Raw genomic sequence first — 55,899 nt, 5'->3', positions numbered from 1 at the left:
CGGTGCTCGTCGGCCAACTGGCGGTCATGGCCTTTGGTGTGACGGACACCATCGTCGCAGGCCGCCATGCACAAGAGTCGCTGGCTGCGCTGGCCATCGGCTCGGCCCTCTACATCAGCGTGTACGTTCCCCTGCTGGGCATGCTGAGCGCGCTGCTGCCCATCTGGGCGGAACTGCGCGGCGCGCGCAAGCCGCAGGCCATTGGCGGCTCGCTGCGCCAGTCGCTGTACCTCTGCGCCCTGGCCTGCGTGCCCGGCATGGCCGTGCTGTTGCACCCGGACCCGGTATTGGCCTGGACCCAGGTGCCCGAGGCCCTTCGCCCCAGTGTGGAGCAGTACCTGGCCGTGCTGGCCCTGGCGCTGCCTCCCGCCCTGCTGTTCCGCGTGTTCAGCACGCTCAACCAGGCCCTGGGGCACCCGCAGTGGGTCACCTGGCTGCAGGTGGTTTCACTGCTGGTCAAGATTCCGCTGTCCATCTGGTGGACGTTTGGCGGTGCGGGCATGCCCGCGATGGGGGTCGTCGGCTGCGGCTGGGCCACCCTGGTGGTGAACTGCGGCATGCTGGCCGTGGCCCTGTGGCTGCTGCGCACGCAAGCGATGTACGCCCCTTTGCAGGTGTGGCAGCGCATGGAACCACCCAACCGTGCGCAACTGGCCGCCTTTGCACGGCTGGGGATTCCTTCGGCGCTGGCCGTCACCGTGGAAGTGACCTCGTTCACGCTGATGGCCTTGTTCATTGCGCGCCAGGGCACGCTGGCCTCGGCCGCACACCAGATTGCCGCCAACATGGCCGCCGTGTTGTACATGGTGCCGCTTTCGCTGGCCATTGCCACCAGTGCCCGCGTGAGCTACTGGCGCGGTGCAGGACAAGCGGCCCATGCACAACAGGCTGTTTATATAGGTTTTAGGCTTCTAGCGCTTATCTGTATTGCGCTAGCAGCTATTGTTTTTATAGCAAATCACTGGATTGCATCGGTCTATTCCAACGATGCCCAAGTGGTGATGGCTGCCGCGGGCCTGCTGGGCTGGGTAGCGCTGTACCACCTGGCAGATGCGGTGCAGACCCTGTGCATCTTTTTGCTGCGCTGCTTTCGCATCACGCTGGCACCTCTGGTGGTGTATGGCGTGATGCTGTGGGGCGTGGGCCTGGGTGGCGGCTACCTGTGGGCTTACCATGGGTTTGGGCCCGTTGCCTCACTGGCGTCCCCCGTCCCCTTCTGGGCCGCCAGCGCCGCCGCTTTGGTGGTCACCGCAGTGGTCTTCGCAGCCATGCTGCGCCGGGCGTTGCTCAGCTCGAGCGCAAGCGTGCCGGAGGAAGGTGCACGCTGAAGGTGGAGCCCTTGCCCAGGGTGCTGCGGATGTCCAGGCTCGCGCCGTGGCGCTGCAGCACATGCTTGACGATGGCCAGGCCCAGGCCGGTGCCTCCCGTTTCACGTGAGCGGCTGCGATCCACGCGGTAGAAGCGCTCGGTCAGTCGGGGAATGTGTTCGGGGGCAATGCCCGGGCCCGTGTCCTGCACAGAGAACACAGCGCCACCATCGGCGGCTCGCTCCCAACGCACCACAATGCGCCCGCCGCCTGGGGTGTAACGCACCGCGTTGCTGATGAGGTTGGACAAAGCGCTTTGCAGTTCGGCTGGACTGCCTGCGATGTCCTGCCACTGGGCGGCACCGGTATCAAACTCCAGCACATGGCCCTGGGCCTGGTTCTGCGTGAGCAGGGCCGACAGCGCCCTGCTCTCCTCCTCGCAGCGCTGCAACAGGCTGGAAACCGGCGTCCACTCCGCCATGCCCGGCAAAGGGCTGCCCTCCAGGCGCGACAGCGTCAGCAAATCCTGCACCACGCTTTGCATGCGCGCCGCCTGCTGCGCCATCATGGCAAGGTAGCGCGCGCGGTCGGGGGCTTCGAGGTCCAGCGTCTGCAAGGTCTCGACAAACCCGGTCAGCACGGTCAGTGGGGTGCGGATTTCGTGCGACACGTTGGCGACGAAGTCGCGCCGCATGGCCTCGGCCTGCTCCAGCGCCGTGACATCGCGCGACAGCAGCAAGGCACGGCCCTCGCCATAGGTGTGCACATGCACGGAGACGCGCACCGGCCGCGAAGGCGTGCTGCTGCGCCCTTCCAGCACCACGTCACGGGCATAGTCATGCTCGGCCAGGTAAGCATTGAACTCCGGATCGCGCACCAGGTTACGGATGGATTGCAGGGCATCGCGCTGCGGATCAAAGCCGAAATGCTCCGCCGCCGTGTCGTTGCACCATTCGATGCGCCCTTCCTCATCCAGCAGCACCACCCCATTGGGTGAAGCCTGCAAGGCGCCCAGTATGTCCTGCAGGCGCTTGTCGCTCTCCCGCACCAGATCCTGCTGCTGGCGCACCAGACGGCGCACACGTTCCACGGCCTCGCCCCACAGTCCGTAGAGCTCGAGACCTCGCTGCACATCCCCCTGGCGCAGCCAGCGCAACATGCGCCCGCCACGCCACATGTCCAGCACAAACCACACCCAGGCGGCCACAGCGGCGCCCAGCGCAGCGCCCCAGGCAGAACCCTGCCACCAGCCGATGGCGCCCCCCAGCAATTGCCAGAAGAGAAAGATCAGAAAACGCAGAACCATGCGCGCAGCACCTTAGAAACTGCGCCAGATGGCGCAGCCGTTCGTTGTCCATTGACGTGGCGTCGTGAGTCCGGGGCATGCCCGCGCCGAGCGCCATCGGCGACTGAGCACAAGCACCGCCGGGCATACGCCTCAAGCGCGCATGGGCACCTGCGGTTGGGCGGTGAGCCGATACCCCGCTCCACGCACCGTCTCGATCATGGTACCCGCAGCGCCCAGCGCCTCGCGCAAGCGCTTGACGTGCACATCGACGGTGCGCTCTTCGATGAACACATGGTCACCCCACACCTTGTCGAGCAGTTGCGCGCGGCTGTGCACGCGCTCGGGATGCTTCATGAGGTAGTGCAAGAGCTTGAACTCGGTCGGCCCCACCTTGAGCAACTGCCCCTGGAAGGACACGCGGTAGGTGGCAGCATCAAGCACCAGCTCGCCAATGCTCACGCTGTCGGTCACCTGCTCGGGGGCCCGGCGGCGCAGCACGGCGCGGATGCGCGCCAGCAGTTCCTGGGTCGAGAAGGGCTTGGTGATGTAGTCATCGGCCCCGGCATCGAGCCCGGCGATCTTGTCGGGTTCATCACCGCGCGCCGTGAGCATGAGGATGGGCACAGGCTTGGTGCGGCTGTCGGCGCGCCATTTGCGTGCCAGCGCCAACCCGCTTTGGCCGGGCAGCATCCAGTCCAGAAGAATCACATCGGGCAACACCGCATCCAGCTCGCGCTGGGCGCTGTCACCGTCCTCGGCCCAGAAAGGCTGGAATCCGTTGTGGCGCAGGTTGACGGCAATCAGCTCGGCAATGGCCGGCTCATCCTCGACGATCAGGACTCGGGGTAGTTTTCTCATGGTGTCGCGCAGACCCGTTTACAGCACGGCCGATTCGATATCGCCCAGGGAAGTGTGACGCACATCCATACCCTTGACGAGGTAAATGATCAGTTCAGCGATGTTCTTGGAGTGATCGCCAATGCGCTCAATGGCCTTGGCCAGGAACAACAGATCCAGGCTGGGCGAAATGGTGCGCGCGTCTTCCATCATGTAGGTGATGAGCTTGCGCACGAATCCGCCGAACTCCTGGTCGATCAGATCATCCTCCTTCAGGATGGCCACGGCCATCTTGACGTCCAGGCGAGCAAAGGCGTCAAGTGCCTTGCGCAATTGCCCCGATGCCAGGTCCGCCGCAAGACGCAGATCGCCCGTGGGCAGCGACCGGGGCGCTCCGCCCTCGATGATGGAGCGCACCATGCGCGCCATCTTGCTCGCCTCGTCGCCCATGCGCTCCAGATTGGCCGTCGCCTTGGAGAACGCCAGCAACAGGCGCAGATCGCGCGCCGTGGGCTGGCGCCTGGCGATGATGGTGGAGAGGTCGTGGTCAATCTCGACCTCCATGGCGTTCACGCGCTCCTCGATGGCCAGCACCTGGTCCACCGATTCCAGACTGAACTGGGACAGTGCATAGATGGCGTGGCGGATCTGGGACTCGACCAGCCCCCCCATTTCCATCACACGGGTGGAAACGCCGTTGAGTTCGCTGTCGAACTGCGAAGAAAGATGCTTTTCGGGCACAGTGTCCTCCTCAGCCGAAACGGCCGGTAATGTAGTCTTCGGTTTCCTTGCGCTTGGGCTTGAAGAAGATTTCTTCGGTCTCGCCAAATTCCATCAGCTCGCCCAGGTACATGTAAGCCGTGTAGTCACTGCAGCGCGCAGCCTGCTGCATGTTGTGCGTGACGATCAGGATGGTCACCTTGTGCTTGATTTCGGCGATCAGCTCCTCGATGGCGCCCGTGGCAATCGGGTCCAGCGCCGAGGTGGGTTCGTCGAACAGGATGATCTCCGGATCCGTGGCCAGCGAGCGCGCAATGCACAAACGCTGCTGCTGCCCCCCCGAGAGGTTGACGGCCACTTCGTCCAGGCGATCTTTCACTTCATTCCAGATCGCAGCGCCTTTGAGCGCAGCCTCCACCTTGTCCTCGATGTAGGTCTTGGACCTTTCGCCGCGCACCCGCAGGCCGTAGGCCACGTTCTCGAAGATCGACTTGGGGAACGGATTGGGCTTCTGGAACACCATGGACAGGCGCATGCGCACTTCGATGGGGTCCACATGGTGGTGCAGCAGGTCGATCTGGTCGGGCAGCAGTTCGATGGAGCCGCCATAGCGATGCCCAGGGTACAGGTCGTGCATGCGGTTGAAGCAGCGCAGAAACGTGGACTTGCCGCAGCCGCTGGGGCCGATCAAGGCCGTGACCTTGTTTTCATAGATCGGCATGCTGATGGACTTGAGGGCCTTGAAGTCACCGTAGAAAAAGTCCAGGTTCTTGGACTGGGCCTTGAGCTTGGGTGCGACGGCCGTGGTGGAAGCAGGGGTTGCCATGATCGTAGAAGGTTCCAGACAGGGTTGCGTTGATTACCACTTGAGGTTTTTGCGCAGGCGATAGCGCAACCAGATGGCGGTGGCGTTCATGCTCAGCGTCAGCACCACCAGCACCAGGCTGGCAGCGGCCGCATTCGCGTGGAAAGCCGGGTCGGGGCGGGAGGTCCAGTTGAAAATCTGGATCGGCATCACAGTGAACGGAGACATCAGCCAGTCGAACATGCCGGCCCCCTCAACGAAGGGTGCGGGTGGCAGGAAAGCAATGAAGGTCAGCGCGCCAATCGTGATGATGGGCGCAGTCTCGCCAATGGCGCGGGACAGGCCGATGATCACCCCCGTCAGAATGCCGGGCATGCCGTACGGAATGAGGTGGTCGCTGCACACCTGCCATTTGGTGGCGCCACAGGCGTAGGCAGCTTCACGCACGGTCTGCGGAATGGCGCGCAAGGCCTCGCGTGTTGCCACAATCACAATCGGCAGGATGAGCAAGGCAAGGGTCAGGCCGGCTGACAGAATGCTTTGGCCAAAACCAAAGGTGTACACAAACAATCCCAAGGCGAGCAAACCGTACACAATGGACGGGACACCTGCCAGGTTGGTGATGTTGATTTCAATCACATCGGTAAACCAGTTCTTGCGCGCGTACTCTTCCAGGTAGATGGCGCTGGCAATACCCACCGGAATGGCGAACAGGGCCGTCACCAACATCACCAGCAAGGAGCCGACCCATGCAGACACGATGCCCGCCTGGCCGGCGCGGCGCGAGGGGAAGTTGGTGAAGAACTCGGCCGTGAGACGCGGGAAGCCGTCGATCACCATCTGCGCGAACAGCGCTACGAGCGTGAGAATGCCGACCGACATGGCCATGAGGCCAACGATGCCGAAAACAATGTCCCAGCGCTTGTGCGAACGAATGATGGAGCGCAGCCGCTCTTTGGAAACGGTTGGAGAGTTCATCAATAGGCCTCACGGAACTTGCGGCGCAGCCAGTAGCCGAGCAGGTTGAAAGACAGGGTCAGCAGCATCAGCGTGAGGCCTGCAGCAAAAATGGTCTGGTAACCGACGCTGCCGTGCGGCAGGTCACCAAGGGCCACCTGCACGATGAACGAGGTGATCGTGGCGGCAGACTCCATGGGGTTGAGTGTCAGGTTGGGCTGCATGCCGGCGGCCACCGCAAGAATCATGGTCTCGCCCACAGCACGCGAAATACCCAGGATGTAGGCCGATGCAATCCCCGACAGCGCCGCAGGCACCACCACCCGCGTGGCAGTCTGAAAGCGCGTGGAACCCAGGGCGTAGGCGCCTTCGCGCAGGCTCATGGGAACGGCCCGCATGGCGTCTTCCGACAGCGAAGACACGTACGGAATGATCATGATGCCCATCACCAATCCGGCGGAGAGGATATTGAACGTGGGCAGCTCTGGCATGAGCTTTTGCAGCAAGGGTGTGACCACCAGCAGCGCAAAGAAGCCGTAGATGATGGTCGGAATGCCCGACAGCAATTCCAGCATGGGTTTGAGCACTTCACGCGTCTTGTGCCCGGCAAACTCCGACAGATAGATCGCGATGATCGTGCCCAACGGCACTGCGATCAGCAGCGCCACGAATGAGCTGGAAAGGGTGCCAGCCAACAGCACCGAGATGCCGAAATGCGCGTCATCGAACAATGGTGTCCACTGCGTGTCCGTGAGGAAATCCCACAGTGGCACCTGCGAGAAGAACACCAACGACTCCTTGATCAGGATATAGACGATGGCCAGGGTGGTGAAGACCGACACACAGGCCGCAAGCAAAAGAATGCTCTCGACGAAGCGGTCCTTGCGCTTGCGCGCGACTTTGGATCGCGCCAACTGCGCCAGCCTGGCATCACCCGTGAGTGGTGGATTCGACATGGTTCGATCCGGGGTTGTGGAGGTCGCGGTCATTGTAGGAATCAGCAGACATACCGGTTTGCGTGAAAAGCCCTGCCCCGCCCAACGGGCAGGTGTGCAGGGCGCCATGGCTCAGGCCATTACATCTTGGCTTCGCGGGCCAGCAGTTCCTTGATGGTGATGCCGACTTCGTTCTTGCCACCAAACACGGTGCCCTTCTTGCCCTTGTTGATGTGGTCCTGGGCCATCTTGTAGGCCTCAGCGGGCAGCGGAACGTACTTCACTTCGGAAGCCATCTTGCCGCCCTCGGTCATGTAGAAGTCCACAAACTTCTTCACCTCGGGCTTGGAAAGCGACTTGGCGTTCACATAAATGAAGATGGGACGCGACAGCGGCTGGTAGGAGCCGTCCAGAACGGTCTTCTCGCTCGGGGCCACGGCAGGCTTGCCTTCCTTCTCGACGATGGGCAGCGCCTTGAGCTTGGCAGTGTTCTCGGCGTAGTAGGCGTAACCGAAGTAGCCGATGGCATTGACATCGCCAGCCACACCCTGCACCAGCACGTTGTCGTCTTCCGACGCGGTGAAGTCACCACGGCTGGACTTGGACTTGCCCACAATGGCTTCGGTGAAGTAGTCGAACGTGCCCGAGTCGGCACCTGCACCAAACAGCTTGATGGGCTGGTTGGGCCAGGCAGGGTTGACCTGGTTCCAGTGCGTGACCTTGCCCTGGGCTTCGGGCTCCCAGAGCTTCTTCAACTCGGCCACGGTGGCTTGCTTGAGCCAGGCGTTCTTGGGGTTGATCACCACGGTCAACGCGTCGAAGGCCACCGGCACTTCAAAATACTCCACGCCCGCAGCGCGGCACGCTTCCATCTCCTTGGCCGCGATCGGGCGCGAAGCGTTGGAGATGTCGGTTTCGCCACGGCAGAACTTCTTGAAGCCGCCACCGGTGCCTGACACACCGACCGTGACCTTCATGCCCTTGTTGGCCTTCTGGAATTCTTCGGCCACGGCTTCGGTCACCGGATAGACGGTGCTCGAACCATCGACCTTGACGACCTGCGCAAACGCCGGGGCACCCAAAAATGCCAGGGTGGACACAGCGATCAGCGACTTGATGGGGTTAGTTTGCATGGGTTACTTTCGTAAAAATGAAAGGATTGCGATGAATTTATGAGCTTTGTGTGACTGATTGATGACAAGTCGCTCAGACAGCACGGCAAGCGCGCGCCACAGGCTTGCCATGGTGGTGCAGTTCCACCTTGCCCTGGGTCTCCAGGCGCCAGCCCTCGCCCTCGTACACACCATTGCCCTTGCGATCCAGTTCGTAGCCCCCTTCGTGGCGGATGCGCACGGTGCTGCCGTCCGCGGCAAGGCGCGCCTGGAGGCGCTTGCCGCCTTCGCACTCGTACGACACAAACTTGCCTGCCTGCATGCCCGCAGGCACGGAGGGGCTGGAAGCGCAGCCCGACATCACGGCCACACCGGCCAGGGCAAGAAGGGAAAGCACAGATTTCATGATCACTCCAGAGGTTTGAAAGGAAACCCTGGCACTATTGCAAGCGTCTGTGACGGTATCGTGAACTGTTCGTGATGGTTTTTTGACTGCTTGATGCCGTTGCTTTGACATCCGTGACGCAACAATCACGAGGTTGTCAAAAACCACCGGCACACTCGAACCCCACAAGCTCGCCATGGCGGCCCCTGGCGCACCACCTTTTCATTCCAACAATGCAAAACGGAACCCTTCTTGCCGCTGTCGACCTGGGGTCGAACAGCTTTCGCCTGGAAATCGGGCTCTACGAGCATGGACGCATCCAGCGCGTGGACTACCTCAAGGAGACCGTGCGCCAGGGCAACGGCCTGGACCGTGAACACAACCTCAGCGTCGAAGCCATGCAGCGTGGCTGGGACTGCCTGGCACGTTTTGCCGAGCGGCTCGCCGATTTCCCCCGCGCGCGGGTGCGTGCGGTGGCCACCCAGACGCTGCGCGAAGCGCGCAACCGCGATGTTTTCCTGCACCGGGGCAGTGAGCTGCTGGGCCACCCCATCGATGTGATATCTGGCCCTGAGGAAGCGCGCCTGATCTACCAAGGCGTGGCCCGCCTGCTGCCCCAGTCCGACGAGAAGCGCTTGGTCGTGGACATTGGCGGCCGCTCCACCGAACTGATACTGGGCCAGCGCTTTCGGCCCGAGGCGGTGGCCTCGTTTCGCGTGGGCAGTGTGGCCTGGTCCAGCCGTTACTTTCCACAGGGGCAGTTCACACAACAGGCCTTTGCCACCGCGGAAATCGCCGCCAAGGCCGTGCTCGATGAAGCCCTGAGCACCTACCGCCCCGACACCTGGGATGTGGCCTATGGCTCCTCGGGCACCATTGGCGCGGTAGGCGACATGCTGACCGCCGCTGGCTTCAGCCCCGGCGAGCTGACGCACGAGGGACTGGACTGGCTGCGCGAACGCCTGCTGCGCGCCCAAAGCGCAGACAAGGTACGGCTGGAAGGACTCAAGGACGACCGCAGGGCCGTCATCGGCGGCGGCCTGTCTATCCTGCGGGCCTTGTTTGACCTGCTCGAGATCCGCAGCATGCAAGTGGCCCAGGGTGCGCTGCGCCAGGGCGCCCTGTACGACATGCTGGACCGCGAGCTGCCCGAGACCGACCTGCGGACCTCGACGGTGCAAGGCCTGGTGCAGAGCTTTGCCGTGGATCGCGACCAGGCACACCGTGTGGCGACCGTGGCCGAGCAACTGTTTGCACAAGCCTTGCCAGACCACGAGGGCACAGGGGCGCGCAAACTCGGCTGGGCAGCGCAGTTGCATGAGATTGGCTGCCGCATCTCGCACAGCGACTACCACCGCCATGGCGCCTACATCCTCGACAACACCGATGTGGCTGGCTTTGCCCAGCACGAACTGCACCGCCTGGGTGCACTGGTATTGGGCCACAGGGGCAAAGTGCGCAAGATCGAGGCCGACCTGGGCGACACCTTGTTTGCCGTGCAACTGCTGTGCCTGCGGCTGGCCGTGATTCTGTGTCACGCACGGCGCGACCCCGATCTGCACGGACTGACCCTGGGCCTGGATGGCAGCCGCTTCTCCCTGCGTGCGCGCACCGGCTGGGCGGCAAGCTACCCCCAATCGGCATACCTGTTGCGCGAAGAAATAGAAGCCTGGCAGCGCACAGGCTGGGAACTGGACGTACAGCTGCCATGAACGGTATAAACGATTTATACTATTTATATCGTTCAAAGGAGTATTTATGAACAACACCCCCAGCACCCCCACCACAGAAGCAAGCACACCCAAGGCGGCCGCAACCCCAGCGCCCAGCGCCAAGGCACCTGCACGCAAGGCGGTTACCAAACCAGCCGTGAGCAAGGTCGCCACACCCAAGGCGCCAGCCGCCAAGAAACCCGCTGCCAAGGCCCCCGCCACCAAGCGCACCGCCTCCAAAGCCATCGTGGCAAAGCCTGCAGCCGCCAAACCCGTGGCCGCAAAGCCCACCAAGGCAGAAGCCAAGCCGAAGAAGCCCAAGCTGGTGCGCGACAGTTTCACCATCCCCAAGGATGAATACGCCGGCATCGACACGCTGAAGGAGCGCAGTGTGGCGCTGGGTCGGCCCGCCAAAAAGAGCGAGTTGCTGCGCGCTGGGCTGATGGCACTGCTGGCCATGTCCCCCAACGCGTTGCATGCGGCCTTGGAGGCCGTTCCCACCATCAAGACCGGCAGGCCCAAATCCGACAAGTGATCCACCCCTTCAGGGGTCGGAAACTCAGAGAAACTCGGGGGACTGCACGCTGAGCAGCACGGTTTCAGTCTGCCCTGCACGCTCACGCTGGCGCAACCACCAGACCGAGCCCTTGCGCACCGCGCACTCCCCCACCGACATGCCCAGCACGCGGGCCACAACCTGACCCAGCGCAGGCTGGTGGCCCACCACCAGAATGGCCCCCTTGCCTTGGGGCCACTGGACCAGATCCAGCAAATCCTGCGCAGTGCCATTGGGCAGCAATTCAGCGCGCAGCTTGTATTTGCGGCCCAGGGCCTGGGCCGTCTGTTCGGTACGACGTGCAGGGCTGCAGAGCACGCGCAGGCCTTCGGGCAATTGACGGTCCAGCCAGGCTGCCATGCGCACGGCCTGTTTTTCACCCCGAGGTGTCAGGGCACGCTGCAGGTCGTCCATGCCCACGCCCCCCTCTTCGGCTTCGGCGTGTCGCCACAGGATCAGATCCATACCACCCTCGTCCATCAAGCGTTGCGCGGCGCGGGTGCTGGCGCGTAGCGACTGGTCAGCGCTGCCTGCGCTCCCATGCCCTTGAGCACATTGCCCGCCATGCGGTAGCTGCCGTCGGGTTGCAACTCCCAGGCATCACGGCTGTCACGCAGGTAGGCCACCAGGCATTCGTCGATGATGCGCTGGCGCAGCTTGGGGTCGGTCACAGGCCAGGCCAATTCCACCCGGCGCATCATGTTGCGGTTCATCCAGTCGGCACTGGAGCAGTACAGCTCTTCTTCCTTGCCACAGCGGAAGTAAAAAACCCGTGAATGCTCCAGAAACCGCCCGATGATGGATCGCACACGGATGTTCTCTGTCACCCCCGCCAGTTGCGGCGGCAGGATACAGGCACCGCGCACAATGAGATCGATGCGCGCACCACGCTGGCCGGCCAGCACCAGGGCACGCACCAGGGCCTCGTCGGTCAGGGCATTCATCTTGGCGACGATGCGCCCGCCCTCTCCGCGTGCTGCCGCCAGCCCCACCTGGTCGATCTTTTCCAGCATGCGACGGTGCAGGTGAAACGGTGCCACCAGCAGGCGCCGCATGCGCGGCAGGCGATTTTGGCTGGCCAGGTGGTTGAACACATTGTCCATGTCGGCCGTGATGTCGCGGTCGGCCGTGAGAAAGCTCAGATCCGTGTACAAGCGTGCCGTGCTGGGGTTGTAGTTGCCGGTGCCCAGGTGGCCGTAGCGCACCATCTGTCGCCCTTCACGGCGGGTGACCAGCAGCATCTTGGCGTGCGTCTTGAGCCCCACCACACCGTACACGACCTGCGCCCCCACAGACTCAAGGGCCTCGGCCCAGTTGATGTTGGCCTCCTCGTCAAACCGGGCTTTCAACTCCACCACGGCCATCACTTCCTTGCCACGGCGCACAGCTTCGCGCAGCAAGTCCAGCATTTGCGGATCCGACCCAGTGCGGTAAATGGTCTGCTTGATAGCGACCACCTGCGGATCGTGCACTGCCTCTCGCAAGAAGGCCAGTACGCCATCAAAACTCTCGAAGGGCTGATGCAACAGCACATCCCCTTGCTTGAGCTGTTCAAGAATCGACGCACTCGGTTGGATTTGATGGGGCCAGGTGGGGCGCCATGGGGCAAACATCCAGGCAGGATTGGCGACCAGATCAATGAGCTGCGAAAACCGCACCAGGTTCACAGGGCCTTGCACGCGATAGAGCGCGGCGCGCGGCAGGTCGAACTGGCGCAGCAGAAAATCGGCCAGGTACTCGGAACTCCCCGCAGAAACCTCCAGTCGCACTGCAGTGCCGAAGTTGCGGTGTTGCAAGCCCTGGCGCAGCACCGTGCGAAGGTTGCGCACATCTTCCTCATCCACCGCCAAGTCGGAATGCCGCGTGACCCGAAACTGCGCGAACTCCACCACCTCGCGGCCGGGGAACAAATCCGTCAGGTGCGCGCGCACCACGCTGGAGACACTGACAAACTGCATGCCCTTGGGGGCTACCTTGGCAGGCATGCGCGTGAAGCGCGGCAACAGGCGTGGGACGCGAACAATGGCGATCTCGTTCTCACGCCCAAACGCGTCGCTGCCCTTGAGGCGCACGATGAAGTTCAGCGATTTGTTCGCCACCTGGGGGAACGGGTGCGCCGGGTCCAGGCTGATGGGTACCAGCAGAGGGCGCACCTCGCGCACAAAATACTCATGCACCCAGCGACGCTGGGCAGCGTTGCGCTCACCGTGCGAGACGACGCGCACCCCTTCACGTGCCAACGCAGGCATCAGCGCATCGTTGTACAAGGCGTACTGGCGTTCCACCAGGTCGTGCGCCTTGGCCGATAGCGCTTCAAAGGTCGCAACGGTGTGCTCGCCTTTGGTTTCACCGGTACGGGCTGCGGTGATGTGCGGCTCGGCACGCACCTCAAAGAACTCGTCCAGGTTCGAGGAAACGATGCACAGATAGCGCAGGCGTTCCAGCAAAGGCACATCCTTGCGGCCCACCCAATGGAACACCCGTTCGTTGAATGCCAGGATGCTGTGGTCTCGGTCCAGCAAACGCAACTGCGCCGCCGATGCGCGGGCTGCTGCAGGGGAAAGCGCCGCTGCCGCAGGAGCGGTCGCAACGTGCCCCACAGCGTCCAACACATGCGGAAAACCCTGGATCTGGGCAGAGGGGATCAAAGCAGCTTCCGTAGCACTATCGGCTTTTTTTGTTGTGGTCATGGACGCAATCACCAGCAAAGGGGAACCACGGAAGTATTCGACAACACGGTGACCGTTTCGTGACAGTCACCAATTTATCTGCATTCTGTCACCGAGACCCTCAGGATGCGCCCCTACTCCGCTCAGGCTCCGAGGAAATGCTTGCGGTACTTCGGAGGCAAATCAGCAATGCGCATGAGCATGGGCAGATCCGCCGAATTGAAGTCCGGATCCCACGCCGGAGCGCCCAGCACCTTGGCGCCGAGGCGCAGATAGCCCTTGATCAACGCCGGCGGCTCGATGTCCAGCGAATCATCCAAGCGATCCACGGGCAAGGGCAAACGCGGGCGTACCTGGTATTCGATGGGCGCCAGATAGGTCTGGCGCACCTGGCGCCAGATGCTGGCCGCCATATCGCCCGACACCACGCCGTTGTGCAACATCGGGATGCTGGCGCACCCCACCATGGTGTCGAGCTGATTGCGCACCATGAAGTCGGCCAGAGCGCCCCACAAGGCGAGAATCACGCCACCATGGCGGTGCTCGGCATGCACACAGCTGCGGCCCAGCTCCACCATGCGCGCGCGCAGGCTGCGCAGGCGTGTCAGGTCAAACTCGGTATCGCTGTAGGTGCTGCCAATGCGGCGTGCCTGTGCAGGTGTCAGCACGCGGTAGGTGCCTATGACCTCCTGGCTTTGTGCATCACGCACCAGCAAGTGCTCGCAGTAGTCGTCAAACACGTCAATGTCATGGCCTGGGAGCGTGGGCTTGAGGCGTGCGCCCATCTCCACGGCAAACACCTCATACCTCAGGCGCTGCGCCGCCCTCACCTCATCGAGGTGGCGCGCCCAAGCCACTTCCACACTGCCGCGCGCGCCCGCAGCGTCCGGGCGATGAAGTGACCCCCTGGGCAAGGACACAGGGGAAAGCGGCAAAGTGGGGCTGGGCAAGTCGTTCATGGTGGACTCCTGGTTGGCACGCCCCGGTGCAGACTCGGCGAGTCAGACCCCGGCAGCAGACACTGGCAGTGTGGGTGCGCCGCATGAAATCCACGTGTCCAAACCATGAACAAACGATGACATCGCATGGTGTCTTCCGCGGGTTATCCAAGGTTAATGCGTCGTGCGAAGCCGACCACCACACTGCGACGCATGACGCACACCGAATCTTCATCACAACCTATGCCGCCGCGGCGCAAGTTCATGCGCCACGCCCTGGCGCTGGCCGGCAGCGCACAGGCAGCCACTCTTGCAACTCCCGCCCACAGTGCCCCCATTGGATCGGCATTGCCTGCCCACCAACGCAACCCTGGAGGTACCGACACGTCCTACGGCCAGCCTGCCACCGCAGAAGCGGCCGTGGTCCGCACCGAATCCAAAGAAGCGGGCTTCAGTGTGTGGCGCACACCACTGCAGCACCAGCGTGGAATCATCACCCCGGGCGGCCTGCACTTTGCGGTGCACCACAACGGAATCCCCGACATCGATCCGGCACGCCACCAGCTCATGCTGCATGGGCTGGTCGATCGCCCCTTGCGCCTGGACTGGGAGCGGCTGCAGCGCTACCCCATGGTCAGCAAGGTGCACTTTCTGGAGTGCGCAGGCAACTCGGCTGCCAACGCCCTGTCACCTTTCGCGATGGATCTCCCCCTGGGACAGTTGGCCGGGGAGGTCTCTTGCTCGGAATGGACGGGAATCCCCCTGTCGTTGCTGATGGACGAGGCACGCCCCCAACCCAGCGCCCAATGGGTGATTGCCGAAGGAGCCGATGCAGGCTCCCACGCGCGCAGCCTGCCATTGCAGGCACTGCGCCAGCACGGAATGCTGGCGCTGTACCAGAACGGCGAGCGCCTGCGCCCTTCACAAGGCTATCCAATGCGGCTGTTCGTTCCCGGCTGGGAAGGAAACGCCAACGTGAAATGGCTGCACCGACTTGAGTTCAGCGACATCCCTGCGCACACCAAGGACGAATCGGGCCTCTACACCCAGGTTTTGTCGGACGGACGCATCCAGCGCTTTGCGCTGACCATGGAGGTCAAATCCGTCATCACCCGCCCCAGCGGACAACAGACACTCCCCAGCCCCCGCGGCCACTACGAGATCGAAGGACTTGCCTGGTCCGGACGCGGACGTATCGCACACGTCGAAGTGTCGGTGGACGGCGGGCGAAGCTGGACTGCAGCCATATTGCACGGGCCGGTGCTGGACCGCTCCTTCACCCGCTTCACCCTGCCCTGGCAGTGGCAAGGCCAGAAAGCCGTGCTGATGAGCCGCGCCACCGACGAGCAAGGTCACACCCAGCCCACCCGCAGCACCTGGAAAGGCCGCTATGCGGCCCACTCCTTCAACCACTACAACGCCATCCAGGCCTGGGCTGTGGACCGTGATGGTCGCGTGGAAAACTGCTATGCATGACCCCATCCATCTTTCCCCTGCCAAATGGCTGGCTGCCATCCTGGTGCACTGGGTGGGGCAAATCGCCTTGATCGTTGCTACCACCCTTGGGCTCACGGCGGCAAACGCCTGGTCACAGACCACCTCGCCGACGCCGCAGCCCGCTTCGGCTGCCACAGTGGGACTGGCCATTGCGCTGAAAAAGGAAGAACTGGCTCCGTATGACATCACCGTCTTCCCCAACGGACGCGGACTGCCGCCGGGCCAAGGCCGCGTGACCCAAGGACGTGTTCTGTACGCAAACCAATGTGCCGCATGCCACGGCCCCAGCGGTACGGAGGGGCCAGCCGCGCGTCTGGTGGGCAGCGATGGATTCATCGGCTGGGACGACCCACTGCGCCCGCTGCGGATTGCCAAGCATCCCTTGCTGGTTCAATCCGTGGGCGCACGCTGGCCCTACGCCACCACCGTCTTCGACTACATCCGCCGTGCCATGCCCTACCACGCCCCCAAGAGCCTGGAAAACGATGACATCTACGCACTGACCGCCTTCCTGCTGTACCGCAACGGCCTTCTGGACGCCTCGGCAGTTATCAATGCCAGCACACTGCCCAAAGTGGTGATGCCCGCGGCGGCAAAAACAGTCATGGAGCACTGAGCGATGGGCCAGGAAGAGCACAACGGTGCTGTCCTGTCAGCCCTTGCCTGACAGCCCCAACCGAGCCCGAATGCGAGAGAGGGACACGTTGGTCACGCCCAGATAGCGGGCCACATGGTGCAAGGGCAAGCGCCCCTCCAAGTGGGCATGGCTTGCGCGAAAGGCCTGGTAGCGCTCTGCAGGGCTGTGGCCCAACAGGCTGGCCTCGCGCCGTGCCTGTGCAGCAAACAGGCTGTTGTGGGCCTCGTGCAGCAGAGGCTCCAATGCCGGGTGGTCCTGCAACAAGCTGCGCAGCACGGCGTAAGGCAACGCCACCACCACACTCGGCTCCAGGGCTTCGACATGGTGTTCGCTGACTGCCGATACCGGCGGCACACCATGCCCCACCCAGTCGCCCTCGCAATGGAAGGCCCGGTTGCTCTCCCTGCCCTGAGCATCCAGGTAGTAGCTGCGCAAGAGACCGCGCTCCACCCACCAGCACTGCTCCACCCTCTGTCCCGCCCGCAACAACACCTGCCCGCCATCCAACGCAAGGCGGGGCAGCGCCATCCACTGGGCGCTGGCCTGTGCATGGGATTGCAGCAACTGTTGCAAGGCGCTGGGCTGGCACAAGGTGCAGCCCACTGCCTGCGTCTGGGCAGAGGGGTTGTGGTTCACGGCGCGTGATTGTCGCGCGAGACCCAAACCCCCGCTACCCACTCCAACCCTGCCGCAGCAATCCCCAGGCCAGCCAGCCCATCATCACGGCCACCGACAAGTCCAGCACGCGCCATGCCTCGGGCCTTGCAAATACGGGCGCCAGCCAGCGTGCACCAAAACCCAGCCCCAGAAACCACAGCGCGCTGGCACTGGTGGCCCCGAGCCAAAAGATGCCTTGTGCCCCCGCAGGCTGCTGCGCCCCCATGGCGCCAATCAGCAGCACCGTATCCAGGTACACATGGGGGTTGAGCAGACTGATGCCCAGTACCTGGGCAAGCACCTGCCGTGGCGCCTGCCGCTGGCCTTGGGCCTGCGCCTGCAGGGCCTGGGGCTGCAACGCGCGACCGAAGGCCTGCCAGGCATACCAGGCCAAGGCTGCGGCACCCAAGTACGCCACTGCGCGCAACAGCACTGGGCTGCGCACCAAGAACGCCGCCAACCCACTGATGCCCAGCGCCATGAGCGCGGCATCGAGCGCAACACACACCACCACCACCAGGGCCACATGCTCACGTCGCAGGCCCTGGCGCAGCACATAGGTGTTCTGCGCCCCGATGGCCGCGATGAGCGAGAGCGTCAGCACCAATCCCGCCACAAACACCGGCACCATGGCAGAGACATCCAAAACCGCAGAGGAAGAGAACATGGTGCGCAGTATGGCGAAGCACCATGCCACCTACCAGCAAATTCTGCTAATCTGAATTCAGTATTGCTAACGTTGAATCAGCCGCATGCTCGACCCCACCCTGCTCACCACCCTGGCCATCGTGGCACGCGAAGGCAGCTTTGAGCGTGCCGCGCGCCTGCTGCACGTCACGCCATCGGCCGTGTCGCAACGCATCCGTCTGCTGGAAGACCGGGCCGGCGCCGTGCTGGTGGTACGCGGCCAACCCTGCATCCCCACCGAACTGGGCGCGCGACTGTGCCGCCATGCACATACGGTGGCGCTGCTGGAAGACGAGCTGCGGCGCGACCTGCCCTGGGTGGGCGATGCACAGCCCCACCTGGCACGCACTACGGTACGCATCGCCATCAACGCCGACAGCCTGGCCACCTGGTTCATTGCCGCGCTGCAGGCTTTCAGCGCCGAAGACGACACCCTGGTGGACGTGGCCGTGGACGACCAGGACCACACCGGTGACTGGCTGCGCCGGGGCCATGTGCTGGGCGCGGTGACCTCGCTGGCACAACCCATCCAGGGCTGCCGCAGCCGCAAGCTGGGCGGCCTGCGCTACCTGGCCACCGCCTCGCCCGCCTATGTGCAGCACTGGTTTGCGCAAGGAGTGACCCCGGCCGCACTGGCCCAGGCGCCCAGCCTGGTGTTTGACCGCAACGATCGCCTGCAGGACCACTGGGTGCGCCGTGCCGTACGCAAGCAAGTCCCGCTGTTCGCCCACCGCCTGCCCTCCACCCAGGCCTTTGTGGACGCCTGCCTCGGTGGCATTGGCTGGGGCATGAACCCCTGGCACATGGTGCATGAACACCTGCGCAGCGGTCGCCTGGTGGAACTGCTGCCCGGCCAGCACCTGGATGTGCCGCTGTACTGGCAATGCGCCAACCTGCCCTTGCCAGCGCTGGAGCGGCTGGGACGCTGCGTGCAGCAGGCAGCGGGGGCAGAGTTGGTGCGTTAGCGGGCATCTGCCATGTCGGCTCGGCCTTCTGGAAATCGTCAGTCCTTGAACTCCGGCGCTTTCTTGGCCATGTTGGCTGTCATGGCTTCCATCAGGTCCTTGCTTTGCAGCATGGCCGCGTTCCAGGTGGCGATGTAGTTCAGGCTGTCGGCCACGCTGTGGTCGCGGGCGTAGTTGAGCATTTCCTTGGTGCCGCGGACGGACAGCGGCGACTTGGCGGCGATGGTGGCGGCGATCTGCTGCACCCCGGCGTACAAGGCCTCACGCGTGTGGAACACGCGGTTGACCAGGCCGATGCGCTGCGCTTCTTCGGCGCCAAAGATGCGCCCGGTGTAGGCCAGTTCGCGCGTGATGCCTTGGCCGATGAGCTTGGGCAGGCGCTGCAAGGTGCCCACGTCGGCCACCATGCCGATGTCGATTTCCTTGATGGTGAAGCTGGCGTCCTCGCTGCAATAGCGCATGTCGGCGCAGGTGATGAGGTCGATGCCGCCACCGATGCAACCACCGTGGATGGCGGCAAGCACGGGCTTGCGGCAGCGCTCCAGGCTGGTGAGGGTGTCTTGCAGATCGAGGATGAGGCGGCGCAGCTTTTCGCGCATACGGCCTTCGCAGTCGTCGGCGATGTGGGCAGACAGGCCCATCATCATCTGTAGGTCGATACCGGCGGTGAAGTACTTGCCCTCGGCCTGCAGCACGGCCACGCGGGCCTCGGGCGTGGCGTCCACCCAGTCAAAGGCCTGGCGGATTTCCTGCCACATGGTGGCGTTCATGGCGTTGGCCTTGTCCGGGCGGTTCAGGCGGATGGTGGCGATGTGGTCTTGCAGCGTGACGGCAAGGGTCTCAAAGGTCGGCATGGAAGCTCCTTGTAGGTATTTTTGGCCGCAAGCGCTTGATGGATAAGCGCAAGCAGCTATCAATTTAATTGCAAATCACGCCTTGGCGCCCTTCATCATGGCAATGTAGGGTGCCAGGCGCTGGGCCATTTCGTCGCCCAGGGCCTGCAGGCCGCTCATGGGCCGCACCATGACTTCAAAGTCCACGATCTTGCCTTCTTCGTCGAAGCGGATCTGGTCGATGCCCTTGAGCTCCTTGCCATTGACCTTGGCAGAGAACTCCAGGATGGCGCTCATGCCATCTTCGCTGGTGTAGGTGCGGTGGTAGGTGAAGTCTTCAAACACCTTGACCACCGTGCCCAGGATGACCTGCACTGCCTGCGCGCTGGGGTACGGGGTGTGCGCCATGGGCGAGCGGAACACGGCCTTCTTGTGCAGGATGCTGGGCAACTCACTCAGGTCGCCCGCGGCCACCATGGCGTGCCAGGCTTTGAGGCTGGCCTGCACGGCGGCCGGGGCCTGGTGGCTTGCGCCGGTTGCAGCCTGCGCGGCGGCGGGTGCCGGGCTCAGGTCCATGCGCAGCGCCAGCTCGGTGCCTTGCTTGATGGCACGCTTGGCGTCCAGCTCAGCGGCCTTGTCGGCGCCGCCGATCAGGTGCACGCGCACGCCTTTCGCTTCCAATGCAGCCTGCAGCTCGCGGTTGGGGTCTTGACCGGCGCAGACGATGATGTTATCCACGGGCAGGGTCATGTCCTTGTTGTCCACCGTGATGTGCAGGCCAGCATCGTCAATCTTGCGGTACTGCACGCCAGGGATCATTTCCACGCCACGGTTCTTCAGGCCCGTGCGGTGGATCCAGCCGGTGGTCTTGCCCAGGCCGTCGCCCACCTTGCTGGTCTTGCGCTGCAGCAGGTAGATCTTGCGTGGGATGTCGCCGATATGGGCGGGCTTGAGACCACCGCGCGCGCTGCCGGCGGTATCCACCCCCCACTCGGCAAAGAACTTGGCCTTGTCCAGGCTGGGGCTGGTGCCCTCGTGCAGCAGGTATTCGCTCACGTCGAAGCCGATGCCACCCGCGCCGATCACGGCCACGGTCTTGCCCACCGGCCTCTTGTCGCGCAGCACGTCGAGGTAGCCCAGCACCTTGGGGTGGTGGACGCCTTCGATCTCGGGCAGGCGCGGGCTGATGCCCGTGGCCAGCACCACCTGCTTGAATCCGGCTTGCACCAATTCGTCGGCACTGACGCGCTGGCCCAGCTTCACGCTCACGCCGGTCTGCTTGAGGCGCTCAGCGAAGTAACGCAGCGTCTCGTAGAACTCTTCCTTGCCCGGCACCTGCTTGGCCACGTTGAACTGCCCGCCGATTTCGCTGGCCGCGTCAAACAGGGTCACCTCCAGCCCGCGCTGGGCGGCTTCGGTGGCAAAGGCCAGACCGGCCGGGCCTGCGCCCACCACGGCCACGCGCTCCTTCTTGGGCAGCGGCAGGGGGACCAGAATGGTTTCGTGACAGGCGCGGGGGTTGACCAGGCAGGAGGTGATCTTGCCGCCAAAGGTGTGGTCCAGGCAGGCCTGATTGCAGCCAATGCAGGTGTTGATGTCCTGCGAGCGACCTGCGGCGGCCTTGTTCACAAACTCCGGGTCGGCCAGGAAGGGGCGCGCCATGCTGACCATGTCGGCCTGACCGTTGGCGAGCACCTCTTCGGCCACTTCGGGCGTGTTGATGCGGTTGGTGGCCACCAGCGGAATGCGCACCTTGCCCTTGAGCTGCTGCGTCACCCAGGCAAAGGCCGCGCGCGGCACCTTGGTGGCTATTGTTGGGATGCGCGCCTCGTGCCAGCCAATGCCGGTGTTCAGGATGGTGACGCCTGCCGCTTCGAGGGCCTGGGCCAGTTGCACCACTTCCTCTTGCGTGGAGCCGCCTTCCACCAGGTCGAGCATAGACAGGCGGAAGATGATGATGAAGTTCTGGCCCACGCGCTCGCGCGTGCGGCGCACGATCTCCAGTGCAAAGCGGATGCGGTTCTCATAGCTACCACCGTATTCGTCGTCGCGCTGGTTGGTCTGCGCAGCAATGAATTCGTTGATGAGGTAGCCCTCGGAGCCCATGATCTCCACGCCGTCGTAGCCTGCGCTTTGCGCCAGCACGGCAGCGTTGGCATAGTCCTCCACGGTCTGCTTGACCTCTTCGGTGGTCAGCGCATGGGGGCGGAACGGGCTGATGGGCGCCTTGAGGGCGCTGGGCGCCACCAGCTCGGGGTGGTAGGCATAGCGGCCAAAGTGCAGGATCTGCATGCAGATCTTGCCGCCTGCATCGTGCACCGCCTGGGTCACCACCTTGTGCTTGTCGGCCTCGTGCTGGCTCGTCATGGCTGCGCCGCCGGGCATGGGGCGGGCGCGGTCGTTGGGGGCAATGCCACCGGTCACGATCAAGCCCACACCGCCGCGCGCACGCTCGGCATAGAAGGCGGCCATGCGCTCGAAGCCATTGGGCGCCTCTTCCAGCCCCACGTGCATGGAGCCCATGAGCACGCGGTTCTTGAGCGTGGTGAAGCCCAGGTCAAGCGGCGCAAGCAGGTGGGGAAATGGCGTGGCAGATGCGGTCATGGCGGTTCCTTCAAGAAAGGTTGGCTGGAGGGGGGAAATGGCGCGCTATGCAACCAGTTGCACAAAAGTGTACGGTCGTTCTTATTTTTATGCAACTGGTTGCATAGCAGGGTTCTCCCGGCTAGACTGGACTGCATGTCTTTGCCGCACGCAGTCCTCACTTCACTGTTGGAAAAGTCCACCTCGGGCTACGACCTGGCGCGGCGGTTCGACAAGTCCATTGGCTACTTTTGGCACGCCACGCACCAGCAGATCTACCGCGAGCTGGCACGCATGGAAGCGGCAGGCTGGATCGAAGGCTTTGTGCCGCCCGATGCAGGCAAGACGCGCAAGAAGCACTACCGCGTGTTGGGCGCAGGCCGCGCCGAGTTGGCGCGCTGGGCCCAGGAGAGCACGGAACCCATGGACCTGCGCGACGCCTTCACTGTGAAGCTGCGCGCCGATGCCGTGCTGGGCGAGGTCGATCTGGTCCCCGAACTCCAGCGCCACCTGGCACTGCACCAGGAGCGCCTGGCGCAGTACCTGAAGATCGAGGCACGGGACTTTGCACCGGGCAAGCCGCTGTCGCGCGCGCAGGCCATTCAGCACATGATCCTGAGAAAAGGCATTCTGTACGAGCAAGGGGAACTGGCCTGGGGGGCCGAAATGCTGCGCTTGCTGCAATCGGCGGGCTGATCTGTCAGACTCTGGGCTCTGCCGCGCAGACAGCCCTCGCTGCGCGCACCCACGCCACCACCACCATGCACCCTTCGCTTTCACTGCGCCACTTTCTGTTGGGACTGGGTGTGGTTGCCGTCTGGGGCACCAATTTTGCGGTCATCAAGCTGGCCCTGGCACAAATGCCGCCGCTGCTGTTTGCCACCCTGCGCTTTGTGGCGGTCATCCTGCCTGCCATCTTTCTGGTGGCGCGGCCAGCAGTGCCCTGGCGCAATCTGGCGGCCTACGGGCTGTTGATCGGCGTGGGGCAGTTCGGGCTGATGTTCATTGCCATGAATGGCCACATCTCTCCGGGCCTGGCCTCGCTGGTGGTGCAAACGCAGGTGTTCTTCACCATCGGGCTGGCAATGTGGCTCTCGGGCGAACGGGCGCACCCGGTACAGGGTGTGTCACTGGCACTGGCCGCCGGCGGCATTGGCGTGATCCTGCTGCACACCGACGGCAGCGCCACCCCGCTGGGTCTGGTGCTGATGCTCTTGGCCGCCTTGTCCTGGGCGGGCGGCAACATTGTTTCGCGCCAGGCCGGACGTGTGAACATGCTGGCCTACGTGGTCTGGTCCAGCGCCTTTGCCGTGCCGCCGCTGGTGGTGCTCACGCTGTGGCAGGAAGGCTGGACGCCGGTGCGCACCGCCCTGGAACATGCCGACGCCGCCGCCTGGGCCGCCGTCGCGTGGCAGGCCGTGGGCAACAGCCTGTTCGGCTACGCCGCCTGGGGCTGGCTGCTGGCCCGCTATCCGGCCGCCACGGTCACGCCCATGGCGCTGCTGGTGCCGGTGTTCGGCATGGGCGCTTCGGCCTTCTGGCTGGGCGAATCGCTGCCGGGCTGGAAGCTGCTGGCCGCCGCACTGGTGATGGGCGGTCTGGCGCTCAACCTGCTGTGGCCGCACCTGCGGCGCTGGGTGCTGCAGCGCGCCTGAGCGCGCTTACCCTTTTGCGGCCTGGGCCAGTCGTTCAGCGCAGGCGCTGGCCTGTGCGGCATCGCGTGCCTCCACCATCACGCGCAACAGCGGCTCGGTGCCACTGGCACGGATGAGCACTCGGCCGCCGTCACCCAGCTCGGCCTCGACCGCTGCCGTTTCCTGTGCCAGGCGCGTGTTGGCGCGCCAGTCCTGCCCCGGCTGCAGGCGCACGTTGAGCAGCACCTGCGGAAAGAGTTGCACGCCCTCCAGCAGTTCCGCCATGGTTTGGTCGTTGCGCACGCAGCTCTGCAGCACCTGCAAGGCGCTGATGAGTCCGTCGCCCGTGGTGTGCTTGTCCAGCGCCAGCAGGTGGCCCGAGCCCTCGCCGCCCAGCAGCCAGCCGTGGCGCGTCAGTTCTTCCAGCACATAGCGGTCGCCGACCTTGGCGCGCACCAGCTTGACGCCCCGCTCGCGCAAGGCCAGTTCGATGGCCATGTTGGTCATTTGCGTGCCCACCACGCCGGGCACGAGTTCGTCGCGCCCCATGCGGTCACGGGCCAGCAGGTAGAGCAGCTCATCGCCGTTGTACAGGCGCCCGGCACCGTCCACCATTTGCAGCCGGTCGGCATCGCCATCCAGGGCAATGCCGACATCGGCATGGTTGGCGCGCACGGCACGCACCAGGGCATCGGGGTGCGTGGCACCCACCTCATGGTTGATGTTGAGGCCGTCGGGTGCACAGCCAATGGACACCACATCGGCACCCAGCTCATGGAACACCTTGGGCGCGATCTGGTAGGCCGCACCATGCGCCGCATCCACCACGATGCGCATGCCCTTGAGCGTGAGGTCGCCGGCAAAAGTGCTTTTGCAAAATTCGATGTAACGCCCGGCGGCATCGTCCAGCCTGCGGGCCTTGCCCAGGGAGGCCGAATCGACCCACACCGGAGCCTCTTCGAGGGCTGCTTCCACCGCCAGCTCCCACGCATCGGGCAGCTTGCTGCCCTGGGCACTGAAGAACTTGATGCCGTTGTCCGCAAACGGGTTGTGGCTGGCAGAGATGACCACCCCCAGGCTGGCGCGCTGGGCCCGCGTGAGGTAGGCCACCCCTGGTGTGGGCAAGGGCCCGAGCAGCACCACGTCCACCCCGGCCGAGTTGAAGCCCGATTCCAGCGCCGACTCCAGCATGTAGCCCGAAATGCGCGTGTCCTTGCCGATCAGCACCGTGGGGCGATCCTCGGTCTGGCGCAGCACACGGCCCACGGCGTGGGCCAGGCGCAGCACAAAATCCGGCGTGATGGGCGGCTGCCCCACGGTGCCACGGATGCCATCGGTGCCAAAGTACTTGCGTGTCATGGGGTTCCCTCTGTGGATGTTGTTGTGACCTGTGCGGCCTGCATGGCCCGCCAGACAGCCAGGGCCTGCACGGTGGCGGCCACGTCGTGCACGCGCACGATGCGGGCACCGCGCTCGACAGCCAGCACGGCGGCGGCCACGCTGGCGTGCAGGCGCTGCTCCACGGGCAGGCCCGTGACTGCGCCGAGCGAAGATTTGCGCGACCAACCTGCCAGCCACGCGTGGCCGCTGGTCAACAGCTCTGCTTGGCGTGCCAGCAGCGCAAAATTCTGTTCCACCGTCTTACCGAAGCCGATGCCAGGATCCAAAACAATACGGTGCTTATCAACACCCAGCGCTTGCAGATAAAACGCCTGCTGCTGTAAAAACAATAGCACCTGAGGCACCACATCACCCTGCATGGGCTGCACCTGCATGGTCTGCGGATCACGGTGCATATGCATCAAACACACACCGCAGCGGGGGTGTGCAGCGACCGCCTGCGCAGCGCCCGGCTGGCGCAGGGCCCATATGTCGTTGATGATGTCGGCGCCCAGGTCCAGCGCCTCCTGCATGAGCTGGGGCTTGTAGGTATCGACCGAGACCGGCACGCCCAAGCGCACGGCTTCGCGAAGGATGGGGATCACACGCTCGCGTTCCTGCTCCAGCGGGACGGCGGGACTGCCGGGTCGCGTGGATTCACCGCCGATGTCCAGGATGTCGGCGCCCTCGCGCAGCAGCTGTTCGCAATGGCGCAGTGCAGCGTCGGTATCGGCATGCTGCCCGCCATCGGAAAACGAATCGGGCGTGGCATTGACAATGCCCATGACCTGCGGGCGTCGCAGATCGATGGCGAAGCGTGTGGTTTGCCAGATCGGGCTCATGGGGTGCTCAAAACCACAAAACGGGGCCTCGGCCCCGTTTGGTGATGCTGGTTGCGTGGGAGTCACGCGGCCGTGGGCGAAGGATCCTTGGCCACGGCAGGGGTACCGCCCCCTGGATTGTCACCGCCAGAAGACGGGGTGCGCGGCGTCCAGTCCTTGGGCGGACGCGGTGGCTTGCCCGCCATGATGTCATCGAGCTGCTCGCTGTCGATGGTTTCCCATTCGAGCATGGCCTTGGCCATGGCGTGCATTTTGTCGGCGTGCTCTTCGATCAGGCGGCGCGCCAGGGCGTACTGCTCGTCGATGATGCGGCGCACCTCGGCATCGACCTTCTGCATGGTCTCTTCCGAGATGTTGGTGGTCTTGGTCACCGAGCGGCCCAGGAACACCTCGCCTTCGTTCTCGGCATAGACCATGGGGCCCAGCGCCTCGGTCATGCCGTAGCGCATGACCATGTCACGCGCAATGTGCGTGGCGCGCTCGAAGTCGTTGCTCGCACCCGTAGTCATCTGGTGCATGAACACTTCCTCGGCGATGCGCCCACCGAACAGCATGGCGATCTGGTTCAGCATGTACTCCTTGTCATAGGAGTAGCGGTCCTTCTCGGGCAGGCTCATGGTCACGCCCAGCGCACGACCGCGCGGGATGATGGTGACCTTGTGCACCGGGTCGCACTTGGGCAGCAGCTTGCCGATGAGCGCGTGGCCGGCCTCGTGGTAGGCCGTGTTGCGGCGCTCTTCCTCGGGCATGACCATGCTCTTGCGCTCGGGGCCCATGATGATCTTGTCCTTGGCCTTCTCGAAGTCCTGCATCTCGACCACGCGCGCGTTGCGGCGTGCGGCCATCAGCGCGGCTTCGTTGCACAGGTTGGCCAGGTCGGCACCGCTCATGCCCGGCGTTCCGCGCGCAATGACGGCAGGGTTCACGTCCTGGCCGACAGGAATCTTGCGCATGTGCACACCAAGGATCTGCTCGCGGCCGCGGATGTCGGGCAGCGTGACATAGACCTGGCGGTCAAAGCGGCCTGGGCGCAGCAGGGCGGCATCCAGGATGTCGGGACGGTTGGTGGCAGCCACGACGATCACGCCGAGGTTGGTCTCGAAACCATCCATCTCGACGAGCATCTGGTTCAGCGTCTGCTCGCGCTCATCGTTACCACCGCCCAGGCCGGCGCCACGCTGGCGACCCACGGCGTCGATTTCGTCGATGAAGATGATGCAGGGGGCGTTCTTCTTGGCGTTCTCGAACATGTCGCGTACACGCGCCGCGCCCACGCCAACGAACATTTCCACGAAGTCAGAACCCGAAATGCTGAAGAACGGCACCTTGGCCTCACCCGCTATGGACTTGGCCAGCAGCGTTTTGCCGGTGCCCGGAGGGCCGACCAGCAACAGGCCACGCGGAATGCGACCACCGAGCTTCTGGAACTTGCCTGGGTCCTTCAGGAAGTCCACGACCTCCTTGACTTCTTCCTTGGCCTCGTCGCAGCCGGCCACGTCAGCGAAGGTGACGCTGTTGTTGTTCTCGTCGAGCATGCGCGCCTTGCTCTTGCCAAAGCTGAAGGCACCACCCTTGCCGCCACCCTGCATCTGGCGCATGAAATAGACCCACACGCCGATCAGCAGCAGCATGGGACCCCAGCTCACGAGCAGGGTCATGAGCAGCGAGCCTTCCTCGCGCGGCTTGACGTCGAACTTGACGTTGTTGTTGATCAGATCGCCCACCAAGCCCCGGTCGAGGTAGGTGGCCGTGGTGCGGATGCGGCGATCATCCTGGGTGATGGCCACGATCTCGGTGCCGCCCTGCCCCTCCTGGATGGTTGCGCTCTTGATGCGGTTGTTGCGCACCTCTTCCAGAAACTCGGAATAGCCCATGTGACCGGCAGCGCCCACCGCACGCGTGTCAAACTGTTTGAACACGGTGAACAGCACCATGGCGATGACCAGCCATACGGCGACTTTAGAAAACCACTGATTGTTCAAGCGCGGCTCCAGTGAGAGTGGCAAACGGTGTCAGGCACCAGATGGTTGCGATTTTAGGCGTTTCAACCCAAGACCCCCTTGCCTTGGAGGGTCATCCATGGCAAAAGCGCGGTTTTTTTCGCGCTCGGCCGGGTTTACACAGCCCGGGCACCCTCTTTCAGACCGATGCCCACCAAAAAGGTTTCGGAGGATTTATCGCGCGAGGCCTTGGGTTTGACCGGCTTGACCACCTTGAAACGGCTGCGGAACAACTGCACCAGCGCCTCATAGCCGCTGCCATGGAACAGCTTGGTCACCAGCGCCCCTTCGGGCTTGAGGTGCGCACAGGCAAAGTCCACCGCCAGTTCCACCAGGTGGGCGATGCGCGTGGCGTCTGTTGAGGCAATGCCCGAGAGATTGGGCGCCATGTCCGACACCACCACATCCACGGCCCGCCCTTGCAGCAAGCCTTCGAGTTGTGCCAACACCTCGGCTTCGCGGAAATCCCCCTGCAGGTAGGTGACGCCCTCGATCGGCTCCATGGGCAGGATGTCCAGCCCGATGATGGCGCCGTTGAGCGCCCCCGAAGCCGCCCCATCGGGCGACAGGCGCCTGCGCACGTACTGGCTCCAGGCACCTGGCGTGCAGCCCAGATCCACCACGGTGGCACCCGGACGGATGAGGCCAAACTGCTCATCGATCTCCTTGAGCTTGTAGGCAGCGCGTGCACGGTAGCCCTCTTTCTGGGCCAACTTGACCCAGGGGTCGTTCACATGGTCGTTGAGCCACGCCTTGTTGACTTTTTTGCTCTGGGTTTTGACTTTCATGATCTTGGATTCTCGCTGGACACCATGCCATCCGCCCGGCCGAGGGGCGACTTAGAACTTGTCCGCAGGGCGCGGATAATACGCCCATGCCCCAAATTGAACTTACCCCGGCCGAGCGCCGAGAACAACGCGCACAAGCGCACCATCTGGACCCCGTTGTGCACATCGGCGCCGACGGCTTGACCGATGGCGTGCGCAAGGAAGTGGACGCCGCCCTCAACGCACACGGCCTGATCAAGATCCGCGTGCTGGCTGGCGAGCGCGCCGAACGCGAACTGATGTACCAGCAACTCGCCGCCGAATTGAATGCCGCCGCGGTGCAACACATTGGCAAGCTGCTGGTGCTGTGGCGCCCCCAGCCCGTCAAGGAGCGCGCCATCGACGAAGACCGCATGCCCGGCCCCAAGACCGTGAAGGTGGTCAAGAACAGCCAGCGCGGCGGGCAACGTCCCGAAATCAAGATGCTGCGCGTGCTGGGCAACCAACGTTTGACGCCCGGTGGCCAGATCAAACGCGCCAAGAAGCGCAAACCCACCTCGGTGAAGAAGCGCCAGGCCGACTGAAACGTCACAAGCGCCCGCGTGGATTCACACGCGGGCAACAGGGTTCTCAATCCTGCGGTGGCTGCGACTTTCGCAGCGTATGCCACAGGGTGACCAGGGCACACGCCCACTGCAAGGTGTACAGCAAGGTGCCCAGGCCGTGCCAAAACTTCAGGTCCTGGCGTGCCACGATGCGCGGCGACACGCCATACTGCACCACCAGCGCCAGCAACAAACCACCCACTATAAAAAGCATAGCTGCTCGCGCCCATGGATAGGGCGTTACAGCCATTTTTGGCCTAGAGATCAGCAAGAGTCCCATGCAGCAGACCACCGACACCCAGGTCTGCGCCGCAAACAGCTTGGCAGCCAGGGTGCCCGCCATGGCGGGTGTGGGCAGGTGCGCAAACAGCAGCGGCACGGCAAGAAAGCCGATGCTCGACAGACTGCCCCACCACAGGGCCGCCACCAAGGCGGGAAGGCGTTCACGCATGGGATGGGTCAGACGTAGCTGACGCCGACAATCTCGTAGCGGCGCACGCCACCGGGGGCCTGCACCTCAGCGGTATCGCCCTCCTCCTTGCCGATCAGGGCACGGGCGATAGGGCTGGAGATGTTGATCAACCCCTGCTTGAGATCGGCCTCGTCCTCGCCCACGATCTGGTAGGTCACGGTGTCGCCCGAATCCTCGTCTTCCAGCTCGACCGTGGCTCCGAAGACCACGCGACCGGCGGCATCCACCGCGGAAGGGTCGATGATTTGCGCCGCCGAGAGCTTGCCCTCGATTTCCTGGATGCGGCCTTCAATGAAGCCTTGGCGGTCCTTGGCAGCTTCGTACTCGGCGTTTTCGCTCAGGTCACCCTGGGCACGGGCTTCGGCAATGGCGGCAATCACCGCCGGGCGATCCACGGTCTTGAGGCGGTGCAGCTCGGTCTTGAGCTTCTCGGCACCGCGCTTGGTAATTGGAATGGTGGCCATTCGGTCTGTCTCCATCAACAAAGGGAATGGGCGCGCCTGTCGCGGCCCCTGGCGGTGCAGACCCCGGATACCCCGTAGGCCGCACCCAAAAGCAAACCGCCGCACGTTGCCGCGCGGCGGTGTTGGTTCAGGGCGCAATTATGCCGTGATTACGGCAGCTTCAAACCGCCAGCTGGGCGTGCATCTCCTGCACGGAAATGACGTCGAGCTGGTTCATGTGCTGCATGCCTTCCACGGCCGCCTCGGCGCCGAAGATGGTGGTGAACGTGGTCACGCGCGCCAGCAGCGAGCTGGTGCGGATGGCACGCGAGTCGGCAATGGCGTTGCGGCGCTCTTCCACCGTGTTGATGACCATGACGATCTCGTTGTTCTTGATCATGTCCACGATGTGCGGGCGGCCCTCGGTCACCTTGTTCACCACCTTGACCGGCACGCCGGCTGCTTCGATGGCGGCGGCCGTGCCCTTGGTGGCGACCAGTTCAAAGCCCAGCGCGACGAGCTGGCGCGCGATGTCCACGGCGCGTGGCTTGTCGGCGTTCTTCACCGTCAGAAACACCTTGCCCGAGGTCGGCAGCTTGGTGCCGGCGCCGAGCTGGCTCTTGACGAAGGCCTCGCCGAAGGTCTTGCCCACGCCCATCACTTCGCCGGTGGACTTCATCTCGGGGCCGAGGATGGTGTCCACGCCCGGGAACTTGACGAAGGGGAACACAGCCTCCTTCACGCTGAAGTACGGCGGTGTCACTTCCTTGGTGATGCCCTGCGCGGCCAGCGTCTGGCCGGCCATGCAGCGCGCGGCCACCTTGGCGAGCTGGATGCCCGTGGCCTTGCTGACGAAGGGCACCGTGCGCGAGGCGCGGGGGTTCACTTCGAGCACATAGATGATGTCCTTGCCGTCGGCCTCCTGGATGGCGAACTGCACGTTCATCAGACCCACCACGTTCAGGCCCTGGGCCATGGCGGTGGTCTGGCGCTTGATCTCGGCCACGGTCTCGGCCTTGAGGTAGTACGGCGGCAGCGAGCAGGCGGAGTCGCCCGAGTGCACGCCAGCCTGCTCGATGTGTTCCATCACGCCGCCGATGAACACGGCACCGGAGTTGTCGCGCACGCAGTCCACGTCGCACTCGATGGCATTGGAGAGAAAGCGGTCGAGCAGCACGGGCGAGTCGTTGCTCACCTTCACGGCCTCGCGCATGTAGCGCTCCAGGTCGCGTTGCTCGTGCACGATTTCCATGGCGCGGCCACCCAACACGTAGCTAGGGCGCACCACCAGGGGGTAGCCCAGGGCGGTGGCCTTTTCCAGCGCCTCGGCTTCGGTGCGCGCCGTGGCATTGGGCGGCTGACGCAGGCCCAGGTCGCCCAACAACTTCTGGAAGCGCTCGCGGTCTTCGGCGGCGTCGATCATGTCGGGCGTGGTGCCGATGATGGGTACGCCGGCGGCCTCCAGGCCCAGCGCCAGCTTGAGCGGCGTCTGGCCGCCGTACTGCACGATGACGCCAGCGGGCTTTTCCTTGTCCACGATTTCCAGCACGTCTTCGAGCGTGACGGGCTCGAAGTACAGGCGGTCCGAAGTGTCGTAGTCGGTGGACACAGTCTCGGGGTTGCAGTTGACCATGATGGTCTCGTAGCCGTCCTCACGCATGGCGAGCGCGGCGTGCACGCAGCAGTAGTCGAACTCGATGCCCTGGCCGATGCGGTTGGGGCCGCCGCCGAGCACCATGATCTTCTTCTTGTCGGTGGGCGCGGCCTCGCACTCGTCCTCGTAGGTCGAGTACATGTAGGCGGTGTTGGTGGCGAACTCGGCGGCGCAGGTGTCCACGCGCTTGTACACCGGGCGCACGTTGAGGGCACGGCGCGCGTCACGCACGGCCTGTTCCGTGGTCTTGAGCAGCTTGGCCAGGCGGCGGTCGGAGAAGCCCTTCTTCTTGAGCGTGCGCAGGGTGCCGGCGTCCAGCGCGGCCAGCGCGGCCTCGCCCCTCTCGGCGGCGAGCTTGTCCAGATCCAGCTCGATCTTCACGATCTCCTCGATCTGCACCAGGAACCACTTGTCGATCTTGGTGAGGTCGTACACCTCGTCCACCGACAGGCCCATGGCGAAGGCGTCGCCCACGTACCAGATGCGCTCGGGGCCGGGCTCACCCAGCTCCTTCTCCAGCACCTCGCGATCCTGGGTCTTTTCGTTCATGCCGTCCACGCCCACCTCCAGGCCGCGCAGGGCTTTCTGGAAGGATTCCTGGAAGGTGCGGCCCATGGCCATGACCTCGCCCACAGACTTCATCTGCGTGGTCAGGCGGCTGTCGGCCGTAGGGAATTTTTCGAACGCAAAACGTGGGATCTTGGTGACCACGTAGTCGATGGAAGGCTCGAACGATGCGGGCGTGGCGCCACCCGTGATTTCGTTCTTGAGCTCATCGAGCGTGTAGCCCACGGCCAGCTTGGCGGCGACCTTGGCAATGGGGAAACCCGTGGCCTTGGAGGCCAGCGCCGACGAACGCGACACGCGCGGGTTCATCTCGATCACGATCATGCGGCCGTCCTTCGGGTTCACCGAGAACTGCACGTTGGAGCCGCCCGTGTCCACGCCGATCTCGCGCAGCACCGCGAGCGACGCGTTGCGCATGATCTGGTATTCCTTGTCGGTCAGCGTTTGTGCCGGGGCCACGGTGATGGAGTCGCCCGTGTGCACGCCCATGGGGTCGAGGTTCTCGATGGAGCAGATGATGATGCAGTTGTCCGCCTTGTCGCGGACCACTTCCATCTCGTACTCCTTCCAGCCGAGCAGCGACTCTTCGATCAGCAGCTCGTTGGTGGGCGAGGCTTCCAGGCCGCGCTTGCAGATGGTCTCGAATTCTTCGGGGTTGTAGGCGATGCCGCCGCCCGTGCCGCCCAGCGTGAAGCTGGGACGGATGACGGTGGGGAAGCCCACGTTCTTCTGCACCGCCCAGGCCTCGTCCATGCTGTGGGCGATGCCCGAGCGCGCCGAGCCCAGACCGATGCGCGTCATCGCGTCCTTGAACTTCAGACGGTCCTCGGCCTTGTCGATCGCCTCGGGCGTGGCACCGATCAGCTCGACCTTGTACTTGTGCAGCACGCCGTTGCGCCACAGGTCCAGCGCGCAGTTCAGCGCGGTCTGGCCGCCCATGGTCGGCAGGATGGCGTCGGGGCGCTCCTTGGCGATGATCTTCTCGACCGTCTGCCAGGTGATGGGCTCGATGTAGGTGACGTCGGCGGTGGCCGGGTCGGTCATGATCGTCGCGGGGTTGCTGTTGATCAGGATGACCTTGTAGCCCTCCTCGCGCAGCGCCTTGCAGGCCTGCACGCCCGAGTAGTCGAACTCGCAGGCCTGGCCGATGATGATCGGGCCGGCGCCGATGATGAGGATGCTTTTGATGTCTGTGCGTTTTGGCATGGTGTGTCTATCAGTCGGTCGCGGTTCCGGCTTCCGCGGAAGGTGTGGCGGCCATGGCGGCGGCGGGGCGCCGGGCGTTCAGCTTGTCCAGCAGGGCCTGGGCGCGCTCGGCGGGCAGGTTCTTCTGCATGAGCTGCAGCAGGCCGTCGCCCTGGATGAGGGGGCGCAGCACTTCGGCTTCGGCGTCGTAGAACGTCACGTCCCATTCCTGCATGGCCTCGGCGAAGGTGGCTTCGTCCCAGGACTTGCCCTTGGCCACCAGCGTGACCAGAGGCATGGCCTTGTTCTCGACGAAGGCCTTCTTGTAGGGCTTTTGCTGCCAGCGCTCGGTGAACCACTCCTTGTGCGGGGATGGCAAGGTGAGCACGCGCTTGTGGATCGCCTTTTCAAGCGCTGCGGCCGGGAAGCTGAAGAGTTTCATGGCGCCGGTCCCTGGTTTACTTGGCTTGCGCCACGCGCATCGCGTCGGTGAAGCGGTCGAACAGGTAGCCGATGTCGTGCGGGCCGGGCGAGGCCTCGGGGTGACCCTGGAAGCAGAACGCCGGCTTGTCGGTGCGCACCAGGCCCTGCAGCGTGCCGTCGAACAGGCTGACATGCGTGGCGCGCAGACAGGCGGGCAGCGAGTCAAGGTCCACCGCGAAGCCATGGTTCTGGCTGGTGATGCTCACGCGGCCGGTATCCAGGTCCTTCACGGGGTGGTTGGCGCCGTGGTGGCTGTGCGTCATCTTGAAGGTGCGCGCACCCGAGGCCAGGGCCATGATCTGGTGGCCCAGGCAGATGCCGAAAGTGGGGATGCCGCTGTCGACAATGGTCCGCGTGGCGGCGATGGCGTAGTCGCAGGGCTGCGGGTCGCCAGGGCCGTTGGAGAGGAACACGCCGTCGGGGTTCAGGGCCAGCACGTCGGCGGCCGGCGTTTGCGCGGGCACCACGGTCACGCGGCAGCCGCGTTCGGCCAGCATGCGCAGGATGTTCTTCTTCACGCCGAAGTCGTAGGCCACCACATGGAAGCGCGGCGCCGTCTGCGTACCGTAGCCCTTGCCGAGTTGCCACTCGGTCTGCGTCCACTCATAGCGCTCCTGGGTCGTGACCACCTTGGCCAGGTCGAGCCCGGCCATGGGCGGCGCGGCCTTGGCGGCGGCGATGGCTTCGTCGATGAGCGCCTGCGTCACTTCCTGGCCAGCGGCCAGGCCGATGATGGCGCCGTTCTGCGCGCCCTGGGTGCGCAGCAGGCGGGTGAGCTTGCGCGTGTCGATGTTGGCGATCGCCACCGTGCGCTCGCGCACGAGATACTGTGACAGGGTTTCGGTGCAGCGGAAGTTGCTGGCCAGCAGCGGCAGATCCTTGATGATCAAGCCTGCGGCATGGACCTTGTCGGCTTCGATGTCCTCGGGGTTGACGCCATAGTTGCCGATGTGCGGGTACGTGAGCGTCACGAGCTGCTGGCAGTAGCTGGGGTCGGTGAGGATTTCCTGGTAGCCGGACATCGAGGTGTTGAACACCACTTCGCCGACGGTGGTGCCGGCGGCACCGATCGAGTTGCCGATAAAGACCGTGCCGTCTGCGAGCGCCAGGATGGCGGGAGGGAAACGTCCCTGTAGAGACAAAAGCACTGGGTTCTCCGGTTGGTTACGGTCGCCCGGTGCCTGCGCAGCCTGCGGCACCAGTGGCACCTGTGGCTGGAAGGCTGCTTTCGGATAGGTTGTTGCTTTGGATGCGGCCGGGCGACGCTGTTGCGAGGAAAGCCCCTGATTGTACCCGCAGACCGCCCTGATCTGCTGACATTGCCGCAGCGCAGCATCACCGGTGCACCCTCTCTGGGACAACCCTAAGGGCTTTCAACTGGTTACGTAAGCAGGTGTTCCAGGCCATGCCGAGCGGTGCCTCGCCCCTAGACTTCCCGGCCTCTCCCTACATTGCACACACCTCGACCATGCGTACTATCGCCTCCGCACTTGTCCTCACACTGGCCTGCTGCCTCACCTCCATGGCCGCACAGGCCCTGGAACTGGCCAGGTACCCCAAGGTCTTCTCCGGCCCACAGGGCGTTGAACTGGTACTGGCCCCCAGTGCCGACGGCAAACAGGCACTGCTGCGCATCAGTGGCATCAACCACCCCATCGATCAGGTGGTGTTCCTGGCCCAGTTGCAGTCCCAGGGGCGCTCACGCGAGGTGTACACGCTGCAACTCGATGGACGCTCCTATGCGCTGCTGCACCGGCAGGCCTCCGCCTACAGCGACGCAGAGCATTTCGTTGCCTACCTGCCAGGTCAGCGCGACGGTGTGCCCCTGGCCTTCCAGGCTGACAAGAGCAAGGACTTCAAAGCCGGTGAGTTGCTCACCCGCTATGAGCAGCAGCGCAAGCAAGGCCTGCAAGACAAGCTGGCGCGCTTTGACCGACCCAAGCGGCAGGAAAGCTACCGCGCGGAACTGGCGCAAATGGACAAGGAGGCCAGCGCTGCCTGCGGCACCACCGTCCAGACATCGGTGGAATGGGCCGCCATCAACGATGAAACAATGCAGACCCTGAGCATCTCCAGCTTCTGCGGCGAAGTGGCCGCGCAAATGGAACGCCTGTGCCAGAACACGCCCGCCTTCAAGACCACCGCAGCCAGCCTGGGCCAGGTGCAGTGCCTGTTCGGCCCCCAACTGAAGCTGCGCGTGGAAAACCAGCGCATCGTCTTCACCACCGAGAAAGATGCGCCCAACCAGGGCGACTTCGTGCACCAGTTCCTGCGCAATCAGTAGGAACCAACACCGCTGGCGTGCAGGCAGATGGCCGCCGCCGCCGCCACGTTGAGCGACTCCTCGCCCCCCGGCTGTGCGATGCGGATGCGCTGGTGCGCCCGCGCCAGCAGCGCGTCGGACACGCCCTGCCCCTCATGCCCCAGCACCCAGGCGCAGGGCCAGGGCAGCGCGGCCTGGTGCAGATAATCGCCCCCGTGCACATGGGTGATGAGCAGGGGCACGCGCAGGGCCTGCAGATCCTCCACTGCCAGGCCTTCATGCAGGCGCAGGCCAAAGTGCGCCCCCATGCCCGCGCGCAGCACCTTGGGCGACCACAGCGCGGCGCTGCCCTTGAGCGCCAGTACCTGCCCAAAGCCAAAGGCGGCCGCGCTGCGCAGGATGGAGCCGACGTTGCCCGCGTCCTGCACCCGATCCAGCACCACGCTGGGCAACTGCGGATCGGGGGGCTGGGGTGCGGGCAGCTCCAGCACATAGCCCATGGCGGCGGGGGACTCCAGTGCGCTGATGTCGGCAAACAGCGCATCGGAAAGAACTATGATTTTTGTAGCGCATTGCGCCCATTCAGTGGGCGCCAGAGGCCAAAAAGACTCTGAAAACACGGCCACGACCGGGCGCAGGCCGCGTGCCAGCGCAGCGCGGCACAGGTGGTCGCCCTCCAGCCACAGGCGGCCCTGCTTGCGGTAGGCCGTGCTGTCCTGCGCCAGGCGCCGCAGGTCCTTGACAAAGGCGTTGTCACGCGACTGCACCAGCGTCACCGGCACGGAGCTCATGGCGCAGCCTCTAGGTGCTGGGCCACGGGCGCAAAGGAGCGGCGGTGCAGCGGGCTGGCACCATGCGCGCGCAGGGCTTGCAGGTGCGCGGCCGTGCCGTAGCCCTTGTGGGCATCAAAACCATACTCGGGGTACTGCGTATGCACCTCGGCGCACCAGCGGTCGCGGTGCACCTTGGCCAGGATGGAGGCCGCCGAAATGGCAGGCACCAGCGCATCGCCCTTGACGATGGCCTCTGCAGGGATGTCCAGCACCGGCAGGCGGTTGCCATCGACCAGCACCAGCCCCGGCTTGAGCCGCAGCCCCTGCACAGCACGGCGCATGGCCAGCAAGGTGGCCTGCAGGATGTTGAGGCGGTCGATCTCTTCCACGCTGGCCTCGGCCACGCTGCAGCACAGCGCCTTGGCACGGATCTCGTCGAACAGGCGCTCCCGCCGCAGGGCGGTGAGCTTTTTGGAGTCTGCCAGCCCGGCGATGGGCTGGCGCTCGTCCAGGATGACGGCCGCCGCCACCACCGGCCCGGCCAGGGGGCCACGGCCCGCTTCATCCACCCCGGCCACCAGGCCTTGCGGCATGGGCCAGGGAAGCATGGCCTGCTCAGGCACGGGGGTCGGCAAGGACTTTCTGGATCGCATCGGCAGCTAGTTGGGGGGTGTCGCGCCGCAGGCTTTCGTGCAGCGCAGTGAAGCGGTGGTGCAGCGCGGCCATGCGCGCAGCATCGTGGTCCAGGGCGTGGAACCAGTCGAGCACCGCCGCAGCCAGCGCCTGCGGGGTCGCGGCGTCCTGCAGCAGCTCGGGCACGACGAAATCGCCGCTCAGAATGTTGGGCAAGCCCACCCAGGGCTGCAGTTGCTTGCGGCGCATGAGGCGCCAACTCAGCGGGTGCATGTGGTAGCCAATGACCATGGGGCGCTTGAACAGCGCCGCCTCCAGCGTGGCCGTGCCGCTGGCGATCAGGGTCACATCGCAGGCCGCGAGCACGGCATGCGATTGGCCACTGACCAGCTGCACACGGCCCGCCAAGCCCGCCGCACCGGCCGCCTGCTCGATGCGCGCCTGCATGGCAGGCACCGCAGGCACTATCATTTTGATAGCTGGTTGCGCTTGCTGGACAAGCGCTGCAGCCTCAAAGAACTTAGGAGTGATGTACTGCACCTCGGCGGAACGGCTGCCCGGCAAAATGGCCAGTACCCTGTCGTCTGGCGCCAGGCCCAGCGCGGCGCGGGCAGCAGCGCGGTCCGGCACCAAAGGAATGACCCCGGCCAGCGGATGGCCCACATAGGTGGCACGGATGCCATGGCGCGCAAGCAGCTCGGGCTCAAAAGGAAAGATGCACAGCACATGGCTGGCAGCACGGCGGATTTTTTCCACCCGCTCTGCGCGCCAGGCCCAGATGGAGGGGCAGACAAAGTGCACGGTGCGGGTGCCCGCGGCGCGCAGGTCGGCCTCCAGGCCCAGGTTGAAGTCGGGCGCATCCACGCCGATGAACACGTCGGGGTGGTCCTGCAACAGGCGCTGGCGCAACTGCCTGCGGATGGCCATGATGCCTGCCAGGCGACGGAAGACCTCAATGCTGTAGCCGTGCACGGCCAGGCGCTCGCTGGGCCACCAGGCCTCGAAACCGCGCCGTGCCATCTGTGGGCCGCCAATGCCGCAGGCCTGCAAACCTGGCCACAGGCCCCGCAGGCCGTCGAGCAGCAGCCCGGCCAGCAGGTCCCCAGAGGTTTCACCCGCCACCATCGCGATGCGGGGTGTGCTCGTCATCTACGCCCCCAGCCCCACTCAGCGGGCAATGCCCGCCACGGAACTGGCCAGGAAAGCATCCATCAAGGCCACGTCCTGCGCCGCCTCGGGATGCGTGGCGGGCAGTTGCGCCATCGCGGCGCGCGCCTGTTCCAGTGTCAGCCCCTGGCGGTAGAGAAGCTTGTGCATCTCGCGGATGGCGCTGATGCGCTGGTCGGAAAAATCGCGCCGACGCAGCCCCACCAGATTCACGCCGCGCACCGCCAGCGGATTGCCATCCACCACCATGAAAGGCGGCACGTCCTTGCCCACGTGGCTGGAGAAGCCCACCATGGTGTGCGCACCGATACGCATGCGTTGCAGCACGCCGGTCAGGCCACCGATGGTGGCCCAGTCCCCCACCTCCACATGCCCGGCCAGCGTGGCGTTGTTGGCCATGGTGGTGTGGTCACCCACCACGCAGTCGTGCGCAATGTGCACGTAGGCCATGATCCAGTTGTCGTTGCCGATGGTGGTGGAGCCCTTGTCCTGCGCAGTGCCGGTGTTGAAGGTGCAGAACTCTCGGATGGTGTTGCGGTCGCCAATGCGCAGCTCGGTGGGCTCGCCGCCGTACTTCTTGTCCTGCGGTGCAGCGCCCAGCGATGCGAATGGGTAAATGCGGTTGTCTTGGCCGATGGTGGTGTGCCCATCGATCACGCAGTGCGCGCCCACCGTGGTGCCTGCACCGATGCGCACGTGCGGGCCGATCACGGCAAAGGGGCCAATGCTGGCGCGCTCGTCGATGCACGCCTGCGCATCGACGACGGCGGTCGGGTGAATGTGGCTCACGGCGCTGCCCTGCCCTGTTGGGTGCCCGGCGTCAGCCGACGGCGCGCATGGTGCACATCAGTTCGGCCTCGCAGGCCACCTCATCGCCCACGCGGCCCACGCCCTTGAACTTCCAGATGCCGCCGCGCACACGGTCGATCGTGATGTCCAGAATCAACTGATCGCCTGGCTCCACGGGGCGCTTGAAACGCGCACCGTCGATGCCGACGAAGTAGTAAATGTTGTTCTCGTCGGGCACCTGGCCCATGGCATCGAACGCCAGCAGGCCGGCCGCCTGGGCCAGCGCTTCCAGGATGAGCACGCCGGGCATGACCGGACGGCCGGGGAAGTGCCCCATGAAATAAGGCTCGTTGAACGTGACGTTCTTGATGGCCCTGATGCGCTGGTTGCGTTCGAGTTCGAGCACCTTGTCCACCAGCAGGAACGGGTAGCGGTGGGGCAGTTGCTTGAGTATTGCGTGAATGTCCATCATCAGCGTTCAATCTTGTTGTTCTGGAGAAGCCCTTCCAGGGCCTTGATGCGCTCGCGCAGACTGTGCAGCTGCTTGACCGTGGCGGCGTTCTTTTCCCAGCGCGCATTGTCGTCGATGGGAAACATGCCGGTGTACAGACCGGGCTGGTGAATGGAGCGCGTGACCGTGGTGGCTGCCGACACATGCACATGGTCCGCCAGCGTGAGGTGGCCCAGCACAATGCCGCCGCCGCCCACGCTGCAGTGCGCACCGATGCGCGCGCTGCCCGCAATGCCCACGCATCCGGCCATGGCCGAATGGCGCCCTATGTGCACGTTGTGACCGACCTGCACCAGGTTGTCGAGTTTGACGCCGTCTTCGATGACCGTGTCGCCCAGTGCACCACGGTCGATGCAGGTGTTGGCACCAATCTCCACGTCGTCGCCGATGCGCACAGCGCCCAGTTGCTCGATCTTGACCCAGGCACCTTTTTCAGGCGCAAAGCCAAAGCCATCGGCGCCGATCACGGCACCGGCATGCACGATGCAACGCGCACCGATATGGCAGTCTTCGCCCACTGAGACGCGCGATTTGAGCCAAGTGTGGGCGCCAATGTGCGCACCCCGCTCAACCACGCACAGCGGGCCGATGCAGGCGCTGACGTCCACCACGGCATCGGGGTGCACCACGGCGCTCGGGTGCACGCCCGGCTGCACCGCAGGTACGTGCTGGCGCTTCCACCACTGTGTGGCGCGGGCGAAGTACACGTAGGGGTCGTCTGCCACGATGCAGGCACCGCGCTGCAATGCAGGCTCGCGCATCGCAGGGGCCACAATGACACAGGCCGCCTGGGAGGCGGCCAGTTGCTGCTGGTAGCGCGGGTTGCTGAGGAAACTCAGATCCTGCGGCCCCGCAGCCTCCAGCGGGGCCAGGCGTGCTATCAGCTGGTCAGGGTTTCCTTCGAGCGTGCCGCCCAGTGCCTCGATGAATTGGCCCAGTCGCACACTCACGCGGCACCCATCCACTTCAGGCAGACCTTACTTGGATGCACCATTGAGGGCCTTGATCACCTTGTCGGTGATGTCGTGCTGCGGGTTGATGTACACCGCCTGGTCCACGATGATGTCGTACTTTTCCTGCTCGGCCAGTTGCTTGACGACCTTGTTGATGCGCTCGCCCAGTTGGTTGAGCTCTTCGTTCTTGCGCGCGTTGAGGTCTTCCTGGAACTCGCGGCGCTTGCGCTGGAATTCGCGGTCCTGGTCCATGAGCTGGCGCTGACGGGTCTGGCGCTGGCTGTCCGACAGCGTGGGCGCATCGCGCTCGAACTTCTCGGTCGCGGTCTTGAGCGTGTTGCCCAGGTCGTTGATTTCCTTGTCGCGGCGCGAGAATTCCTGCTCCAGTTTGGCTTGCGCGGCCTTGGCCGAGCTTGCTTCGCGGAACACACGGTCGGTATGAATGAAGCCCGCCTTGAAATCGGCATAGGCCGGTGCAGCTGCACCGACACCGCTGAGCATCAGAACCAGGGCGAGTTGACGGGAAAGGTGTTTCATTAGAAGGACGTTCCAATCTGGAATTGCAATTTCTGGATTCTATCGCCCGCGAACTTGCGCACGGGCTGGGCATACGCAAGGCGCAGCGGACCCAACGGGGAAATCCAGCTCAAACCCACGCCGACGGAGGCGCGCATCTCACTGAAGCGCATTTTTTCCTCCTCGCCGTACACATTGCCCACATCCAGGAAGGTAAAGATCCGCAGGGTGCGGTCATTGCCAGCGCCGGGGAACGGAGCGATGAGTTCTGTGTTGAAAGTGACTTTCTTGGGGCCACCCAGCGATGCGCCGGTGACGTCACGCGGCCCCAGGGTGCCCTGGTCAAACCCGCGCACCGAGCCCAGACCACCCGAGTAGAAGTTCTTGAACACCGGGAAAGGACGGCCATTGAAGCCCTTGCCCCAGCCCAGTTCCCCATTGAAAGCCAGGGTGAACTTCTTGTTGAGTGGGATGTACTGCTGGTATTGGTAGTTCGCGCGCAGGTAGCGTGCGTCACCGGCCACGGACCAGTCGGTGTTGAGCCGCTGGTACACCCCGTTGTTGGGCGCCAGCGCACTGTCTCGGCCATCCCGCGACCAACCAATGGTCAGTGGCACGGAACTGCTGGAAGAGCCGTAACGATCAGCGTACGCCAAGTATGCCGCCGGGATGTTGGTGCCCGATTTGATGCGGTTGCTCTCCAGCGCCGCACCGAAAAAGACCGTGTCTGTTTCCGTGAACGGCACCCCGAAACGCAGCCCGCCCCCCGTGGTCACCAACTCATAGTTCCCGCCCTGATCCTCATAAGGCTTGTCGGTACGGTAGTAGAGATCGACGGTGCGCGAGATGCCGTCCCGGGTGAAATACGGGTCGGTGGTGCTGAACACCAGCGTGCGCTTGAACTTGCTGGTGTTGACATCCACCCCGAGGTAGTTGCCTGAGCCGAAGATGTTCTCCTGCTTGATGGCGAAGGAGAACGACAGCTTCTCCGCGCTGGAAAAACCGGCCCCCAGTTGCAGCGAGCCCGTGGGCTTCTCGACCACATTCACGACCAGATCGACCTGGTCGGGTGCGCCAGGGACCTCCTGGGTCTCGACATTGACTTCGGTGAAAAATCCCAGACGGTCCACGCGGTCGCGCGACAGACGAATTCTCTCGCCGTCGTACCAGGACGATTCGAACTGGCGGAACTCGCGCCGAATCACTTCGTCGCGTGTGCGGTTGTTGCCAGCGACCTCGATGCGCCGCACATAGGCGCGCCGCACCGGGTCGGCCTGCAGGGTCAGGGCCACACGGTTGGTTTCGCGATCGATCTCCGGCACGGCTTCGATGCGCGCAAACGCAAAGCCAAAATTGCCAAAATGTTCGGAAAAGGCCTTGGTGGTTTCAGCCACCTGATCGGCGTTGTAGGGCTCGCCCGCGCGGATGGTGACCAGCGACTTGAACTCCTCATCGCGCTCCAGGTAGTTGCCTTCGAGCTTGACGCTGGAGACCACAAAGCGCTCGCCCTCGGTCACATTGACCGTGATGGTGATGTCCTGCTTGTCTGGCGAGATGGCCACCTGGGTCGAATCGATGCGGAACTCCAAGTAGCCGCGCTGCAGGTAGTACGAGCGCAGCGTTTCGAGGTCGGCGTTGAGCTTGGAGCGCGCATAACGATCGGACTTTGTGTACCAGCTCAGCCAGCCCCCCGTGTCCTGGTCGAACAAGCCCTTGAGGGTGGATTCGCTGAACGCCTTGTTGCCGACGATGCGGATGTCCTTGATGCGCGCCGTATCGCCTTCGGTGATGGTGAAGGTCAGGTTCACGCGGTTGCGCTCGATGGGGGTCACGGTCGTGACCACTTCGGCACCATAGAAACTCTTGTTGATGTACTGGCGCTTGAGCTCCTGCTCGGCACGGTCGGTCAAGGCCTTGTCGTAGGGGCGGCCATCGGTCAGACCAATGTCGCGCATGGCCTTCTTGAGCGCGTCCTTTTCAAACTCACGCGCGCCCACAAAATCGACGTCGGCCACGGTGGGACGCTCTTCGACCACCACCACGAGCACGCCGCCCACCGCTTCCAGGCGCACATCCTTGAACAGGCCCAGGGCAAACAGGGCGCGGATCGCCGCCGCGCCCTTTTCATCGTTGTAGGTATCGCCTACGCGCAAAGGAATGGACGCGAACACAGTGCCCGGCTCCACGCGCTGCAGGCCTTCGACGCGAATGTCCTGCACCTTGAAGGGCTCCAGGGCCCAGGCCGCATGAACGGCAAGAAACATGGCTGCAACGGCCGTGGCGGTGCGCGCACCGAAGCGATTGGATTGTTTTTTCATGAATGAAACCGGTGCCACCCAGCACAGACCGGGCAGCCAGTAGGTTAGCCAAAGAGCCGGGAGAGATCGTTGAACAATGCGATGGACATCATCAGAAACAGCACGGCGACACCGCCGCGCTGCAGGCGTTCCATCCAGGCGTCCGAGACGCTCCTGCCCGTCACACCCTCCCAAAGATAATACATCAGGTGCCCCCCATCGAGGACGGGCAGCGGCAACAGGTTCAGCACCCCCAAGCTCACACTGATGAGTGCCAGAAACCCCAGGTACTGGGCCAGGCCCAGGCTCGCAGACCGGCCCGCATAGTCGGCAATCGTCAGCGGACCGCTGATGTTCTTGAGCGATGCCTCGCCAATGAGCATGCGCCCCATCATCTTGAGCGTGAGCACGGACACCTGCCAGGTGCGCTCTGCTCCCTTGAGTACGCCTTCCAGCGGCCCATACTGCACGGTCTCGAACTGCGGGCGTCCTCCCACGTAGGCACCGATGCGGGCAATGGTTTCGCCGTGTTCTTGCTGCACTTCAGGCAGCACCTGCAGTTCCAGCACCTGGCCCGCGCGCTCGATGCGCCAGATCTGCGCCAGCGGCTCCTTGCCCTGCACAGAGCCCCGGATCAGCGCACGCAGTTGCGCACCGTCCACCACGTCGGTGGCGCCAATGCGCAGCACCACATCCCCGGCCTGCAGGCCCGAGCGCTCGCCGGCACCGCCAGCCATCAACTCGCCCACCAGGGGTGGGGTCCAGGGACCGGTGATGCCGATGAGCTGCATCAGTCGGTGGTCGGCATTGCGGGTGTCAATGTCTTGCAGCGGCAGGTGCACGGTGCGCTCGGCGGCGCCCGGCGTAGGCTCGACGACCAGGCGCGCCGCTTGCGATTCCAGCGCGCCGCGCGCCAACAACCAGCGCAGGTCTTCGAAGGAGCGCACGGGCATTTCCTCCCCGTCGCCCAAGGCTGCACGGCGTACCAGCTCGCCGCCTTGCAGTCCCGCAGACTGCGCCACCGAACCCGGCACCGGCTTGGACAGGTAGGCCATGGGCTCCTGCACGCCCATCCAGTTGACCAGCGCATACAGCAACACGGCCAGCACCAGGTTGGCCACCGGACCGGCGGCCACGATGAGCGCACGCGAGCGCAGCGGCTGGGTGTTGAAGGCCAGATGGCGCTCTTCGGGTGGCACCGGCGCCTCGCGCTCGTCAAGCATGCGCACAAAGCCCCCCAGGGGAAATGCGCCCAAGACGAACTCGGTGGGCGAGCCCTTGGGCTGCCAGCGCAGCAAAGGCTTGCCAAAGCCCACCGAAAAGCGCAGCACCTTCACACCGCAGGCCACGGCCACACGGTAGTGGCCGTATTCGTGCACGGCGATCAAGAGGCCGAGGGCAACGATGAAAGCAACAACGGTCAGCATGGGCACTCCCGCGGTGTGGTGGGACCCGCTCGGTCAAGCCAGCCGCTGCGCAATGCGCTGCGCGCTGGCACGGGCTTGCTGGTCCAGCGCCAGCAGGTCGTCAAGCGATCCGGGCTTGGAGACCGGCACACTGGACAAAGTTTCCAGGTTCAGTGCATGGATCTGGTCAAAGCGGATGCGCCGTTCCAGAAACTGCGCCACGGCCACCTCGTTGGCGGCATTGAGCACGGCCGTGGTGCCCGCAGGCGCTTCCAGTGCCTCCCAGGCCAGGCGCAGGCCCGGAAAACGCTCGGGATGCCCATGGTCGTCGATGGCCTCGAAGGTCATGGCGCCCAGGGTATGGAAGTCGAGCGCCGCAGCCCCCGACTCCACGCGCTCAGGCCAGGCCAGACCGTAGGCGATGGGCACGCGCATGTCGGGCGTACCCAACTGGGCCACCACCGACGTGTCGGTGTACTGCACCATGGAGTGGATGATGCTTTGCGGGTGAATGACCACGTCCAGCTTGCGCGGCGCCAGGCCGAACAGGTAGCGCGCCTCGATCACCTCCAGCGCCTTGTTCATCATGGTGGCCGAATCGACCGAGATCTTGCGCCCCATGACCCAGTTGGGGTGGGCGCAGGCCTGCTCCGGCGTGACCTCGTGCAAGGTTTTCGGGTCGCGCTGACGGAACGGCCCGCCCGAAGCGGTGAGGATGATTTTGTCCACGCGGCGCTGCCAGGTGGATGGGTCTTCAGGCAGGGACTGGAAGATGGCCGAGTGCTCGCTGTCGATGGGCAACAGCGTAGCGCCGCCCTCGCGCACGGCCTGCAGGAAGACCTCCCCCCCCACCACCAGCGCCTCTTTGTTGGCCAGCAGCAAACGCTTGCCAGCACGCGCCGCGGCCAGGCAGGGCGCCAGTCCAGCTGCGCCGACAATGGCCGCCATCACCATATCCACTTCGGGGTGCGATGCTATTGTTTCTATAGCATCTTGCGCTTGTAGTACCTGCGTTGCAAGCCCATTTTCCTTGCATTTTTCTGCCAGCGCACTGGCATGCTCAGGACTGGCCATGACGGCGTAGCGCGGGGCGAAGCGTGCACACTGCGCCAGCAGCGCATCGACCTGCGTGGCCGCGCTGAGTGCAAACACCTCGAAGCGCTCGGGGTGGCGCGCCACCACATCGAGCGTGTTGGTGCCTATGGATCCGGTCGATCCGAGCACCGTGATGCGTTGTTTCATGGGGAGAGCAGCGTTGTGATCATCAGGGCCAGCGGCAGCGTGGGCAACAGCGCGTCCACGCGGTCCAGCACGCCGCCATGGCCGGGCAGCAGCTGGCTGCTGTCCTTGACGCCCGCGCTGCGCTTGATGAGCGATTCCACCAGATCCCCCGCCACGCTCATGGCCGTCATGAACAAGGCGACGACCAGCAACATCCACCAGCCCTGGCGCGCCACCACGGTGTAAAAGCTGGGTTGATCCGGCTGGAAATGCGCATCGGCAAGCACCCAGCCCAGCGCCAGCAGCAGCACGCCCGCCACGCCACCCCACACACCCTCCCAGCTCTTGCCGGGACTGATGGAGGGCGCCAGCTTGGTGCGCGTAAAGCGCAAGCCGAACTTGCGGCCCGCAAAATAGGCGGCGATGTCGGCCATCCAGACCAGGCACATCACCGACAGCAAAAAATTAACGCCCAGCGCGCGGGCCTGCACCACGGCCATCCAGGCCATCCACAGGGCGGCAATACCCGCCACCAGCCGCAGCGCGGCAGGCACCCGCGGCCACCCTGGCACGCCCGCACGCAGCAGCCAGGCACTACCCAGCACCCAGCAGCCACCACCGGCCAACCACAGCACCCCCAGCGGGCGCTGCACCCAGCCCAACGCCCAGGAGGCAGCGCACAGCGCCAGACACGCGGCACCCACAAGCACCGAGCCCACGGGGCCGCATGCGTTGAGCCGCCCCCACTCCCAGGCCGCCGCCGCCATCAGCACCAGAATGACCGCGGTGAATGCCACGGGCGATGGATGGAACAGGGCAGGCAACAGAATGGCCAGCAGAACCAGGGCGGTGAGGATGCGCTGCTTGAGCATTTCAGGCTTTCACTTGCTCAGAGGTCTTGCCGAAACGCCGCTCGCGGGCATGGAAGGCGGCAATGGCCTCGTCCAGCGCAGCCTCGTCAAACTCGGGCCACAAACGGTCGCTGAACACCAGCTCCGAGTAGGCCGCCTGCCAGAGCAGAAAGTTGCTCAGGCGCATCTCGCCGCCGGTACGAATCAACAGGTCCGGGTCGGGCACGTGGGACAAGGCCATGGCACGGTCCAGGCTGGCTTCGGTGATGGCTTCGCCGCGCGCGGCGAGTTGCGCTGCCGCCTGGGCCATGTCCCAGCGCCCACCGTAGTTGAAGCACACGTTGAGAACCAGGCGACTGTTGTGCGCCGTCTCACGCTCGGCCTGGGCCAGGCCTTCGCGCACCTTGTCGGACAGGCCCGTACGCTCGCCCACAAAGTGCAGGCGCACGCCGTCTTTGCACAGTTGCGGCACCTCGCGCGTGAGGGCCTTGGCCAGGAGTTCCATCAGGCCGGACACCTCGTCCTGCGGACGGTTCCAGTTTTCGGACGAAAACGCGAACACCGTGAGCACGCCAATGCCGCGCTGGGCACAGGCCTGCACGCATCGGCGCAGCGACTCCACACCTTGCTTGTGGCCTGCCAGGCGCGGGAGAAAACGGCGCTGGGCCCAGCGGCCGTTGCCATCCATGACGATGGCCACATGCCGAGGCGGCACCAAAGCAACAGCCATGGAAAAAGCGTGAACCATGGCAGTCCTCAGACCGCCATGATCTCCTGCTCTTTGGAAGTGACCAGCGTGTCGATCTCGGCAATGTGCCGGTCGGTGACCTTCTGGATGTCGGCCTCGGCGCGCTTCTGGTCGTCTTCGGATGCTTGCTTGTCCTTGACCAGCTTCTTGACGGCTTCGTTGGCATCGCGGCGCAAGTTGCGCACGGCCACCTTGGCGGCCTCGCCCTCATTGCGAGCGAGCTTGGTCATTTCCTTGCGGCGCTCTTCGCTCATGGGCGGCAGCGGCACGCGGATCAGATCACCCATGCTGGCGGGGTTCAGGCCCAGGTCGCTCTCGCGAATGGCCTTCTCGATCTTGGCACCCATGCCCTTTTCCCAGGGCTGAACGCTCAGCGTGCGCGAGTCCAGCAAGGACACGTTGGCCACCTGGGACAGCGGCACCATGGAACCGTAGTACTCGACCTGCACGCTATCGAGCAGCCCAGGGCTGGCGCGGCCGGTGCGAATCTTGGCAAGGTTGTTCTTGAAAGCCGCGATGGACTGGCCCATCTTGGCCTCTGCGTTTTTCTTGATGTCGGCGATCATGTTTCTCTCCTCACACGGGATGGACGTCAGGCGTACACCAGGGTGCCTTCATCCTCGCCCAGCACCACGCGCTTGAGTGCACCAGGCTTGAAGATCGAAAACACCTTGACGGGCAGTTTCTGGTCACGGCACAGCGCAAAGGCCGTGGCGTCCATGATGCCCAGATTGCGCACCATGGCTTCGTCGAAGCTGAGTTTGGCATAGCGCGTGGCCGTCGGGTCCTTGTGCGGATCGGCGGTGTACACGCCATCGACCTTGGTGGCCTTGAGCACCAGCTCGGCACCGATTTCGGCGCCGCGCAGTGCTGCCGCCGTGTCGGTGGTGAAGAAGGGGTTGCCCGTGCCTGCGGCAAACACCACCACCTTGCCCTCTTCGAGGTACTGCAGCGCCTTGGGGCGCACGTAGGGCTCCACCACCTGCTCGATCGAGATGGCGGACATGACGCGGGCCGTCAGGCCCTGCTTGTCCATGGCATCGGCCAGGGCCAGGGCATTCATCACCGTGGCCAGCATGCCCATGTAGTCGGCGGTGGCGCGGTCCATGCCCTCGGCACCACCGGCCACACCACGGAAGATATTGCCGCCGCCGATCACTACCGCCACTTCCACGCCCATGCGGGTGACCTCGGCCACCTCCTGCACCATGCGCACGATAGTCGCGCGGTTGATGCCGAAGGCGTCGTCTCCCATGAGCGCCTCACCCGACAGCTTGAGCAAAATCCGCTTGTAGGCTGGGGTGGCGACGGTCATGGCAGGCTCCATAGGTGAAAAGGGGTTGAGAAAATCGACGGCAGGTGCAATGGCAGGATCAGGCAGCGCCCTTGGCGGCTGCCACCTGGGCGGCCACTTCAGCAGCGAAGTCGTCCTGCTTCTTCTCGATGCCTTCGCCCACGACGTAGAGCGTGAAGCTCTTGATGGTGGTGTTGGCGGCCTTGAGCATCTGCGCCACGGTCTGCTTGCCGTCGGCGGCCTTCACGAAGACCTGGTCGGCCAAAGAGACTTCCTTGAGGTACTTCTGCACGGCGCCGTCGATGCGCTTGGCGGTGATTTCAGCGCTCTGTGCGGGCTTGCCAGCAGCCACCAGTTCCTTGTTGGCTTCGTCAGCCTTGCCTTCGGCGACCGCACGCTCCTTGGCGATCAGGTCGGCGGGCACGTCGGCGCTGGTCAGGGCCACGGGCTTCATGGCAGCCACGTGCATGGCCACGTCCTTGGCGGCATTGGCGTCACCGTCAAACTCAACCACCACACCGATGCGCGAGCCGTGCAGGTAGGAGGCCAGGTTGGAGCCACTGAAGCGCTGGTAGCGGCGGAACGACATGTTCTCGCCGATCTTGCCGATCAGGCCCTTGCGCACGTCTTCCAGCGTGGGGCCGAAGCCGTCTTGCGCGTAGGGCAGAGCACCCAGGGCCTCGATGTTGGCGGGGTTGTGCTTGGCCACGAGTTCGGCAGCAGCCTTGGCCAGGACGATGAAGCTGTCGTTCTTGCTCACGAAGTCGGTTTCGCTGTTGACTTCGATCAGCGCGCCGGTGGAGCCTTCGATGAAGCTGGCGACCACGCCTTCGGCGGTCACGCGCGAAGCGGCCTTGCCAGCCTTGGTGCCCAGCTTGACGCGCAGCAGCTCTTCAGCCTTGGCCATGTCGCCGTCGGCCTCGGTCAGGGCCTTCTTGCACTCCATCATGGGAGCGTCGGTCTTGCCGCGCAGTTCGGCAACCATGCTTGCGGTAATTGCAGCCATTGTGTTTTCTCCGTATTCAGTTCAGTTCAACAGACAAAAAAAGGGGGCTGTTCGAGCCCCACTTTTTTTCGCGCAGGTCATTGCGCGGGCCGGGGGCCTCAGGCAGCGGATTCTTCCACTTCGACGAATTCGTCGGAACCCTCGCCCACAGCCTTCACCACTTCGGCGACGGCGTTGTTACGGCCTTCGACGATGGCGTCAGCGATGGCGCGCACGTACAGCTCCACGGCCTTGGCAGAGTCGTCGTTGCCGGGGATCACGTAGTCGATGCCTTCGGGCGAGTGATTGGTATCCACCACACCTATCAGCGGAATGCCCAGCTTCTTGGCTTCAGCGATGGCGATCTTGTGGAAGCCCACGTCCACCACGAAGATGGCGTCGGGCAGCGTGGTCATGTCCTGGATGCCGCCGATGTCCTTTTCCAGCTTTTCGATCTCGCGCACGAACATGAGCTGCTCCTTCTTGCTCATGGCGTCCAGACCGGCTTCCTGCTGGGCCTTCATGTCCTTCAGACGCTTGATCGAGGTCTTGACGGTCTTGAAGTTGGTCAGCATGCCGCCCAGCCAGCGCTGGTTGACGAAGGGCACGCCAGCGCGCTGCGCTTCGGCGGCCACGATGTCACGGGCCTGGCGCTTGGTGCCGACGATCAGGATGGTGCCGCGGTTGGCAGACAGTTGCTGCGCGAACTTGGCAGCGCCCTGGAGCAGCGGAAGCGACTTTTCCAGGTTGATGATGTGGATCTTGTTGCGATGGCCGAAGATGTAGGGGGCCATCTTGGGGTTCCAGAAGCGGGTTTGGTGACCGAAGTGGACACCGGCTTCCAGCATTTCGCGCATGGTAACGGACATGAATATTCTCCGAAGGTTGGGTCTAAAATCCAGCCCGACAATTGCGCCCAGGCGGGCTGCAACACCTTGTTTGGACTGGTTTGCGATTGGTCTTGCCAAGGCCACTGCGCTTGCAGCCGCACCCAGCAAAACCCAAAGATTCTAGCACACGCATGCTCCCAGACCTTGATACCACCCGGCGCATGCTGCAGTCGCACCAGACCAGCGCGCCGCAGGAAATGGAGCGCGCCATTGCCGCTGCGCAGTCCACTGCCTGCCGCCACGCCTTCGTCCGCACCGGCTTCGACGAAGCCCGCAGCCAGGCCGCCAATCCCAGCCTGCAGCACCTGCCGCTGGCCGGACTGGCGGTTTCGGTGAAAGACCTGTTCGACCTGCAGGGCCAACCCACCCCCGCAGGGTCGGTGGTGCTGGCCGACGCTCCCGCCGCCTCAGCCGACTGCCCGGCCGTGGCCCGGCTGCGCGCAGCTGGCGGAGCCGTCATCGGCCGCACCAACATGACCGAGTTCGCCTTTTCCGGTGTGGGCGTCAACCCGCACCACGGCACGCCGGCAGCCCACGACGGGCGCTTTGGCGCACTGGGCGGCCCGGCGCGCGTGCCGGGCGGATCGTCCTCGGGCGCCGCCGTGTCGGTGGCCACAGGGGCGGCCTTTGTGGGCCTGGGCTCGGACACGGGCGGCTCCATCCGCATTCCGGCGGCGCTCAACGGCGTCGTGGGTTTCAAGAACACGGCCCGGCTGGTGCCCACGCAGGGCGCACTGCCCCTGTCCACCACGCTGGACACCGTGTGCGCCACCACACGCTCGGTGCGAGACGCCATCGTGGTGCACGAGGTGCTGGCCCAGCGCCGCGTGGCGCGCAGCACGGCGCCCCTGCCCGCACTGCGGCTGGCCGTGCCCACCACGGTGTTCCTCGACGGGCTGGACGCCCCCGTGGCCCAGGCTTTTGAACGCACGCTGGCACAACTGCGCCAGGCCGGCGCGCAGATCGCGGAAATCGACCTGCCCGCCATGCGGCAGCAACCCGCCTACGGCTTTTCGGCCCCCGAAAGCTATGCCTGGCACCGCGAACTGCTGCAGCGCGCGGGCGAGCGCTACGACCCGCGCGTGCGCAAGCGCATCGAGGCAGGCGCCACACTGCGGGCCTGGGAATACATCGACCTGCTGCGCTCGCGCCAGCAGTGGATCGCGGACATGCAGGCCTGCATGGCACCATACGACGCCCTGCTCTCGCCCACGGTGCCCATCACGGCGCCGCTGCTGGCCAGCGTGGCCCCGGCCGAAGGCCAGGACGCCGCCATGGATGCAGCCCGCGACGCCGAGTTCTTCCGCGTCAACGCCCTGCTGCTGCGCAACACCAGCGCAGTCAACCTGCTGGACGGCTGCGCACTCTCGCTGCCCTGCCACACTGCGGGCGAGTTGCCCGTGGGCCTGATGGTCTGGCACGCTGCGCTGCACGACGACACCGTACTGCATGTGGGCCTTCAGATCGAAGAATTGCTACAAAAACAATAGCTGCCAGCGCTTTACCCTATTGCGCTGCAAGCCAAAAATATCTGAATCCATGAAGATCGCCATCGTGGGCGCCGGCATCGTCGGCGTCACCACCGCTTACGAACTGGCCGCCGACGGCCATGCCGTCACCGTATTCGACCGCCACAACGCCGCCGCCACCCAGGACAGCTTTGCCACCGGCGGCCTGCTGGCCCCGGCGGCCGCCATTCCCTGGGCGCTGCCCGGCCTGCTCGCACCCGCGCGCTGGCTGGGCCGCAAGGCCCCCTTGCGCTTGGGGCGCCAGCTCTCGCTGTCCGACCTGTCCTGGCTGCGCCAGTGGCGCCGCGCCGCGGCACGGGCAGCACACAGCCCCCAACCCGCAGGGCTGGCCTTGCTGCAATTGGCTCGCTACAGCCAGGCGCGGTTGCTGGAGCTGACCCAGCAACTGGATCTGCCCTTCGAGCACAGCTCCAGCACCCTGCTGCTGCTGCGCAGCGCCCAAGACGCCGAGGCCGCAGCCCCCTTGCTCAAGGCCCTGCGCGAAACCGGCCACACCGCGCTGGAAGTGGACGCCGACACGGCGCGCCGCATCGAACCCGGCCTCTCCCCCACGCTGGCGCTGGCGGGTGCGCTGCATCTGCCCGATGGGCTGGCAGGCAACTGCCGCCAGTTCGCACTGCTGCTGCGCCAGGCGGCACAACGGCAGGGGGCCGACTTTCAATGGAACGCCGCGGTGGAGCGCGTGTGCACCGCGCCCACGGGCCTGCAGATCCAGGGTGAAGCCAGCCCACGCCCCTTCGATGCCGTGGTGCTGTGCGCCGGTGCCCAGGCCGCAGCGCTGCTGCACCCCCTGGGCCTGCGGTTGCCGCTGGCAGCCCTGCATGGCAGCACCCTCAGCGCGCCCATGCGCGAGGCCCTGCACGCGCCCCAGAGCGCGGTAGTGGACATCGCCAGCGGCAGCACCATCGCCCGCCTGGGCCAGCGCGTGCGCATTGCCGGTGGCGCCGAATTGGGCCGCGGCCACGAGGCCCATCCGCAGACGGTGCACGCGCTATACCGCGTGCTGGGCGAGTGCTTTCCAGGCGGCGTAACCCACGCCAGTGGCGTGCAGGTGTGGCGCGGCGCCCGCGCCATGCTGCCCGATGGCGCCCCGGCCATCGGGCCCAGCGGCACCCCTGGTGTGTGGCTGAACCTCGGCCACGGCGCCAGCGGCTGGGCCCTGGCCTGCGGCAGCGCGCGCCTGCTGGCTGACCAGCTGGCCCAGCACACCCCGGCATTGCCCAGCGAATCCTGGGCGCCGCAGCGCTGGCAGTAGGTGTTTCACACCCGCCCGTAGGGCACTTCAGCGGCACAATGGCCAGATTCCCGACTCGCCCCGTGCCGCCATGCAACGCGTCCATCCCACCCAGGCCCACCCGCTGCACCACACCGCCGCCACGCGGCGGCTGGAACACAGCGCCGCCGCCACTCTGCCCCCCCACACCCTGATGCAGCGCGCCGGGCTGGCTGTGGCCCGGCTGGCACGCGCCCTGGCCCCACATGCACGCACCATATGGATTGCCTGCGGCCCTGGCAACAACGGCGGCGACGGGCTGGAAGCCGCCATGCTGCTGCACCGGGCAGGCATGCCCGTGGTGGTGACCTGGCTGGGCGCCCCCGAGACAGCACCTGCCGACGCCCGCCTGTCCTGGCAGCGCGCGCAGGACGCGGGCGTGGCCTTCAGTCAGCAGGCCCCCCATCCGCTGGGACCGCAGGATTTGTGCATCGACGCCTTGCTGGGCATCGGCCTGGCGCCGGGCGACCAGCGCCCACCCCCCTCCGAACGACTGACGGTGCTGCTGCATGCGCTGCACCACAGCCCGGCGCCCGTGCTGTGCGTGGACGTCCCTTCGGGCCTGCAGGCCGACACCGGGCAATATGCCCCTGGCCTTGCGCCCATGCGTGGCGCTGCGCCCCCCGCCGCGCGCCACACCCTGAGCCTGCTGACACTCAAGCCCGGCCTGTTCACCGGTGCCGGGCGCGATGCCGCAGGTACCGTCTGGTGGGACGACCTGGACGTCCCCTGCCACAGCGAGGCTGCCAGCGCCTGGCTGGCAGGCCCGCCCGCCGCCGCAGCGCGAGCGCACGCCAGCCACAAGGGCAGCTATGGCGATGTGGCCATGATCGGTGGTGAAGGCCTTGGCGCCCGGGGGCTGGGCATGGGCGGCGCGGCGCTGCTCGCCGCCAGCGCGGCGTTGCATGGCGGTGCAGGCCGGGTATTGGTGGCGCTGCTGGGCGGCACGCTCGATCTCGATGTGCGGCAACCCGAACTGATGTTCCGCCATGTCGATGCGCTGCAGCTCGAACAGCTCACTGTGGTGTGCGGCTGTGGTGGCGGCGAGGCCGTGCGCGCCGCACTGCCCCAGGTGTTGGCCCAGGCCCCACGCCTGGTGCTCGATGCCGACGCGCTCAACGCCATCGCCTCCGACGCCGCGCTCGCGCAGGCCCTGGCAGACCGCGCGCCAAAAGCGCATGCCACCGTGCTCACCCCCCATCCGCTGGAAGCAGCGCGCCTGCTGGGCACCGATACCGCCAGCGTGCAGTCGCACCGCCTCGCGGCGGCCGAGCAGCTGGCCGAGCGGTTCCAGTGCGTGGTGGTGCTCAAGGGCTCGGGCACGGTAGTGGCAGCGCCCAACCAAGCGCCGCGAATCAACCCCACCGGCAACGCCCTCCTGGCCACGGCAGGCACCGGCGATGTGCTCGCCGGCCTGATCGGCGCGTACTGGGCCGCCGGCCCGGCACCGCTCGATGCGGCTGCCGAGGCGGTGTATGCCCATGGCCGCGCCGCCGATACCTGGCCCGACGAACAGGCGCTGACGGCCAGCGCGCTGGCGCGGCGCATGCGGCCCAGGGACACCTTCACACCAGCGTGACCTCGCGCAGGGGCTTGAGCACGCTGGACGGCGTCATGCCGAACGTCTGTCGAAAGGTGCGGCTGAAATGCGCAGAGTCGCTGAACGCACCGTGCAGCGCGGCATCGGT

53 protein-coding genes and 2 pseudogenes (2 of these 55 cut by a window edge) are annotated in these 55,899 nt (G+C 64.9%); 13 read left to right on the top strand and 42 right to left on the bottom strand.

Annotated elements, in window-relative coordinates; all coding sequences use genetic code 11:
* On the top strand, window positions 1-1,328 hold the 3' portion of the coding sequence (locus MJ602_RS13650) for an MATE family efflux transporter (protein WP_423246713.1). It extends 61 nt beyond the left edge of the window; 1,328 of the gene's 1,389 nt are visible here — the last part of the coding sequence; its start codon lies off the left edge, out of view; its stop codon occupies window positions 1,326-1,328.
* Here the strand turns inward: MJ602_RS13650 and phoR are convergent.
* The 8 genes from phoR to MJ602_RS13610 all read right to left on the bottom strand — a co-directional run bounded on the left by phoR (window position 1,288) and on the right by MJ602_RS13610 (window position 8,367).
* Window positions 1,288-2,613, bottom strand: coding sequence for a phosphate regulon sensor histidine kinase PhoR (gene phoR, locus MJ602_RS13645; protein ID WP_243021352.1), 1,326 nt, complete (start codon window positions 2,611-2,613; stop codon window positions 1,288-1,290). The two genes, MJ602_RS13650 and phoR, sit on opposite strands and share 41 nt — an antisense overlap.
* Window positions 2,614-2,745: 132 nt before the next feature.
* Entirely contained in the window at window positions 2,746-3,453 is a 708-nt protein-coding gene (gene phoB / locus MJ602_RS13640; RefSeq protein ID WP_162015890.1) for a phosphate regulon transcriptional regulator PhoB, read from the bottom strand.
* Window positions 3,454-3,471: 18 nt separating this feature from the next.
* Window positions 3,472-4,173, bottom strand: coding sequence for a phosphate signaling complex protein PhoU (gene phoU, locus MJ602_RS13635; protein ID WP_162015888.1), 702 nt, complete (start codon window positions 4,171-4,173; stop codon window positions 3,472-3,474).
* A gap of 10 nt (window positions 4,174-4,183) precedes the next feature.
* On the bottom strand, window positions 4,184-4,978 hold the full coding sequence (pstB, locus tag MJ602_RS13630; RefSeq protein ID WP_162015886.1) for a phosphate ABC transporter ATP-binding protein PstB: 795 nt from the start codon (window positions 4,976-4,978) through the stop codon (window positions 4,184-4,186).
* A 33-nt stretch (window positions 4,979-5,011) separates the two neighbouring features.
* Entirely contained in the window at window positions 5,012-5,935 is a 924-nt protein-coding gene (gene pstA, locus MJ602_RS13625) for a phosphate ABC transporter permease PstA (protein WP_162015885.1), read from the bottom strand.
* A complete protein-coding gene (pstC, locus tag MJ602_RS13620; protein WP_243021340.1) occupies window positions 5,935-6,870 on the bottom strand; it encodes a phosphate ABC transporter permease subunit PstC in 936 nt (311 codons plus the stop codon). The genes pstA and pstC overlap by 1 nt, the downstream gene beginning before the upstream one ends.
* Before the next feature lie 119 nt (window positions 6,871-6,989).
* The gene (locus MJ602_RS13615) at window positions 6,990-7,982 is read right to left on the bottom strand and encodes a PstS family phosphate ABC transporter substrate-binding protein (RefSeq protein ID WP_243021334.1); all 993 of its coding nucleotides are present in this window, start codon (window positions 7,980-7,982) and stop codon (window positions 6,990-6,992) included.
* A 73-nt stretch (window positions 7,983-8,055) separates the two neighbouring features.
* Window positions 8,056-8,367, bottom strand: coding sequence for a hypothetical protein (locus tag MJ602_RS13610; RefSeq protein ID WP_243021331.1), 312 nt, complete (start codon window positions 8,365-8,367; stop codon window positions 8,056-8,058).
* A 212-nt stretch (window positions 8,368-8,579) separates the two neighbouring features.
* Here MJ602_RS13610 and MJ602_RS13605 point away from each other — a divergent pair, with 212 nt between their 5' ends.
* A complete protein-coding gene (locus tag MJ602_RS13605; protein WP_243021322.1) occupies window positions 8,580-10,058 on the top strand; it encodes a Ppx/GppA phosphatase family protein in 1,479 nt (492 codons plus the stop codon).
* 46 nt (window positions 10,059-10,104) lie between these two features.
* Window positions 10,105-10,593 carry a hypothetical protein gene (locus MJ602_RS13600; protein ID WP_243021317.1) on the top strand — a complete coding sequence of 163 codons (489 nt, stop codon included), beginning with the start codon at window positions 10,105-10,107 and terminating at the stop codon, window positions 10,591-10,593.
* A 24-nt stretch (window positions 10,594-10,617) separates the two neighbouring features.
* On the opposite strand, the gene MJ602_RS13595 is transcribed toward MJ602_RS13600, so the two are convergent.
* The 3 genes from MJ602_RS13595 to MJ602_RS13585 form a co-directional block, all read right to left on the bottom strand.
* Window positions 10,618-11,079: a SixA phosphatase family protein gene (locus MJ602_RS13595; protein ID WP_162015875.1), complete on the bottom strand. Its 462-nt coding sequence runs from the start codon at window positions 11,077-11,079 to the stop codon at window positions 10,618-10,620.
* Window positions 11,080-11,093: 14 nt separating this feature from the next.
* Window positions 11,094-13,304: a polyphosphate kinase 1 gene (gene ppk1 / locus MJ602_RS13590; RefSeq protein WP_423246712.1), complete on the bottom strand. Its 2,211-nt coding sequence runs from the start codon at window positions 13,302-13,304 to the stop codon at window positions 11,094-11,096.
* A 122-nt stretch (window positions 13,305-13,426) separates the two neighbouring features.
* Window positions 13,427-14,242 (bottom strand): GNAT family N-acetyltransferase, encoded by an 816-nt coding sequence (locus tag MJ602_RS13585; protein WP_243021314.1) that lies wholly within the window; start codon window positions 14,240-14,242, stop codon window positions 13,427-13,429.
* 192 nt (window positions 14,243-14,434) lie between these two features.
* On the opposite strand from MJ602_RS13585, the gene soxC reads away from it, so the two are divergent.
* Window positions 14,435-15,697, top strand: coding sequence for a sulfite dehydrogenase (gene soxC / locus MJ602_RS13580; RefSeq protein WP_243021310.1), 1,263 nt, complete (start codon window positions 14,435-14,437; stop codon window positions 15,695-15,697).
* Window positions 15,690-16,334, top strand: coding sequence for a c-type cytochrome (locus MJ602_RS13575; protein WP_243021303.1), 645 nt, complete (start codon window positions 15,690-15,692; stop codon window positions 16,332-16,334). The genes soxC and MJ602_RS13575 overlap by 8 nt, the downstream gene beginning before the upstream one ends.
* Before the next feature lie 36 nt (window positions 16,335-16,370).
* Here MJ602_RS13575 and MJ602_RS13570 read toward each other — a convergent pair whose 3' ends face one another.
* Together MJ602_RS13570 and MJ602_RS13565 are read right to left on the bottom strand one after the other, a co-directional pair.
* The gene (locus tag MJ602_RS13570; protein WP_243021300.1) at window positions 16,371-16,991 is read right to left on the bottom strand and encodes a Crp/Fnr family transcriptional regulator; all 621 of its coding nucleotides are present in this window, start codon (window positions 16,989-16,991) and stop codon (window positions 16,371-16,373) included.
* A gap of 34 nt (window positions 16,992-17,025) precedes the next feature.
* Window positions 17,026-17,679 carry a LysE/ArgO family amino acid transporter gene (locus MJ602_RS13565; protein ID WP_243021299.1) on the bottom strand — a complete coding sequence of 218 codons (654 nt, stop codon included), beginning with the start codon at window positions 17,677-17,679 and terminating at the stop codon, window positions 17,026-17,028.
* Window positions 17,680-17,764: 85 nt separating this feature from the next.
* Here MJ602_RS13565 and MJ602_RS13560 point away from each other — a divergent pair, with 85 nt between their 5' ends.
* Window positions 17,765-18,664, top strand: coding sequence for a LysR family transcriptional regulator ArgP (locus MJ602_RS13560; RefSeq protein WP_243021297.1), 900 nt, complete (start codon window positions 17,765-17,767; stop codon window positions 18,662-18,664).
* Window positions 18,665-18,702: 38 nt separating this feature from the next.
* Here MJ602_RS13560 and MJ602_RS13555 read toward each other — a convergent pair whose 3' ends face one another.
* The 3 genes and pseudogenes from MJ602_RS13555 to MJ602_RS13550 all read right to left on the bottom strand — a co-directional run.
* The gene (locus tag MJ602_RS13555; RefSeq protein ID WP_243021295.1) at window positions 18,703-19,518 is read right to left on the bottom strand and encodes a crotonase/enoyl-CoA hydratase family protein; all 816 of its coding nucleotides are present in this window, start codon (window positions 19,516-19,518) and stop codon (window positions 18,703-18,705) included.
* 75 nt (window positions 19,519-19,593) lie between these two features.
* Window positions 19,594-19,977 (bottom strand): annotated as a pseudogene (locus MJ602_RS16820) (nuclear transport factor 2 family protein); the annotation flags it as partial.
* A 102-nt stretch (window positions 19,978-20,079) separates the two neighbouring features.
* Window positions 20,080-22,101, bottom strand: a pseudogene (locus tag MJ602_RS13550) (oxidoreductase); the annotation flags it as partial.
* Between the two features lie 135 nt (window positions 22,102-22,236).
* Here MJ602_RS13550 and MJ602_RS13545 point away from each other — a divergent pair.
* Window positions 22,237-22,776, top strand: a complete 540-nt coding sequence (locus MJ602_RS13545) for a PadR family transcriptional regulator (RefSeq protein WP_162015859.1) — start codon at window positions 22,237-22,239, stop codon at window positions 22,774-22,776.
* Window positions 22,777-22,841: 65 nt separating this feature from the next.
* Complete coding sequence (locus MJ602_RS13540; RefSeq protein ID WP_243021294.1) at window positions 22,842-23,735, top strand: EamA family transporter; 894 nt, start codon at window positions 22,842-22,844, stop codon at window positions 23,733-23,735.
* Window positions 23,736-23,741: 6 nt separating this feature from the next.
* On the opposite strand, the gene glmM is transcribed toward MJ602_RS13540, so the two are convergent.
* From glmM to MJ602_RS13520, 4 genes are all read right to left on the bottom strand, one after another.
* A complete protein-coding gene (gene glmM, locus MJ602_RS13535; protein WP_162015855.1) occupies window positions 23,742-25,073 on the bottom strand; it encodes a phosphoglucosamine mutase in 1,332 nt (443 codons plus the stop codon).
* Window positions 25,070-25,936, bottom strand: coding sequence for a dihydropteroate synthase (gene folP / locus MJ602_RS13530; protein WP_243021293.1), 867 nt, complete (start codon window positions 25,934-25,936; stop codon window positions 25,070-25,072). Before folP ends, glmM begins: the two co-directional genes overlap by 4 nt.
* A 62-nt stretch (window positions 25,937-25,998) precedes the next feature.
* A complete protein-coding gene (ftsH, locus tag MJ602_RS13525; protein ID WP_243021292.1) occupies window positions 25,999-27,918 on the bottom strand; it encodes an ATP-dependent zinc metalloprotease FtsH in 1,920 nt (639 codons plus the stop codon).
* A 134-nt stretch (window positions 27,919-28,052) separates the two neighbouring features.
* On the bottom strand, window positions 28,053-28,724 hold the full coding sequence (locus tag MJ602_RS13520; RefSeq protein ID WP_243021288.1) for an RlmE family RNA methyltransferase: 672 nt from the start codon (window positions 28,722-28,724) through the stop codon (window positions 28,053-28,055).
* Window positions 28,725-28,810: 86 nt separating this feature from the next.
* Between MJ602_RS13520 and MJ602_RS13515 the strand changes: the two genes are divergently transcribed.
* Window positions 28,811-29,287, top strand: a complete 477-nt coding sequence (locus MJ602_RS13515) for a YhbY family RNA-binding protein (protein WP_243021287.1) — start codon at window positions 28,811-28,813, stop codon at window positions 29,285-29,287.
* A gap of 46 nt (window positions 29,288-29,333) precedes the next feature.
* Here the strand turns inward: MJ602_RS13515 and MJ602_RS13510 are convergent, their stop codons facing one another.
* The 5 genes from MJ602_RS13510 to carA all read right to left on the bottom strand — a co-directional run bounded on the left by MJ602_RS13510 (window position 29,334) and on the right by carA (window position 35,260).
* Complete coding sequence (locus MJ602_RS13510; RefSeq protein ID WP_162015846.1) at window positions 29,334-29,759, bottom strand: DUF4149 domain-containing protein; 426 nt, start codon at window positions 29,757-29,759, stop codon at window positions 29,334-29,336.
* Window positions 29,760-29,767: 8 nt separating this feature from the next.
* Window positions 29,768-30,244 (bottom strand): transcription elongation factor GreA, encoded by a 477-nt coding sequence (greA, locus tag MJ602_RS13505; RefSeq protein ID WP_243021286.1) that lies wholly within the window; start codon window positions 30,242-30,244, stop codon window positions 29,768-29,770.
* 160 nt (window positions 30,245-30,404) lie between these two features.
* Window positions 30,405-33,650 carry a carbamoyl-phosphate synthase large subunit gene (gene carB / locus MJ602_RS13500; protein WP_243021285.1) on the bottom strand — a complete coding sequence of 1,082 codons (3,246 nt, stop codon included), beginning with the start codon at window positions 33,648-33,650 and terminating at the stop codon, window positions 30,405-30,407.
* Window positions 33,651-33,660: 10 nt separating this feature from the next.
* Window positions 33,661-34,071: a hypothetical protein gene (locus MJ602_RS13495; RefSeq protein ID WP_243021284.1), complete on the bottom strand. Its 411-nt coding sequence runs from the start codon at window positions 34,069-34,071 to the stop codon at window positions 33,661-33,663.
* Between the two features lie 16 nt (window positions 34,072-34,087).
* Window positions 34,088-35,260: a glutamine-hydrolyzing carbamoyl-phosphate synthase small subunit gene (gene carA, locus MJ602_RS13490; protein WP_243021283.1), complete on the bottom strand. Its 1,173-nt coding sequence runs from the start codon at window positions 35,258-35,260 to the stop codon at window positions 34,088-34,090.
* A 320-nt stretch (window positions 35,261-35,580) separates the two neighbouring features.
* Here carA and MJ602_RS13485 point away from each other — a divergent pair, with 320 nt between their 5' ends.
* Complete coding sequence (locus tag MJ602_RS13485; RefSeq protein ID WP_243021282.1) at window positions 35,581-36,396, top strand: hypothetical protein; 816 nt, start codon at window positions 35,581-35,583, stop codon at window positions 36,394-36,396.
* Here the strand turns inward: MJ602_RS13485 and MJ602_RS13480 are convergent.
* The 16 genes from MJ602_RS13480 to rpsB form a co-directional block, all read right to left on the bottom strand.
* On the bottom strand, window positions 36,390-37,166 hold the full coding sequence (locus MJ602_RS13480) for a TrmH family RNA methyltransferase (protein ID WP_243021280.1): 777 nt from the start codon (window positions 37,164-37,166) through the stop codon (window positions 36,390-36,392). The genes MJ602_RS13485 and MJ602_RS13480 overlap by 7 nt on opposite strands.
* Window positions 37,163-37,801 carry a ribonuclease HII gene (rnhB, locus tag MJ602_RS13475; protein ID WP_243021279.1) on the bottom strand — a complete coding sequence of 213 codons (639 nt, stop codon included), beginning with the start codon at window positions 37,799-37,801 and terminating at the stop codon, window positions 37,163-37,165. Before rnhB ends, MJ602_RS13480 begins: the two co-directional genes overlap by 4 nt.
* On the bottom strand, window positions 37,764-38,930 hold the full coding sequence (gene lpxB / locus MJ602_RS13470) for a lipid-A-disaccharide synthase (protein ID WP_243021278.1): 1,167 nt from the start codon (window positions 38,928-38,930) through the stop codon (window positions 37,764-37,766). Before lpxB ends, rnhB begins: the two co-directional genes overlap by 38 nt.
* An 18-nt stretch (window positions 38,931-38,948) precedes the next feature.
* A complete protein-coding gene (gene lpxA / locus MJ602_RS13465) occupies window positions 38,949-39,737 on the bottom strand; it encodes an acyl-ACP--UDP-N-acetylglucosamine O-acyltransferase (protein WP_243021277.1) in 789 nt (262 codons plus the stop codon).
* A gap of 31 nt (window positions 39,738-39,768) precedes the next feature.
* Entirely contained in the window at window positions 39,769-40,209 is a 441-nt protein-coding gene (gene fabZ, locus MJ602_RS13460; protein WP_162015828.1) for a 3-hydroxyacyl-ACP dehydratase FabZ, read from the bottom strand.
* Window positions 40,209-41,198: a UDP-3-O-(3-hydroxymyristoyl)glucosamine N-acyltransferase gene (gene lpxD / locus MJ602_RS13455; protein WP_243021276.1), complete on the bottom strand. Its 990-nt coding sequence runs from the start codon at window positions 41,196-41,198 to the stop codon at window positions 40,209-40,211. Before lpxD ends, fabZ begins: the two co-directional genes overlap by 1 nt.
* Before the next feature lie 27 nt (window positions 41,199-41,225).
* Window positions 41,226-41,738 carry an OmpH/Skp family outer membrane protein gene (locus tag MJ602_RS13450; RefSeq protein WP_162015824.1) on the bottom strand — a complete coding sequence of 171 codons (513 nt, stop codon included), beginning with the start codon at window positions 41,736-41,738 and terminating at the stop codon, window positions 41,226-41,228.
* Window positions 41,738-44,035 carry an outer membrane protein assembly factor BamA gene (gene bamA, locus MJ602_RS13445; RefSeq protein ID WP_243021274.1) on the bottom strand — a complete coding sequence of 766 codons (2,298 nt, stop codon included), beginning with the start codon at window positions 44,033-44,035 and terminating at the stop codon, window positions 41,738-41,740. Before bamA ends, MJ602_RS13450 begins: the two co-directional genes overlap by 1 nt.
* 44 nt (window positions 44,036-44,079) lie before the next feature.
* On the bottom strand, window positions 44,080-45,441 hold the full coding sequence (gene rseP, locus MJ602_RS13440; RefSeq protein ID WP_243021272.1) for an RIP metalloprotease RseP: 1,362 nt from the start codon (window positions 45,439-45,441) through the stop codon (window positions 44,080-44,082).
* A 33-nt stretch (window positions 45,442-45,474) separates the two neighbouring features.
* Window positions 45,475-46,662 carry a 1-deoxy-D-xylulose-5-phosphate reductoisomerase gene (gene ispC, locus MJ602_RS13435; protein ID WP_243021270.1) on the bottom strand — a complete coding sequence of 396 codons (1,188 nt, stop codon included), beginning with the start codon at window positions 46,660-46,662 and terminating at the stop codon, window positions 45,475-45,477.
* The gene (locus MJ602_RS13430; RefSeq protein ID WP_243021268.1) at window positions 46,659-47,513 is read right to left on the bottom strand and encodes a phosphatidate cytidylyltransferase; all 855 of its coding nucleotides are present in this window, start codon (window positions 47,511-47,513) and stop codon (window positions 46,659-46,661) included. The genes ispC and MJ602_RS13430 overlap by 4 nt, the downstream gene beginning before the upstream one ends.
* Before the next feature lies 1 nt (window position 47,514).
* On the bottom strand, window positions 47,515-48,222 hold the full coding sequence (gene uppS / locus MJ602_RS13425) for a polyprenyl diphosphate synthase (RefSeq protein ID WP_243021267.1): 708 nt from the start codon (window positions 48,220-48,222) through the stop codon (window positions 47,515-47,517).
* A 26-nt stretch (window positions 48,223-48,248) separates the two neighbouring features.
* Window positions 48,249-48,806, bottom strand: coding sequence for a ribosome recycling factor (gene frr, locus MJ602_RS13420; protein WP_243021266.1), 558 nt, complete (start codon window positions 48,804-48,806; stop codon window positions 48,249-48,251).
* Between the two features lie 26 nt (window positions 48,807-48,832).
* The gene (gene pyrH / locus MJ602_RS13415) at window positions 48,833-49,555 is read right to left on the bottom strand and encodes a UMP kinase (RefSeq protein ID WP_162015810.1); all 723 of its coding nucleotides are present in this window, start codon (window positions 49,553-49,555) and stop codon (window positions 48,833-48,835) included.
* A 58-nt stretch (window positions 49,556-49,613) separates the two neighbouring features.
* Entirely contained in the window at window positions 49,614-50,540 is a 927-nt protein-coding gene (tsf, locus tag MJ602_RS13410) for a translation elongation factor Ts (protein ID WP_243021265.1), read from the bottom strand.
* A gap of 98 nt (window positions 50,541-50,638) precedes the next feature.
* Window positions 50,639-51,388, bottom strand: coding sequence for a 30S ribosomal protein S2 (rpsB, locus tag MJ602_RS13405; RefSeq protein WP_162015806.1), 750 nt, complete (start codon window positions 51,386-51,388; stop codon window positions 50,639-50,641).
* Window positions 51,389-51,540: 152 nt separating this feature from the next.
* Here rpsB and MJ602_RS13400 point away from each other — a divergent pair, with 152 nt between their 5' ends.
* From MJ602_RS13400 to MJ602_RS13390, 3 genes are all read left to right on the top strand, one after another.
* Window positions 51,541-52,899, top strand: a complete 1,359-nt coding sequence (locus MJ602_RS13400; protein WP_243021264.1) for an amidase — start codon at window positions 51,541-51,543, stop codon at window positions 52,897-52,899.
* 49 nt (window positions 52,900-52,948) lie between these two features.
* Window positions 52,949-54,193, top strand: a complete 1,245-nt coding sequence (locus MJ602_RS13395) for an FAD-dependent oxidoreductase (RefSeq protein WP_243021263.1) — start codon at window positions 52,949-52,951, stop codon at window positions 54,191-54,193.
* 70 nt (window positions 54,194-54,263) lie between these two features.
* Complete coding sequence (locus MJ602_RS13390) at window positions 54,264-55,790, top strand: NAD(P)H-hydrate dehydratase (RefSeq protein ID WP_243021262.1); 1,527 nt, start codon at window positions 54,264-54,266, stop codon at window positions 55,788-55,790.
* Here the strand turns inward: MJ602_RS13390 and MJ602_RS13385 are convergent.
* Window positions 55,777-55,899, bottom strand: partial view of a helix-turn-helix transcriptional regulator gene (locus MJ602_RS13385; protein ID WP_243021261.1) — the end only. 612 nt of this gene lie beyond the right edge of the window; 123 of the gene's 735 nt are visible here — the last part of the coding sequence; its start codon lies beyond the right edge, outside the window; the stop codon is at window positions 55,777-55,779. The genes MJ602_RS13390 and MJ602_RS13385 overlap by 14 nt on opposite strands.

The sequence above is a fragment of the Simplicispira sedimenti genome, from assembly GCF_022760965.1.
GTDB classification, from domain to species: Bacteria; Pseudomonadota; Gammaproteobacteria; order Burkholderiales; family Burkholderiaceae_C; genus Simplicispira; species Simplicispira sedimenti.
The sequence above is the reverse complement of the archived record's forward strand: the minus strand, read 5'-3'. Positions and strand labels throughout refer to the sequence as shown.

Excerpts from the sequence above, each read along its gene's own strand:
- bamA (WP_243021274.1), bottom strand. The coding sequence starts at position 44,035 with ATGAAAAAACAATCCAATCGCTTCGGTGCGCGCACCGCCACGGCCGTT.
- greA (WP_243021286.1), bottom strand. The coding sequence starts at position 30,244 with ATGGCCACCATTCCAATTACCAAGCGCGGTGCCGAGAAGCTCAAGACC.
- MJ602_RS13430 (WP_243021268.1), bottom strand. The coding sequence starts at position 47,513 with ATGCTCAAGCAGCGCATCCTCACCGCCCTGGTTCTGCTGGCCATTCTG.
- MJ602_RS13395 (WP_243021263.1), top strand. The coding sequence starts at position 52,949 with ATGAAGATCGCCATCGTGGGCGCCGGCATCGTCGGCGTCACCACCGCT.
- MJ602_RS13540 (WP_243021294.1), top strand. The coding sequence starts at position 22,842 with ATGCACCCTTCGCTTTCACTGCGCCACTTTCTGTTGGGACTGGGTGTG.
- MJ602_RS13545 (WP_162015859.1), top strand. The coding sequence starts at position 22,237 with ATGTCTTTGCCGCACGCAGTCCTCACTTCACTGTTGGAAAAGTCCACC.
- MJ602_RS13605 (WP_243021322.1), top strand. The coding sequence starts at position 8,580 with ATGCAAAACGGAACCCTTCTTGCCGCTGTCGACCTGGGGTCGAACAGC.
- phoB (WP_162015890.1), bottom strand. The coding sequence starts at position 3,453 with ATGAGAAAACTACCCCGAGTCCTGATCGTCGAGGATGAGCCGGCCATT.
- MJ602_RS13575 (WP_243021303.1), top strand. The coding sequence starts at position 15,690 with ATGCATGACCCCATCCATCTTTCCCCTGCCAAATGGCTGGCTGCCATC.
- MJ602_RS13515 (WP_243021287.1), top strand. The coding sequence starts at position 28,811 with ATGCCCCAAATTGAACTTACCCCGGCCGAGCGCCGAGAACAACGCGCA.
- lpxB (WP_243021278.1), bottom strand. The coding sequence starts at position 38,930 with ATGACGAGCACACCCCGCATCGCGATGGTGGCGGGTGAAACCTCTGGG.
- MJ602_RS13400 (WP_243021264.1), top strand. The coding sequence starts at position 51,541 with ATGCTCCCAGACCTTGATACCACCCGGCGCATGCTGCAGTCGCACCAG.
- MJ602_RS13600 (WP_243021317.1), top strand. The coding sequence starts at position 10,105 with ATGAACAACACCCCCAGCACCCCCACCACAGAAGCAAGCACACCCAAG.
- MJ602_RS13610 (WP_243021331.1), bottom strand. The coding sequence starts at position 8,367 with ATGAAATCTGTGCTTTCCCTTCTTGCCCTGGCCGGTGTGGCCGTGATG.
- MJ602_RS13585 (WP_243021314.1), bottom strand. The coding sequence starts at position 14,242 with ATGAACGACTTGCCCAGCCCCACTTTGCCGCTTTCCCCTGTGTCCTTG.
- soxC (WP_243021310.1), top strand. The coding sequence starts at position 14,435 with ATGACGCACACCGAATCTTCATCACAACCTATGCCGCCGCGGCGCAAG.
- rpsB (WP_162015806.1), bottom strand. The coding sequence starts at position 51,388 with ATGTCCGTTACCATGCGCGAAATGCTGGAAGCCGGTGTCCACTTCGGT.
- MJ602_RS13390 (WP_243021262.1), top strand. The coding sequence starts at position 54,264 with ATGCAACGCGTCCATCCCACCCAGGCCCACCCGCTGCACCACACCGCC.
- frr (WP_243021266.1), bottom strand. The coding sequence starts at position 48,806 with ATGATCGCCGACATCAAGAAAAACGCAGAGGCCAAGATGGGCCAGTCC.
- MJ602_RS13450 (WP_162015824.1), bottom strand. The coding sequence starts at position 41,738 with ATGAAACACCTTTCCCGTCAACTCGCCCTGGTTCTGATGCTCAGCGGT.
- pstB (WP_162015886.1), bottom strand. The coding sequence starts at position 4,978 with ATGGCAACCCCTGCTTCCACCACGGCCGTCGCACCCAAGCTCAAGGCC.
- fabZ (WP_162015828.1), bottom strand. The coding sequence starts at position 40,209 with ATGATGGACATTCACGCAATACTCAAGCAACTGCCCCACCGCTACCCG.
- phoR (WP_243021352.1), bottom strand. The coding sequence starts at position 2,613 with ATGGTTCTGCGTTTTCTGATCTTTCTCTTCTGGCAATTGCTGGGGGGC.
- pstA (WP_162015885.1), bottom strand. The coding sequence starts at position 5,935 with ATGAACTCTCCAACCGTTTCCAAAGAGCGGCTGCGCTCCATCATTCGT.
- MJ602_RS13560 (WP_243021297.1), top strand. The coding sequence starts at position 17,765 with ATGCTCGACCCCACCCTGCTCACCACCCTGGCCATCGTGGCACGCGAA.
- tsf (WP_243021265.1), bottom strand. The coding sequence starts at position 50,540 with ATGGCTGCAATTACCGCAAGCATGGTTGCCGAACTGCGCGGCAAGACC.
- MJ602_RS13485 (WP_243021282.1), top strand. The coding sequence starts at position 35,581 with ATGCGTACTATCGCCTCCGCACTTGTCCTCACACTGGCCTGCTGCCTC.
- rnhB (WP_243021279.1), bottom strand. The coding sequence starts at position 37,801 with ATGCGATCCAGAAAGTCCTTGCCGACCCCCGTGCCTGAGCAGGCCATG.
- MJ602_RS13480 (WP_243021280.1), bottom strand. The coding sequence starts at position 37,166 with ATGAGCTCCGTGCCGGTGACGCTGGTGCAGTCGCGTGACAACGCCTTT.
- pstC (WP_243021340.1), bottom strand. The coding sequence starts at position 6,870 with ATGTCGAATCCACCACTCACGGGTGATGCCAGGCTGGCGCAGTTGGCG.
- ispC (WP_243021270.1), bottom strand. The coding sequence starts at position 46,662 with ATGAAACAACGCATCACGGTGCTCGGATCGACCGGATCCATAGGCACC.
- MJ602_RS13565 (WP_243021299.1), bottom strand. The coding sequence starts at position 17,679 with ATGTTCTCTTCCTCTGCGGTTTTGGATGTCTCTGCCATGGTGCCGGTG.
- folP (WP_243021293.1), bottom strand. The coding sequence starts at position 25,936 with ATGAGCCCGATCTGGCAAACCACACGCTTCGCCATCGATCTGCGACGC.
- MJ602_RS13520 (WP_243021288.1), bottom strand. The coding sequence starts at position 28,724 with ATGAAAGTCAAAACCCAGAGCAAAAAAGTCAACAAGGCGTGGCTCAAC.
- MJ602_RS13615 (WP_243021334.1), bottom strand. The coding sequence starts at position 7,982 with ATGCAAACTAACCCCATCAAGTCGCTGATCGCTGTGTCCACCCTGGCA.
- pyrH (WP_162015810.1), bottom strand. The coding sequence starts at position 49,555 with ATGACCGTCGCCACCCCAGCCTACAAGCGGATTTTGCTCAAGCTGTCG.
- uppS (WP_243021267.1), bottom strand. The coding sequence starts at position 48,222 with ATGGCTGTTGCTTTGGTGCCGCCTCGGCATGTGGCCATCGTCATGGAT.
- MJ602_RS13495 (WP_243021284.1), bottom strand. The coding sequence starts at position 34,071 with ATGAAACTCTTCAGCTTCCCGGCCGCAGCGCTTGAAAAGGCGATCCAC.
- glmM (WP_162015855.1), bottom strand. The coding sequence starts at position 25,073 with ATGACACGCAAGTACTTTGGCACCGATGGCATCCGTGGCACCGTGGGG.
- carB (WP_243021285.1), bottom strand. The coding sequence starts at position 33,650 with ATGCCAAAACGCACAGACATCAAAAGCATCCTCATCATCGGCGCCGGC.
- MJ602_RS13595 (WP_162015875.1), bottom strand. The coding sequence starts at position 11,079 with ATGGATCTGATCCTGTGGCGACACGCCGAAGCCGAAGAGGGGGGCGTG.
- ppk1 (WP_423246712.1), bottom strand. The coding sequence starts at position 13,304 with ATGACCACAACAAAAAAAGCCGATAGTGCTACGGAAGCTGCTTTGATC.
- MJ602_RS13510 (WP_162015846.1), bottom strand. The coding sequence starts at position 29,759 with ATGCGTGAACGCCTTCCCGCCTTGGTGGCGGCCCTGTGGTGGGGCAGT.
- MJ602_RS13555 (WP_243021295.1), bottom strand. The coding sequence starts at position 19,518 with ATGCCGACCTTTGAGACCCTTGCCGTCACGCTGCAAGACCACATCGCC.
- rseP (WP_243021272.1), bottom strand. The coding sequence starts at position 45,441 with ATGCTGACCGTTGTTGCTTTCATCGTTGCCCTCGGCCTCTTGATCGCC.